This is a genomic window from Micromonospora sp. NPDC049203, from assembly GCF_043197215.1.
Classification (GTDB): Bacteria; Actinomycetota; Actinomycetes; order Mycobacteriales; family Micromonosporaceae; genus Micromonospora.
In genome coordinates, this window is sequence record NZ_JBICSV010000012.1 from 1 (window position 1) to 56431 (window position 56431).

At 73.3% G+C, this 56431-nt stretch carries 54 protein-coding genes (1 of these 54 cut by a window edge); 24 read left to right on the forward strand and 30 right to left on the reverse strand.

Translation table 11 applies throughout. The features are described from left to right. The first annotated feature begins 167 nt into the window (after positions 1 to 167). On the forward strand, positions 168 to 1724 hold the full coding sequence (locus ACGFIA_RS25230; protein ID WP_357382112.1) for a glycosyltransferase 87 family protein: 1557 nt from the start codon (positions 168 to 170) through the stop codon (positions 1722 to 1724). Positions 1725 to 1745: 21 nt separating this feature from the next. Here the strand turns inward: ACGFIA_RS25230 and ACGFIA_RS25235 are convergent, their stop codons facing one another. Continuing rightward, positions 1746 to 3800, reverse strand: coding sequence for a hypothetical protein (locus tag ACGFIA_RS25235; protein ID WP_357382110.1), 2055 nt, complete (start codon positions 3798 to 3800; stop codon positions 1746 to 1748). Further along, positions 3797 to 4579 (reverse strand): deoxyribonuclease IV, encoded by a 783-nt coding sequence (locus ACGFIA_RS25240; protein WP_357382108.1) that lies wholly within the window; start codon positions 4577 to 4579, stop codon positions 3797 to 3799. Before ACGFIA_RS25240 ends, ACGFIA_RS25235 begins: the two co-directional genes overlap by 4 nt. A gap of 627 nt (positions 4580 to 5206) precedes the next feature. On the opposite strand from ACGFIA_RS25240, the gene rpsF reads away from it, so the two are divergent. From rpsF to rplI, 4 genes are all read left to right on the forward strand, one after another. Next, a complete protein-coding gene (gene rpsF / locus ACGFIA_RS25245) occupies positions 5207 to 5497 on the forward strand; it encodes a 30S ribosomal protein S6 (protein ID WP_013289357.1) in 291 nt (96 codons plus the stop codon). 80 nt (positions 5498 to 5577) lie between these two features. Then, the gene (locus ACGFIA_RS25250; RefSeq protein ID WP_281588989.1) at positions 5578 to 6108 is read left to right on the forward strand and encodes a single-stranded DNA-binding protein; all 531 of its coding nucleotides are present in this window, start codon (positions 5578 to 5580) and stop codon (positions 6106 to 6108) included. Between the two features lie 41 nt (positions 6109 to 6149). After that, positions 6150 to 6389 (forward strand): 30S ribosomal protein S18, encoded by a 240-nt coding sequence (gene rpsR, locus ACGFIA_RS25255; protein ID WP_007073789.1) that lies wholly within the window; start codon positions 6150 to 6152, stop codon positions 6387 to 6389. Between the two features lie 14 nt (positions 6390 to 6403). After that, positions 6404 to 6850 (forward strand): 50S ribosomal protein L9, encoded by a 447-nt coding sequence (gene rplI / locus ACGFIA_RS25260; protein ID WP_357382105.1) that lies wholly within the window; start codon positions 6404 to 6406, stop codon positions 6848 to 6850. A 94-nt stretch (positions 6851 to 6944) separates the two neighbouring features. On the opposite strand, the gene ACGFIA_RS25265 is transcribed toward rplI, so the two are convergent. Continuing rightward, positions 6945 to 8642: a hypothetical protein gene (locus ACGFIA_RS25265; RefSeq protein WP_357382103.1), complete on the reverse strand. Its 1698-nt coding sequence runs from the start codon at positions 8640 to 8642 to the stop codon at positions 6945 to 6947. 397 nt (positions 8643 to 9039) lie between these two features. On the opposite strand from ACGFIA_RS25265, the gene dnaB reads away from it, so the two are divergent. Next, positions 9040 to 11859, forward strand: a complete 2820-nt coding sequence (gene dnaB, locus ACGFIA_RS25270) for a replicative DNA helicase (RefSeq protein ID WP_393262451.1) — start codon at positions 9040 to 9042, stop codon at positions 11857 to 11859. Between the two features lie 6 nt (positions 11860 to 11865). Here the strand turns inward: dnaB and ACGFIA_RS25275 are convergent, their stop codons facing one another. The 5 genes from ACGFIA_RS25275 to ACGFIA_RS25295 form a co-directional block, all read right to left on the reverse strand. Continuing rightward, complete coding sequence (locus ACGFIA_RS25275; RefSeq protein WP_357382099.1) at positions 11866 to 12546, reverse strand: maleylpyruvate isomerase N-terminal domain-containing protein; 681 nt, start codon at positions 12544 to 12546, stop codon at positions 11866 to 11868. Positions 12547 to 12640: 94 nt separating this feature from the next. After that, positions 12641 to 13033, reverse strand: coding sequence for a zf-TFIIB domain-containing protein (locus ACGFIA_RS25280; protein WP_357382097.1), 393 nt, complete (start codon positions 13031 to 13033; stop codon positions 12641 to 12643). A gap of 23 nt (positions 13034 to 13056) precedes the next feature. Further along, complete coding sequence (locus ACGFIA_RS25285; protein WP_357382095.1) at positions 13057 to 13689, reverse strand: phosphoribosyltransferase; 633 nt, start codon at positions 13687 to 13689, stop codon at positions 13057 to 13059. Next, complete coding sequence (locus ACGFIA_RS25290; protein ID WP_357382093.1) at positions 13686 to 15029, reverse strand: glycosyltransferase family 87 protein; 1344 nt, start codon at positions 15027 to 15029, stop codon at positions 13686 to 13688. The genes ACGFIA_RS25285 and ACGFIA_RS25290 overlap by 4 nt, the downstream gene beginning before the upstream one ends. 40 nt (positions 15030 to 15069) lie before the next feature. Continuing rightward, positions 15070 to 17607 carry a bifunctional diguanylate cyclase/phosphodiesterase gene (locus ACGFIA_RS25295; protein WP_357382091.1) on the reverse strand — a complete coding sequence of 846 codons (2538 nt, stop codon included), beginning with the start codon at positions 17605 to 17607 and terminating at the stop codon, positions 15070 to 15072. 468 nt (positions 17608 to 18075) lie between these two features. On the opposite strand from ACGFIA_RS25295, the gene ACGFIA_RS25300 reads away from it, so the two are divergent. The 5 genes from ACGFIA_RS25300 (at position 18076) to ACGFIA_RS25320 (ending at position 24097) form a co-directional block, all read left to right on the forward strand. Then, complete coding sequence (locus tag ACGFIA_RS25300; protein WP_357470697.1) at positions 18076 to 21144, forward strand: BTAD domain-containing putative transcriptional regulator; 3069 nt, start codon at positions 18076 to 18078, stop codon at positions 21142 to 21144. 236 nt (positions 21145 to 21380) lie between these two features. Continuing rightward, positions 21381 to 21872, forward strand: a complete 492-nt coding sequence (moaC, locus tag ACGFIA_RS25305; protein ID WP_357382087.1) for a cyclic pyranopterin monophosphate synthase MoaC — start codon at positions 21381 to 21383, stop codon at positions 21870 to 21872. Further along, positions 21869 to 22339, forward strand: a complete 471-nt coding sequence (locus ACGFIA_RS25310) for a MogA/MoaB family molybdenum cofactor biosynthesis protein (protein WP_357382085.1) — start codon at positions 21869 to 21871, stop codon at positions 22337 to 22339. The genes moaC and ACGFIA_RS25310 overlap by 4 nt, the downstream gene beginning before the upstream one ends. A 37-nt stretch (positions 22340 to 22376) precedes the next feature. After that, positions 22377 to 23636, forward strand: a complete 1260-nt coding sequence (locus tag ACGFIA_RS25315) for a molybdopterin molybdotransferase MoeA (RefSeq protein WP_357470700.1) — start codon at positions 22377 to 22379, stop codon at positions 23634 to 23636. Positions 23637 to 23671: 35 nt separating this feature from the next. Beyond that, a complete protein-coding gene (locus tag ACGFIA_RS25320) occupies positions 23672 to 24097 on the forward strand; it encodes a molybdenum cofactor biosynthesis protein MoaE (RefSeq protein WP_357470911.1) in 426 nt (141 codons plus the stop codon). Positions 24098 to 24101: 4 nt separating this feature from the next. Here ACGFIA_RS25320 and ACGFIA_RS25325 read toward each other — a convergent pair whose 3' ends face one another. Together ACGFIA_RS25325 and ACGFIA_RS25330 are read right to left on the reverse strand one after the other, a co-directional pair. Continuing rightward, complete coding sequence (locus ACGFIA_RS25325; protein WP_357382081.1) at positions 24102 to 25526, reverse strand: glycosyltransferase 87 family protein; 1425 nt, start codon at positions 25524 to 25526, stop codon at positions 24102 to 24104. Positions 25527 to 25733: 207 nt separating this feature from the next. Then, entirely contained in the window at positions 25734 to 26279 is a 546-nt protein-coding gene (locus ACGFIA_RS25330) for a DoxX family protein (RefSeq protein WP_357382079.1), read from the reverse strand. 135 nt (positions 26280 to 26414) lie between these two features. On the opposite strand from ACGFIA_RS25330, the gene ACGFIA_RS25335 reads away from it, so the two are divergent. Further along, on the forward strand, positions 26415 to 26960 hold the full coding sequence (locus tag ACGFIA_RS25335) for an N-acetyltransferase (RefSeq protein WP_357382077.1): 546 nt from the start codon (positions 26415 to 26417) through the stop codon (positions 26958 to 26960). 49 nt (positions 26961 to 27009) lie between these two features. Here ACGFIA_RS25335 and ACGFIA_RS25340 read toward each other — a convergent pair whose 3' ends face one another. Continuing rightward, positions 27010 to 28245, reverse strand: coding sequence for an ATP-binding protein (locus ACGFIA_RS25340; RefSeq protein WP_120572553.1), 1236 nt, complete (start codon positions 28243 to 28245; stop codon positions 27010 to 27012). 143 nt (positions 28246 to 28388) lie between these two features. Next, a complete protein-coding gene (locus ACGFIA_RS25345) occupies positions 28389 to 29303 on the reverse strand; it encodes a flagellar basal body protein FliL (RefSeq protein WP_357479664.1) in 915 nt (304 codons plus the stop codon). A gap of 1 nt (position 29304) precedes the next feature. Between ACGFIA_RS25345 and ACGFIA_RS25350 the strand changes: the two genes are divergently transcribed. Beyond that, entirely contained in the window at positions 29305 to 30312 is a 1008-nt protein-coding gene (locus ACGFIA_RS25350; protein WP_357382071.1) for an EamA family transporter, read from the forward strand. A gap of 10 nt (positions 30313 to 30322) precedes the next feature. Beyond that, entirely contained in the window at positions 30323 to 30958 is a 636-nt protein-coding gene (locus ACGFIA_RS25355) for a prepilin peptidase (RefSeq protein WP_357470709.1), read from the forward strand. A 10-nt stretch (positions 30959 to 30968) separates the two neighbouring features. Here the strand turns inward: ACGFIA_RS25355 and ACGFIA_RS25360 are convergent, their stop codons facing one another. The 5 genes from ACGFIA_RS25360 to ACGFIA_RS25380 form a co-directional block, all read right to left on the reverse strand. Next, complete coding sequence (locus tag ACGFIA_RS25360; protein ID WP_357470712.1) at positions 30969 to 34154, reverse strand: UvrD-helicase domain-containing protein; 3186 nt, start codon at positions 34152 to 34154, stop codon at positions 30969 to 30971. 94 nt (positions 34155 to 34248) lie between these two features. Next, positions 34249 to 35514 (reverse strand): metallophosphoesterase, encoded by a 1266-nt coding sequence (locus tag ACGFIA_RS25365; protein ID WP_393262459.1) that lies wholly within the window; start codon positions 35512 to 35514, stop codon positions 34249 to 34251. Between the two features lie 20 nt (positions 35515 to 35534). After that, on the reverse strand, positions 35535 to 35780 hold the full coding sequence (locus tag ACGFIA_RS25370) for a MoaD/ThiS family protein (RefSeq protein ID WP_357382063.1): 246 nt from the start codon (positions 35778 to 35780) through the stop codon (positions 35535 to 35537). Between the two features lie 2 nt (positions 35781 to 35782). Further along, on the reverse strand, positions 35783 to 36799 hold the full coding sequence (gene moaA / locus ACGFIA_RS25375) for a GTP 3',8-cyclase MoaA (RefSeq protein ID WP_357382061.1): 1017 nt from the start codon (positions 36797 to 36799) through the stop codon (positions 35783 to 35785). After that, on the reverse strand, positions 36796 to 37710 hold the full coding sequence (locus tag ACGFIA_RS25380; protein ID WP_393262462.1) for a fructosamine kinase family protein: 915 nt from the start codon (positions 37708 to 37710) through the stop codon (positions 36796 to 36798). The genes moaA and ACGFIA_RS25380 overlap by 4 nt, the downstream gene beginning before the upstream one ends. A 152-nt stretch (positions 37711 to 37862) precedes the next feature. Here ACGFIA_RS25380 and ACGFIA_RS25385 point away from each other — a divergent pair, with 152 nt between their 5' ends. Then, complete coding sequence (locus ACGFIA_RS25385; protein WP_357470718.1) at positions 37863 to 39185, forward strand: DUF4192 domain-containing protein; 1323 nt, start codon at positions 37863 to 37865, stop codon at positions 39183 to 39185. Between the two features lie 66 nt (positions 39186 to 39251). On the opposite strand, the gene fdhD is transcribed toward ACGFIA_RS25385, so the two are convergent. Continuing rightward, positions 39252 to 40103, reverse strand: a complete 852-nt coding sequence (gene fdhD / locus ACGFIA_RS25390) for a formate dehydrogenase accessory sulfurtransferase FdhD (protein ID WP_357382053.1) — start codon at positions 40101 to 40103, stop codon at positions 39252 to 39254. A 243-nt stretch (positions 40104 to 40346) separates the two neighbouring features. Here fdhD and ACGFIA_RS25395 point away from each other — a divergent pair, with 243 nt between their 5' ends. The 3 genes from ACGFIA_RS25395 to ACGFIA_RS25405 all read left to right on the forward strand — a co-directional run bounded on the left by ACGFIA_RS25395 (position 40347) and on the right by ACGFIA_RS25405 (position 42469). After that, on the forward strand, positions 40347 to 41048 hold the full coding sequence (locus tag ACGFIA_RS25395) for a molybdenum cofactor guanylyltransferase (RefSeq protein WP_393262466.1): 702 nt from the start codon (positions 40347 to 40349) through the stop codon (positions 41046 to 41048). Next, complete coding sequence (locus ACGFIA_RS25400) at positions 41045 to 41302, forward strand: DUF6457 domain-containing protein (protein WP_357382049.1); 258 nt, start codon at positions 41045 to 41047, stop codon at positions 41300 to 41302. The genes ACGFIA_RS25395 and ACGFIA_RS25400 overlap by 4 nt, the downstream gene beginning before the upstream one ends. 66 nt (positions 41303 to 41368) lie before the next feature. Then, positions 41369 to 42469, forward strand: coding sequence for a hypothetical protein (locus tag ACGFIA_RS25405; protein ID WP_357382047.1), 1101 nt, complete (start codon positions 41369 to 41371; stop codon positions 42467 to 42469). 6 nt (positions 42470 to 42475) lie between these two features. Here ACGFIA_RS25405 and ACGFIA_RS25410 read toward each other — a convergent pair whose 3' ends face one another. Next, positions 42476 to 43432, reverse strand: coding sequence for a zinc-binding dehydrogenase (locus ACGFIA_RS25410; protein WP_357479682.1), 957 nt, complete (start codon positions 43430 to 43432; stop codon positions 42476 to 42478). 55 nt (positions 43433 to 43487) lie between these two features. Further along, positions 43488 to 43946, reverse strand: a complete 459-nt coding sequence (locus ACGFIA_RS25415; protein WP_013289323.1) for an Lrp/AsnC family transcriptional regulator — start codon at positions 43944 to 43946, stop codon at positions 43488 to 43490. A gap of 59 nt (positions 43947 to 44005) precedes the next feature. Between ACGFIA_RS25415 and ddaH the strand changes: the two genes are divergently transcribed. Next, positions 44006 to 44839 (forward strand): dimethylargininase, encoded by an 834-nt coding sequence (gene ddaH, locus ACGFIA_RS25420; protein WP_357382043.1) that lies wholly within the window; start codon positions 44006 to 44008, stop codon positions 44837 to 44839. 64 nt (positions 44840 to 44903) lie between these two features. On the opposite strand, the gene ACGFIA_RS25425 is transcribed toward ddaH, so the two are convergent. Both ACGFIA_RS25425 and ACGFIA_RS25430 read right to left on the reverse strand, forming a co-directional pair. Next, entirely contained in the window at positions 44904 to 46127 is a 1224-nt protein-coding gene (locus ACGFIA_RS25425) for an ABC transporter substrate-binding protein (RefSeq protein WP_357382042.1), read from the reverse strand. Between the two features lie 48 nt (positions 46128 to 46175). Then, positions 46176 to 47003 carry an alpha/beta hydrolase family protein gene (locus ACGFIA_RS25430; RefSeq protein ID WP_393262471.1) on the reverse strand — a complete coding sequence of 276 codons (828 nt, stop codon included), beginning with the start codon at positions 47001 to 47003 and terminating at the stop codon, positions 46176 to 46178. 58 nt (positions 47004 to 47061) lie between these two features. On the opposite strand from ACGFIA_RS25430, the gene ACGFIA_RS25435 reads away from it, so the two are divergent. Beyond that, the gene (locus ACGFIA_RS25435; RefSeq protein ID WP_355093734.1) at positions 47062 to 47652 is read left to right on the forward strand and encodes a bacterial proteasome activator family protein; all 591 of its coding nucleotides are present in this window, start codon (positions 47062 to 47064) and stop codon (positions 47650 to 47652) included. 35 nt (positions 47653 to 47687) lie between these two features. Here the strand turns inward: ACGFIA_RS25435 and ACGFIA_RS25440 are convergent, their stop codons facing one another. The 3 genes from ACGFIA_RS25440 to ACGFIA_RS25450 form a co-directional block, all read right to left on the reverse strand. Further along, complete coding sequence (locus ACGFIA_RS25440) at positions 47688 to 48500, reverse strand: HAD family hydrolase (RefSeq protein ID WP_357382038.1); 813 nt, start codon at positions 48498 to 48500, stop codon at positions 47688 to 47690. Next, positions 48500 to 49321 carry an HAD family hydrolase gene (locus ACGFIA_RS25445; RefSeq protein ID WP_357382036.1) on the reverse strand — a complete coding sequence of 274 codons (822 nt, stop codon included), beginning with the start codon at positions 49319 to 49321 and terminating at the stop codon, positions 48500 to 48502. The genes ACGFIA_RS25440 and ACGFIA_RS25445 overlap by 1 nt, the downstream gene beginning before the upstream one ends. A 168-nt stretch (positions 49322 to 49489) precedes the next feature. Further along, entirely contained in the window at positions 49490 to 50224 is a 735-nt protein-coding gene (locus ACGFIA_RS25450; protein ID WP_357382034.1) for a hypothetical protein, read from the reverse strand. A 117-nt stretch (positions 50225 to 50341) separates the two neighbouring features. Here ACGFIA_RS25450 and ACGFIA_RS25455 point away from each other — a divergent pair, with 117 nt between their 5' ends. The 3 genes from ACGFIA_RS25455 to ACGFIA_RS25465 all read left to right on the forward strand — a co-directional run bounded on the left by ACGFIA_RS25455 (position 50342) and on the right by ACGFIA_RS25465 (position 52019). Further along, positions 50342 to 50770, forward strand: coding sequence for an OsmC family protein (locus ACGFIA_RS25455; protein ID WP_013289315.1), 429 nt, complete (start codon positions 50342 to 50344; stop codon positions 50768 to 50770). A gap of 89 nt (positions 50771 to 50859) precedes the next feature. After that, on the forward strand, positions 50860 to 51204 hold the full coding sequence (locus tag ACGFIA_RS25460) for a metallopeptidase family protein (protein ID WP_262013027.1): 345 nt from the start codon (positions 50860 to 50862) through the stop codon (positions 51202 to 51204). A 95-nt stretch (positions 51205 to 51299) separates the two neighbouring features. Further along, positions 51300 to 52019 (forward strand): AIM24 family protein, encoded by a 720-nt coding sequence (locus ACGFIA_RS25465; protein ID WP_064448083.1) that lies wholly within the window; start codon positions 51300 to 51302, stop codon positions 52017 to 52019. A gap of 43 nt (positions 52020 to 52062) precedes the next feature. Here ACGFIA_RS25465 and pheA read toward each other — a convergent pair whose 3' ends face one another. The 4 genes from pheA to ACGFIA_RS25485 all read right to left on the reverse strand — a co-directional run bounded on the left by pheA (position 52063) and on the right by ACGFIA_RS25485 (position 54988). After that, on the reverse strand, positions 52063 to 53019 hold the full coding sequence (gene pheA / locus ACGFIA_RS25470; RefSeq protein WP_357479692.1) for a prephenate dehydratase: 957 nt from the start codon (positions 53017 to 53019) through the stop codon (positions 52063 to 52065). Positions 53020 to 53029: 10 nt separating this feature from the next. Beyond that, complete coding sequence (locus tag ACGFIA_RS25475) at positions 53030 to 53572, reverse strand: hypothetical protein (RefSeq protein WP_357382028.1); 543 nt, start codon at positions 53570 to 53572, stop codon at positions 53030 to 53032. A gap of 83 nt (positions 53573 to 53655) precedes the next feature. Continuing rightward, positions 53656 to 54105 carry a hypothetical protein gene (locus ACGFIA_RS25480; RefSeq protein ID WP_013289310.1) on the reverse strand — a complete coding sequence of 150 codons (450 nt, stop codon included), beginning with the start codon at positions 54103 to 54105 and terminating at the stop codon, positions 53656 to 53658. 145 nt (positions 54106 to 54250) lie between these two features. Then, a complete protein-coding gene (locus ACGFIA_RS25485; protein WP_357382025.1) occupies positions 54251 to 54988 on the reverse strand; it encodes a hypothetical protein in 738 nt (245 codons plus the stop codon). Between the two features lie 162 nt (positions 54989 to 55150). On the opposite strand from ACGFIA_RS25485, the gene ACGFIA_RS25490 reads away from it, so the two are divergent. Then, positions 55151 to 56365, forward strand: coding sequence for an arginine deiminase (locus ACGFIA_RS25490; protein WP_357382023.1), 1215 nt, complete (start codon positions 55151 to 55153; stop codon positions 56363 to 56365). Positions 56366 to 56375: 10 nt separating this feature from the next. Here ACGFIA_RS25490 and ACGFIA_RS25495 read toward each other — a convergent pair whose 3' ends face one another. Then, positions 56376 to 56431 carry the end of a DUF5926 family protein gene (locus ACGFIA_RS25495; RefSeq protein WP_357470749.1) on the reverse strand. Its footprint extends 829 nt past the window's final position, so 56 of the gene's 885 nt are visible here — the last part of the coding sequence; the start codon falls outside the window, past its right edge; it ends in the stop codon at positions 56376 to 56378.

The window sequence follows — 56431 nt, forward strand, 5'->3', positions numbered from 1 at the left end:
CCCGCCCCCCCCCCCCCCCCCCCCCCCCCCCCCCCCCCCCCCCCCCCCCCCCCCCCCCCCCCCCCCCCCCCCCCCCCCCCCCCCCCCCCCCCCCCGCGTTTCGCGTACCGGAATTTCTCCGCGCGCGACGGGACGGCGACCCCCGGTGTACGGCAGGATGCGTCTTCATGAGCACCCAGTCGCCCGCAGGCATCGATGAGCCCGGCGCGTCCGAGGCGGCGCCACGATCCGCAGAGACGGTCGACCACCCGTCCCGCTCGGACTGGTTCGTCCGCGGTGCCTCCGGTCTGATCGGCGGGCCACTCGGCGACCACGCCGCCGCCCTGGACCGGCCCGCCGACCGCGAGAGCCGGTTCTGGACCGCCGGCCGGATCGTGCTGGCGCTCGTCTGCCTCACGCTGGCCCTGCACTGGGTGCAGAAGTCGCCCTGCCAGGACGGCGCCTGGCAGAACAACGTCCAGTACACCCGGATGTGCTACACCGACGTGCTGGCGCTCTACTACGCCGAAGGGCTCAACGAGGGCAAGGTGCCCTACGCCGACCACCCGGTGGAGTACCCGGTGCTGACCGGCTACTTCATGGGCGCCCTCGGCCTGCCGGTGCACGCCCTCGGCAGCGACAACCCCGCCATCAACCAGGGTCAGTGGTTCTACAACCTGAACGCGCTGGTGCTCGGCGCGCTCGCCGTCGCCACCGTCGCCGTGATCCTCAGCCTGCGCCGACGACGACCCTGGGACGCCGCCCTGTTCGCGCTCTCCCCGGCGCTAGTGCTCACCGCCACCGTCAACTGGGACCTGCTCGCCATCGGCCTGGCCGCGTTCGGTCTGCTGGCCTGGGCACGCGCCCGACCCGACCGGTACGGGATGCTGCTGCCCGCAGTGGCCGGAGTCCTCATCGGACTGGGCGGTGCGGCGAAGATGTGGCCGCTGTTCCTCCTCGGGCCGATCCTGGTGCTCGCGTTGCGCGCCGGCAAGCTGCTGGCCGGGCTCGTCGCCACGACGACCGCCCTGGTGACGCTCGTGGCCGTGAACCTGCCGGTGGCGATCCCCTACCGGGAGAACTGGGAACGCTTCTTCGACCTGAACACCACGCGCCCGATCGACTGGGGCACGCTCTGGTACATCGGCCGCTACCTGGACGGCCGGATCAGCCCGTCCTCGCCCGGCGAACTCGGGCCGTTCGAGTGGCTGAACGCCAACATCCCCACCCTCAACTGGCTGTCGTACCTGCTCTTCGGACTGGCCTGCCTCGGCGTGGCCGGGCTGGCGCTGCTCGCGCCGCGCCGCCCTCGCCTGGCCCAGCTCGCCTTCCTGGTGGTCGCCGCGTTCCTCATCTTCAGCAAGGTGTGGTCCCAGCAGTTCGTGCTCTGGCTGCTGCCCCTCGCGGTGCTCGCCCGGCCGCGCTGGGGCGCGTTCCTGGCCTGGCAGATCGCCGAGGTCTGCTACTTCGCCGCGTTCTACGGCGAACTGCTCGGCACCGCCATGTCCCGGCCGGTCTTCCCCGAGGGCGTCTTCGTGCTGGCGTCGAGCCTGCGACTGATCACCGTCGTGGTGCTCTGCGGGTTCGTGATCCGGGACGTCCTGCGACCCGAACTGGACGTCGTCCGGCACACCTACGCCGACGACCCGGACGGCGGGGTGCTCGACGGCGCCCCCGACGCGCCCTGGCATCAGCGGTGGCGGGCGCGTGCCGCCGAACGATCCGACCAACCCGTCCCGGTGTGACCGAGACGGTCGTGTTCCGGTCTACAGCCGGAACACGACCGCCTCGCCGTGCTGCTCGCGGGTCACTCCCGGCGTGTCGACCGGCCGGTCGAGCATCCCCTCCCACGGGGTGCCCGCCAGTTCGTCGCGCAACACGACCACGTTCTTCACGCCGATCTGCCGCAGGTAGTCGACGCTCGCGTAGTCCGGGAAGCTCACAGTCGCCTCCCGGATCTGCGCCTGGGAGCGCGGCGTGAAGCCACTGCCGCCGTTGACCATCGGCTGGAACCGGTCGGTCGACCAGAGCATCACCGGCTGGTCCAGGTTCTGGCTGCTCGGCAGCACCAGCATCGGGCCGTCCACAGTGCGCAGCGCCGCCGGCTGCCGCGGCACCACCGGCTGCGGCGTGGCGTTCAGCCCTTCGACGAGCACCAGCGCCAACGGCAGCAGCGTGGCCAGGCGCAGCCACGGGCCCGGCCACGGCGGCACCCGCTCGGCGGCCAGCTCGCGTACCCGCATGCAGAACGCGGTGACCGCGCCCGCCGCGAGCAGGCCCAGCAGCAGCGTGGCCCAGAGCATCATCCGGCCCGGCGTCCGCAGCCCGCTCCAGCCCGGCAGGTAGTCGAACAACGGCACGTAGGTGAACCGGCCGCCGAAGAACCGCGTTCCCATGGCCAGCGCCATCGTCACGAGCACCCCGGCGAGCAGGAAGATCCGGTGCCGGACCCGCCAGACCGAGAAGAACAGGCCACCGGCGGCGAGCGCGTAGAGCGCGAAGCCCGGCAGCAGCGTCATCTCCGGATGCCAGGGCAGCACGGCGCGGGCGCCCTCGTGCAGCCCGCCCCAGACGCGCGACTCGGCCGGCGCGGTGAAGAACCCGCTCGCGGGTGGTGAGTAGAGCCCGATGTCGCCGAGTGTCCGCTCCGCGTTCGGGTGCAGCTCGGCGACCTTGAAGTAGGGCACCGCCAGCGCCGCGCCCACCGCGGCGAAGGCGAGCCCGCCGAACACGTCCGCCAGGAACAGCCGCCGGCCGAACGGACGCCTCACCCGGCGCCGCCGTACGAACCACAGCACCACCGAGACCAGCACGGCCCCGGCCAGCATGTACGCGAACGGCAGCCCGATGCCGAAGCCGAGGCTGAGCTGCCACGCGGCCACCAGCCACCCGGCGAGCGCCCAGCCCGCGTGCCGGCGACGCGGCCGGTAGCCGTACCGCAGCGACCAGCCGTGACCCCGGGCCAGCATGGCCAGTGCCAGCGGGATGCCCCCGTTGGAGATGATGTGCAGGTGTCCCGCCTGGGCCAGCAGCCACGGCGCGTAGGCGAAGCTCGCCCCGGCCACCGCACCGCCGATGCGGCCCGCGCCGAGCTGCCGGGCCAGCGCGTACGCGCCGAACGCGGCGAGCGCGTGGGCCAGCACGAACATGATGTTGTAGCGCAGCACGGCGTGCTCCGGGCCGACCCCGATCAGGCCGGCCGGGGCGTACCCGAGGAGCGTGTCGGAGAACGCGAAGCTCCAGTTCTCCGGATAGAACGCGTTGGCGTGCCACAGCATCGCCGGGTCGGTACGCAGGATGTGCCCGGACCACGCCATCTGCCACGCCTGCAGGCTCGGGTCCCAGTAGTCCTGCGGCAGCGTGTGCCGCGGATAGCGCAGCGTGGGCCACGTCATCGCCGCGGCCAGCGCGAGCGCGGCGACGGCGGCGAGCGTCCACTCGTGCGCCAGGAAGCGGCCGACCGCGCGGATCGCCCGGCGTGGCCGGCCGAGCACCGGCTCCGGCGCCGGCCCGAACGCGGACCAGGGGTCGGTGGGCTTGTCGCCGTCCGTACCCGCTGTGTTCTCGTCCCCGGCGTCGGCACTCTCGCCGTCATCGGCGGTGCCGGCGTCGCCGTCGTCCGGCCGGGCGTCGTCCCTGTCGGCGGCGGCCCCGTCCCGGACCCCGGCGGTCTTGTCGGCCCCGGCGGTTTCCGTGTCGGCCTCGCCGGGCAGGGCTGCCCCGGCCGTGTCATCCGGCCGGTCCGGCGCGTTCGTGCCGTCGTCCGGCCGGTTCTCGGCGCGGGACCGGCGGCCGGTCGTGCCGGACTGCTCGGTCGTCACGCCGTCGCGCCCAACTGCCCCCGCAGGAACGCGATGTCGGCGGCCTGGCCCTCGACGCCGCCGGGGGTCTCCACGATCACCGGTGCGCCGGCCGCGCGGATCACCGCCACCAGCAGTTCCGGGTCGATGGTGCCGCCGGTGAGGTTGTCGTGCCGGTCCTGGCCGGAGTTGAACGCGCCCTTGGAGTTGTTCGCGTGGATCAGGTCGATCCGGCCGGTGATCGCCTTCACCCGGTCGACCAGGCCCAGCAGTTCCTCGCCGCCCGCGTACGCGTGGCAGGTGTCCAGGCAGAAGCCGACCTCGTAGTCGCCGAGCGCGTCCCAGAGCCGGGCCAGGGAGTCGAGGTGCCGGGCACAGGCGTTGTCACCGCCGGCGGTGTTCTCGATCAGCACCGGCAGCGGGAAGCCGCCGGAGTCCGCCGCGTACGCGAAGGTCTTGCGCCAGTTGTCGAAGCCGACGGCGACGTCGTGGCCGGCGTTGACGTGGCCGCCGTGCACGATCAGCCCGCTGGCCCCGACGTCGGCCGCCGCGGCGGCGTGGGCGAGCAGCAGCTTGCGGCTGGGGATGCGGATGCGGTTGTTGAGCGTGGCTACGTTGATCACGTACGGCGCGTGCACGTAGAGGTCGACGTCGGCGGAGCGCAGGCGCTCGGCGTCCTCGCGTGGCTTCGGGGCCTTCCAGCCCTGCGGGTCGGCCAGGAAGAACTGGACCGCCTCGGCCTGCCGTGCGGTCGCCTCGGCCAGCGGGTCGGTCGGATCGACGTGGGCTCCGATTCGCATGCTGGGCAGCCTACGTCGCGCCTGCGACGGTCGGCGCGCTCGCGCGGGGTGCCCGGCGGGTCGGACGCGTCACCACCGGGCCCGGCGGTCGTTGTCCGAGATGGGATCGATGGTCGACGCTCCGCCCGAACGTGGTCCACAGCACGGACGGGCGAGGGTGGACCCCCGGCAACGGGACGCCCCGCCGTGCGGCCCGGCGCGACGGGGCGGGATCCGCTCGTCATTCCGGTACGGGAGACCAGCAGTCGGACCAATTCTTCCATTTACCCCAAGTGGTGACGAGAGCCATTGTATGGTCAGACCAGGTGACAACACGATAAAGCTCCGCGGGGCGTCTTCGATCCAACCTCATCGGTGTGGTCGTTCCTCCCCAGGTCCCACCCAAGGAATGCGGACGGGACGCCCCGCGGTCTCGTGGACAGGGGTCCACCTCTCATCCGGAGGTGGACCCCTGTCACGCATCCGGCGCACCGGGGCCACCGGCCCGGCCATGATCGTCCGGACCGGCTATCCTGGTGCGGTTGTCCGTGTCCGGCCGGGTTCCCCCGGCACCGGCCGCGGCAGCGACGCACGACCTCCTGCCACGGAAGGACCGTGGCCGCTTAGCCCACAGGAGGTGAGCACGTCTTGCGTCATTACGAAGTAATGGTGATCCTCGACCCCAGCCTCGAGGAGCGCACCGTCGCCCCGTCGCTCGACACGTACCTGAACGTGATCCGGACCGCGGGTGGCTCGGTGGAGAAGACCGACGTGTGGGGCCGCCGGCGCCTCGCGTACGAGATCAACAAGAAGGCCGAGGGCATCTACGCCGTCATCGACCTCCAGGCGACGCCGGAGGCCGTTGGCGAGCTGGACCGTCAGCTCCGACTCAACGAGTCGGTGCTGCGCACCAAGGTCATCCGTCCGGAGATGCGCTGAGCATCTAGACCCGGCACGTCCGGATCAAGCCTCATCCACGCTGTCGTACGGCTCTGAGAGCCTGTACGGCACAACGATGAGTGCGCGAGGAGATGGTCATGGCAGGAGACACCACCATCACGGTCATCGGCAACCTGACCGATGACCCCGAGTTGCGATTCACCCCCTCCGGCGCGGCGGTCGCCAAGTTCCGGGTCGCTTCGACGCCCCGCTTCATGGATAAGGCCTCCGGCGAGTGGAAGGACGGCGAGCCGCTGTTCCTCTCGTGCACGGTCTGGCGCCAGGCCGCCGAGAACGTCGCCGAGTCGCTGCAGCGCGGCGCTCGCGTGATCGTGTCCGGCCGGCTGCGTCAGCGGTCGTACGAGACCCGTGAGGGTGAGAAGCGCACCGTCATCGAGCTGGAGGTCGACGAGATCGGCCCGTCGCTGCGCTACGCCACGGCGAAGGTGCAGAAGATGTCCCGCTCCGGTGGCGGTGGCGGCGGCTTCGGTGGTGGTGGCGGCCAGGGTGGCGGCGGAGGCAACTTCGACGACCCCTGGGCCTCTGCTGCCCCTGCCCCCTCCCGCAGTGGTTCGGGCGGCGGAAACTTCGACGAGGAGCCCCCGTTCTGATGGCGCCGAGCGCCCGCGATCGCAAACCAGGAGCAAGAGCAATGGCGAAGGCTGCGGCACTGCGCAAGCCGAAGAAGAAGGTGAACCCGCTCGACAAGGACGGGATCACCTATATCGATTACAAGGACACCGCGCTGCTGCGCAAGTTCATCTCCGACCGCGGCAAGATCCGCGCTCGGCGGGTGACCGGCGTGACCTCGCAGCAGCAGCGGCAGATCGCCCGTGCGGTCAAGAACGCCCGTGAGATGGCGCTCCTGCCCTACACGGCCACGGCCCGCTGAGAGGAGGCACGGACATGAAGATCATCCTGACTCAGGAGGTGTCCGGCCTCGGCTCTCCGGGCGACATCGTCGAGGTGAAGGACGGCTTCGGCCGTAACTACCTGCTGCCGCAGGGCTTCGCGATCGCCTGGACCAAGGGCGCGGAGAAGCAGGTCACGGTCATCAAGCGGGCCCGCTCGGCCCGCGAGATCCGCGACCTCGGCCACGCCACCGAGGTGAAGACCCAGGTCGAGGGCCTGAAGGTCAACCTGAAGGCCCGCGCCGGCGACGGCGGCCGGCTCTTCGGCTCGGTCACCCCGGCCGAGATCGTCGACGCCGTCAAGGCCGCCGGCGGCCCGACCCTGGACCGCCGCCGGCTGGAGATGCCCGGCCACATCAAGGCGCTCGGCTCCTACCCGGTCAGCATCCGGCTGCACCCCGAGGTGACCGCCAAGTTCGACCTGAACGTGGTCAAGGGCTGACACCCGAAGCACGACGTGAAAGGCCCGCACCGCTTGCCGGTGCGGGCCTTTCAGCATCCCCGGCGCTCGGCCGGAGTCGCTCGACGCAAGCCGCTCAACCGAGCGGCTTGCCCGTCACCGCGCTGATCACGACCGTGGACAGCCCACCACCCACCACGGCGGCCGCCAGCGCCACCGTGGCCGACCGCCACGTCGTCCCGACCTGCCGCAACAACACCGCCACCACCAGACTGCTCACCATCGCCAACCCGAACCGCGGTGCCGCCGACAGCAACGACTCCAGCGCGTGCGCGCGCGGGGAATCACAGCCGCCACCGGTGATGTCCGTGACGCACCCCGCCGGAGGCTGACCACTCAGGAGCAGCAGACCGACCACCAGCAGCACCGCCGGCACCAGATAACACGCCGCCGTGTAGACCAGCGGACGCAACGGGCCACCCGGATCCGGATCCAGCAGGTCGTCTTCCAGCCGCCGGCCCCACGAACCGCCGCCGATCGTCTCCACCCGCCGCCGCAACGTCGACGGCGCCGGCTCCACCGGGCGACGACGAGGCGCGGTACGCGGACGCGGTGCCGAGTACGCCACCGCAGGTGAACGCGGGGCCGTCGACGGCGTCTCCATCCAGCGCGGATCGTCACCCGAGAGGCGGGTACCCGACCAGAACGCCTCGGCCCGCTCCGGCGACGCCCAGCCCTCCCGCACCGGCGGCACCGAACGGTCCCACGGATCGGCATCCGCGTACCGGTCGTCGGTGTCCCGCACCGGCTCCATGAAACCCGTGTCGGTGAACCGGTCCCACTCACCGGTGTGCTCGGTACGGTCCCACCGGCTCTCCGCCCGGCCCCGGCCGCTCGCGGGCACCGGCCGGTCCCAGGCATGCAGCCCGGACGCGTCCCACGGATCCACAGCGGGCGGGTCCACCGGCTCACGCCCGGCCGCCCGGCGACGCTGCCACGGATCCGCCGCCGGCCGCGACCGGGCCGACTCCGGCTCCGCCGCCTTCGCGGACGCCGCCGTCCGTCCCCAGGTGGCCTCCGGCTCCGCCGCCTTCGCGGTCTCCGTCGCCCGTCCCCAGGTGGCCTCCCGCTCCGCGGCCCTCGACGGCGACCAGCCCGCATCCGGCGCCGCCGGCCACTCGGCATCCGACGCCGACGGGGACCACGCGCCATCCGAAGCCGCCGACCGCGACCAGGCGGAGTCCGACCCCGCTGGCGGCGGCCAGGAGGAACCCGACGCCGGCCGGCGCCGCCGACCCGTCGGCAGCCCACCCTCCGGCCCGGCCGGCCCTTCGCCCGAACCCGCCGGCTCCGGCAGCCCCGACCAGGTCACCTGCGGCCGGCGCGTCGCCGCGCGACGCGGACGACTCCGGGGCACCGCCCCCGACACCGGCTCGTCGTCCTGGTCCGCCCGCCGGTTACCCACGTACCCCCGCTCCTGCGGGGCGTCCATCGTCCACTCGGCGGTGTGATCCGACAGTGGACCCGCACCGATCGCGCGCAGATCCCGCCGGGCACTTCCCGAGGTGGGCGGCTCCACCTCGTCGTCGTCCGGCGCGGCATGCCGCCCGCCGCCGTCCGCGCGACTCACCCCGGATTCCAGCGCCCACCGCGGAAGGTACGTCTCCACCGGCTCGTCCTGGCCACGCTCGATCGCCCGCCGCCGGCTCGCCGTGCGGTAGCCCTCCGGCGCGTACGAGTCGACCCGGCGCGGCCCGGCGGGCTCGTCCCAGGAACCGCTCGGCCGTCGCTCGCGCGGGCTGTCCTCTCCGCTTGCCCAGTCCCGGTGTCTCACGGCCGGAGCGTGACCTCTCTCAACCCGAAAGTAAACCCGCTGTCCCAGGTGTCGCCGTTCGCAGCGATAGTACGGGACGAACGACGACAAAGCTCGACCGGAAATCTTCCGTCCACAGGGTGGGGATAGGAAAAGCCCAGGTCAGAGGCGATACGCCCAGAATTCCCCATCACTTTTCCACACCCCTGTGCACACCCTGCGCACATGCCTGTCCCCAGGCGTCCACAGGTTGTCCCAAGGCTCATCCACCGGCCTTGTTGAGCGGCTGACCTCGGGTTCCGTATCGTTGGCCCCCGACCGCCGGGCGATGACCCCCGATCGACCGGAGGGTCGGCGCAGAGTTGTCATACCCCGGCGATAGAGCTGGACTCGATCCGACGCAGCGAGGGGGGAACCCGTGTCGGTCACCGACGAGACGCGTGCGGAACGGACCGGGGGACAATCGCCCGAGCCACCGCCGCGCGAATCTGCGTTCGAAAAGACACCACCCCAGGACGTCGCCGCCGAGCAGTGCGTACTCGGCGGCATGCTGCTGTCCAAGGACGCCATCGCCGACGTCGTGGAGATCCTGAAGACAAACGACTTCTACCGCCCGGTCCACGCCACCATCTTCGACGCGATCCTCGACATCTACGGACGCGGCGAACCGGCCGACCCGATCACCGTGGCGGCCGCGCTCGCCGACTCCGGCGACCTCGCCCGGATCGGCGGTGCCCCCTACCTGCACACGCTCATCGCGAGCGTGCCCACTGCCGCGAACGCCGCCTACTACGCCCGCATCGTCGGCGAACGGGCAGTGCTCCGCCGGCTGGTCGAGGCCGGCACCCGGATCGTGCAGCTCGGCTACGGCACCGGCCCGAGCGGCAGCCGCGACGTGGACGACATCGTCGACCTCGCTCAGCAGGCCGTCTACGAGATCACCGAGAAGCGCGTCAGCGAGGACTTCGCCGTCCTGGCCGACATGCTCCAGCCGACGCTCGACGAGATCGAGGCGGTCGGCGCCCAGGGCGGGGTGATGACGGGCGTGCCGACCGGGTTCACCGACCTCGACCGCCTGCTCAACGGCCTGCACGCCGGCCAGCTCATCATCGTGGCCGGCCGGCCTGGTCTCGGTAAGGCGCTCGCACTCGACACCCCGCTGCCCACCCCGCAGGGCTGGACAACCATGGGTGAGGTGCGCGTCGGTGAGCAGCTCCTCGCCGCGGACGGCACCCCGACGACGATCACCAACGTCTTCGACGTGATGTACGACCGCCCCTGCTACGAGGTCGAGTTCTCCGACGGAAGCGTCATCGTGGCGGACGCCGAGCACCTGTGGAAGACCAACACCCGCGCCGGCCGACGCCAGCCGGAGGCACGCCGGCGGCACCACTGGGCCGAGCCGGCGTTGGCGAAGGTACGGTCGGCCGAGGCGACCGCATCCGCCGAACCGCACCGCCTGGTCACTCTCGCGGAAACCCTGGAACAGGTCGGCCCGGAATTCCGCAACGTGCTTCACACGGTGGCGCAGACGGTGGGTTCCAACGGCAAGGTCGCCCGCCCGGTGACCCGGGCCGGCAAGACACGCAACTGGACGGCTCCGGGCTACCCGGTGGGCGCGTTGATCTCCGGCCTCGGTGCACGCGCGGAACGACCGGTGAACGCCGGCAGCCGCGCCGAGCATGACGGGATCGTCACGACGGCGCAGATCGCGGCCACGCTTCGTACCGAGACGGCCGACCGCCGTCTCAACCACGCCGTGCGGAACTGCGCACCGCTCCGACTTCCGGAACGCGACCTGGCCGTCCCGCCGTACACCCTCGGGGTGTGGCTCGGCGACGGGCACACCGGGGCCAGCCGCTTCACCACCGCGGACGCGGAGATGCTCGACCTCGTGGCCCAGGACGGCTTCCTGGTGCGCCCGAGCGGGCCCATGGTCTACAGCGTGCATCTGCCCACGTCGGCCAGGACGGCGGACCGCACCTGCGTCGACTGCGGCGGCTCCACCCGTGCCCTGCGGGAGAACCCCGGAACCCGCCGCTGCGCCGAGTGCTACGAACGGAACGGTTCCTTCCTGGCCCTGCTCCGCGAAGTCGGGGTGGCCTACGACAAGCACATTCCGGACGACTATCTACGCGCCTCCGAGACCCAGCGCCGGGCGTTGCTCGCCGGTCTCATGGACACCGACGGCACGGTGGCGCCGACCGGGAACCTGCGGTACACGTCCACCTCGCGGCGTTTGATCGACGGCGTACGGGAACTCGTCGTCAGCCTGGGCTATCGGTGCACCATGACCGAGCGCAAGGTGCGCGGCCGTACCGAGGAATCGTCGATCGCGTACACGCTGAACTTCTCCACGCCGGACCCGGTCTTCCGGCTGGACCGGAAGCGGACCGCCCATGCGGCCCGGCGCCGGACGCTCTCGGACGTCCGCTCCCACTCGCGTTTCATCGTGGACGTCCGTCCGGTGCCGAGCGTTCCGGTGCGCTGTGTGACTGTCGACAATCCCGACCATCTGTATCTGGCGGGCCGCTCGATGATCCCGACGCACAACAGCACGGCGAGTATGGACTTCGCCCGAAATGCGGCTATCCGCGCCAACCAGGCGTCGGCGATCTTTTCGCTGGAGATGAGCAAGGTCGAGATCGTCATGCGACTCCTCTCGGCCGAGGCGCGCGTACCGCTGCACGTGCTGCGCAGCGGGCAGCTCTCCGACGACGACTGGACCAAGCTGGCCCGCTGCATGGGCGAGATCAGCGAGGCGCCGCTCTTCGTCGACGACACGCCGAGCATGAACCTCATGGAGATCCGGGCGAAGGCGCGGCGGCTCAAGCAGAAGCACGACCTGAAGCTGATCGTCGTCGACTATCTCCAGCTGATGACCTCGCCGAAGCGCACCGAAAGCCGGCAGCAGGAGGTCGCGGACCTGTCCCGTGGCCTGAAGCTGCTGGCCAAGGAGGTCGAGTGCCCGGTGATCGCCGTGAGTCAGCTGAACCGTGGTCCCGAGCAGCGCACTGACAAGCGGCCGCAATTGTCCGACTTGCGGGAATCCGGGTCTATTGAGCAAGATGCAGACGTTGTCATTCTTTTGCACCGAGATGACTACTATGACAAGGAGTCGCCGCGAGCGGGCGAGGCGGACTTCATCATCGCCAAGCACAGAAACGGGCCCACCGACACCGTGACGGTCGCGGCGCAGCTCCACCTGTCGCGCTTCGTGGACATGGCGATCGTCTGACCGGCGTCAGCCGAGCAGCGGGAACCAGCCGGCGGCCTCGCCCAGCTCCAGCCGGTCCCGGTCGGTGAGCGGCACCCGTCCCGCCGCCTTCAGCAGGTATTCGTGGTCGTCCCAGCCGGCCGGACGCACCGCGTCGTCACTGAGCAGGCCGTCCATGGTGGTCGCCGCGACCCGCGTCGGGTCCGCCGCCGGTCGCGGCGCGTCCGGCAGGTCCACCACCAGGTCCAGGTGATGGATGACCGCCTCGGTGGTCAGGGTGGCGAGCAGATGGGGTACGCGCAGCACGTGGCCCTGCGTGGTCACGTACCCGTCGGGGTCGGCTGCGGTCGCCGCGCGGACGGCGGCGGGTGCGGTGTCGGTCCAGAGGCGGACCACGCCGGTGGGCCGGTCGAAGGCGACGGCGGAGCGGCGTGCCCACCAGGCGTGCCCGGCGCTCGCGTCGTCGTCGCCGGGGGTGAAGGCGCGCCAGTAGCTGACGTCGTCCACGTCGGCCGGTCCGGGTGCGGGGCTGGCCAGGGCGACGAGTGCGCGCTGGGCGTCGCAGAGCACGTGGAAGAGCAGGTCGGCGACGAGCCAGCCGCGGCACCGGGTGGGCCGTTGCAGGCCGGCGTCGTCGAGCGGGGTGACCACGGCGGTGATGCCGTCGTACGCCTGGGCCAGCGCCTCGTGCTGCCGGATCGGGCTCATGCCGAGCAGCCTGCCACGGTGTGGCAGGCGCGGCACGGCGACGAGCGCGCCGGGTCGATGCGGTGCACCGGCCCGGCGTGCGTGTGGTCGGCGGTCAGTCGAACAGTTCGCCGAGGAAGCCGTGCTTCTTCTTGCGCCGGTAGTGGCCGTGGTAGCCGTAGTGCTGCTGCTGACCGTGGCCGTACGCGGGCTGCGCGTAGCCGTGGCCGGGCGGCGGCGGAGGGGGCGGGGGGACGGCGCCGTAGCCGGGCTGGTGCGGCGCGGCGGCGGGCGGGGGCGGGGGCGGTGGGTAGCCGGCACCGGTCGGCGCGGTCTGCTGCGGAGCGCCGCCGTGCTGCCGGTTCCAGTTGGCCTCGGCGTCGAACAGCTTCTCCAGCTCGCCGCGGTCGAGGAAGATGCCGCGGCATTCGCCGCACTGGTCGATGACTACTCCGCTGCGCTCGTACTGGCGCATTTCTCCCCGGCACTTGGGACAGGTCATCTGCATGACAACGAAGGTACCGGGTGTTCTCACGCGGGGGCGGTCAGCGCCTGCGTGACCTCGTCGTCGGAGACCTCGTGGAAGTCCTCGTAGTACGCGCCGACGGCGGCGAAGTCGTGCGGGAGTTGGCAGCTCACGACCGTGTCGGCGTCGGCGGCGAGCATGTCGTACGCCTGCTCGGAGCCGACCGGGACGGCGACGAGGACGCGGGCGGCGCCGAGGTGGCGGGCGACCTGGACGGCGGCGCGGGCGGTGGCGCCGGTGGCGAGCCCGTCGTCGACGATGACGGCGGTGCGTCCGGTGAGGTCCAGTGGTGGCCGGCCGCCTCGGTAGCGCTGTTCGCGGCGTTCCAGTTCGGCCTGTTCGCGGCGGCGGACCTGGGCCCTGTCGTTCTCGCTGATCCGGCCGGCGACCATCTCGTTGAGGACCTGCACGCCGCCGGGGCCGAGTGCGCCGTACGCGACCTCGGGCGCCCAGGGCACGCCGAGCTTGCGGACGACGAGCACGTCGAGTGGTGCGCCGAGCCGGTCGGCGACCACCCGGGCGACGGGTATGCCGCCGCGTACCAGGCCGAGCACGATGACGTCGGGCCGGCCGGCGAGGTCGGTGAGTCGCTCGGCGAGTTCCCGTCCCGCCTCGGCCCGGTCGCGGTAGGTGGTCATTCCTCAGGTGTACGCCTTCGGGCCCCCTCGCGCGGGGCGGTTGCCGGGAATGCCGCCGGGTCGCCCGGTCGGGTGAGCGCCAGTGCGGGGGCGAGGACGAGCAGGGCGGCCGGGTAGAGCAGGTAGCCGAAGCGGGTGGAGGGCATCAGCAGGATCGCGGCGAGCAGCCCGTACCCGCAGATGAGCGCCGTGGCGGCGGCGGTGCGGGGCGGGCGGCGCAGCAGTCGGGCGGCGATGGCGAGTCCGGCGGCGACGAGCAGTGCGGCGGCGACGGCGCGTCCGGCGGGGAGGGTCTCGGCGATGAGGTGCCCGGGGAACGGTGACTGGGCGGGGCTGGTGACGAGGCCGTGGCCGAGGGGGAAGCGCAGCACGTTCTCGACGAGGGCGTCGCGGTCGACGAGCAGTACCGGGAGCAGGGCGAGGACGGGGAGGCCGAGGGCGCCGAGGGCGGTGCGGGGCGCGGCCCGGCGGGTGGCGGCCCAGCAGATCAGGACGACGGCGACCGGCCAGGCGAGGAGTTTCAGCGCGCCGGCGACGCCGACGGCGAGGCCGGCGCGGCCGGGTCGTCCGGTGGCGGCGAGCGCGAGGGCGAGCAGGCAGAGCGCGAGTACGGGGAGGTCGTCGCCGCCGGTGGCGAGGGTGAGCGCGCAGACGGGCAGGACGGTGGCGGCCTGGACGGCGCGCAGGACGGCGGCGTCGCGGCGGGGTGCGGCGGGGCCGCCGTGTGCGCGCAGCGTGGCGACGAGGGCGACGAGGGTGAGTGCGGTGACCACTGCGAACCAGACGCGGGAGTCGGTCCACCAGGCGTCCACGGCGGCTCTGGGCAGTCCGAACAGTGCCATGCCGGGCTGGTAGGGGGTGTAGCCGAGGAGTTGCTCGCCGGGGGGCAGGGCGGCGATGGCGTCGGGTCCGAGGTAGGGGGTGCCGTGCTCGGCGAGGCGGGTGCCGGCGTGTTCGACGACGATCACCTCCTCCTGGGCGCGGTCGGTGCGTCCGGCGGCGCGTTCGACGCTCTGCGTGACGACGGGCAGCAGCGCGGTGGTGGCCCAGGTGAGGGCGGTGATGGCCCACCGTGCGGGCAGGCGGGCCAGGGTGGTGCCGGGGTCGCGGCGGCGGGCGAGCAGTTGGGTGGTGGCGGCGAGCGCGGCGAGCGCGTACCCGATGGTGGCGACGGCTCCCCAGGCGCGGTGCGGCGGGAGCGTGGAGGTGGCGGCGGTGATCGCGGCGAAGGCGGTGGCGGCGGCGTAGAGGCCCAGGTCGAGGGCGAGGCCGCCGGCTGCGGTGTCGAGCGCCGACCAGCGGCGGGAGAGGGCGGTCGGTGGGTCGGCGAGGGCGGTCACGCGGGCCAGTCTGGCAGACCTGTGGTGTGTCCCGGCCGGGTCAGGGTTGCCGGGCGTCGCCGGTGGCGGCGGGGGGTGACGGGCGGGTGCGGCCGGTGCGGCGGCCGGGGAGGCGGATCACGGCGCCGGCGTCGTGCAGTGCCGGTGCGAGCGCGCCGGTCCGGCCGCCGTGGCCGCGTTGGAGGGTGGCGAGCAGCGCGGCGGCGGGCAGTGGCCGGGCGAACAGGTGGCCCTGCCCGGCGGCGCAGCCGAGTTCCCAGAGCGCGCGGCGTTGCGGTTCGCTCTCCACGCCCTCGGCGACGACTGTGAGGTCGAGGCTGCGGCCGAGGTCGAGGGTGGAGCGGATGACGGCGGCGGCTTCGGGGGCGGTCTCCATCGCGCCGACAAAGCTGCGGTCGATCTTCAATTCGTGTACGGGGATGCGGGAGAGCAGGGAGAGCGACGAGTATCCGGTGCCGAAGTCGTCGAGTGCCAGCCGGACGCCGGAGTCACGTAGCCGGCTGAGGACGCGGTCGACGACGTCGAGTTGGCTGAGTGTGAGTGTCTCGGTGAGTTCCAGCACGAGCCGGTCCGGCGGGAGGTCGTGGGCGCGTAGCCGGGCCAGCACCGCGCCGGGGAAGCGGGCGTCGAGGAGGCTGCGCGGGGACACGTTCACCGAGACGGGCAGGTCGAAGCCGGCGTCGCGCCAGGAGCCGGCGGCGATGAGCGCCTGGTCGAGGATGGCCTCGGCGAACGCGGGGAGCAGCCCGGAGCGTTCCACCGCTTCGAGGAACCGCAGCGGGTCGATGAGTCCGTGGGTGGGGTGGTGCCAGCGGGCCAGGGCTTCGGCGCCGATCACCTGGCCGCTGCCGAGGTCGACGATGGGCTGGAAGTTGACAGTGAATTCGTGGTCGGCGACGGCGCGGGGCAGTTCGCCGCCGAGGGTGAGCCGGCTCAGGTCGGCGGTGTCGCGGGCGGGGGCGTAGGTGGCGACCCGTTGGCCGGCGCGTTTGGCCTGGTACATGGCCACGTCGGCGCGGCGTAGCAGTTCCGCCATGCCGCCGGTGGCGGGGGCGACGGCGATGCCGCCGCTGGCCTCGACGCTGATCCGCATGCCGTCGAGGTCGAGCGGGTCGTGCAGCGCCGCGAGCAGGGCTTCGGCGCGGTGCGCGGCGACGGCCGGGGCGGGCAGGCCGCGCAGCAGTACGGCGAACTCGTCGCCGCCGAGCCGGGCGACGAGGTCGTCGGGGCGGGCCGCGCCGCGCAGCCGTTCGGCGACCTGGATGAGCACCCGGTCGCCGGCGCCGTGGCCGAGGGTGTCGTTCACTTCCTTGAAGTGGTTGAGGTCGATCAGCACCAGGGCGGTGACGCCGTCGGCGTGCCGGGTGGTGAGCTGGGCGCCGCCCTCGTCGAGCAGGTGGCGGCGGTTGGACAGGCCGGTGAGGGCGTCGTGGGTGGCGGCGTAGGCGTGGTCCTCGGCGATGCGGGCGAGTTCGGCGTACGCCTGGGCGTTGCGGACGGCGGTGCAGAGGGCGGAGGCGAAGGTGCGCAGCGTGTACTGCTCTCGTTCGGAGAGTTCGACCGGCCCGGCGAACCGTAGCCGCAGCACGCCGACATCGACGGTCCGGTCGTGGCCTTCGAGGCGGTTGGTCAGTACCGAACCTTCGATTGTGCTGGGTTCGCCGGCCGGGCCACGGTAGGTGATCGCTCCGCCGACGCCGCGTACCACCAGCGCTTCCTCACGTAGTTCGATTTCCACCTCGTCGGCGGAGAACAGCTCGGTCGCCTGTGTGACGGCTGTCGTGAGCACCCGATTGAGATCGACTACATTCAATGCGTCAGTCGTCCGGGCCAGCCGTTGCCAGGCTTCCCGTTCGGCGCGATTGCGAAGCCGGCTGGAGTAGGCGAGATGCAGGCTCAGCACGAGAGGCGGTACGACGATCAGGAAGGTCGGGTCGATCCGGAGGATGAGCAGCGTGCACAGGATCACCGAGAAGCGGGCGAGCACGCTCGCCAGCCGGAGGTCCCACTGCTCCCGGAAGCGCTTGCGGATCGGTGTTCCGGTCGCGAAGGCGAGGACCGGGAAGGTGAGCAGCTCGTCGAGGGCGACGACTGTCACGTAGGCCAGCACCAGGGCGGGCAGCGAGCGGCTGATCGGGCCGGACCAGGGCCAGGACCAGCCGGCGGCGACGAGGACCAGGCCTCCGGCCGCCGCCAGCGTCATCTCCTTGGCGATGCCGAAGACCAGCTTGATCGGGGGGAGGCGGCCGATGAGGCGGGTGATGGCGACACCGACGCCGGTGGCGATGACGACCCATGGCACGGGTGCGACGGCGAGCCCGATCACGGTGGCCGCGTCCGTCCAGGAAACGCCGTGGGTGGTGGCACGAATGCGGATTCGCACATTCACCGTCGCGGCCGCGGCGACCAGAAAGGTGATCGTCGCCGCGCGGGTGACGTCCTTCCGGGTGGCCAGGTCGCCGGCGCCGATCAGGTGGATGCTCACCAGCGTGGCCAGCCCGGCCAGAAACACGACGAGACCGACAAGCAGCAAGAGCCGCCGATCGGTCCCATTGTCGCGTGCGTGGGCGCGAGTCACGTGGTCTGCCTCCACCGCGCTCGTTCGTAGCTGAGCGTGTGTCCGTACTGTACGGCCCGCTCAGGCGCCCTCGGAAGTTCGCTTCACAGCCAGTCGTTGCCGCGCATGGCCTCGCCCCTTCGTTCGACCCCCGGAACCGGCGCCAGCCGGCCCATCCGACGTCGAACATGTTATGGCTTTTAGGCCCGGATACATCCATTAGATGTCCATATGCGCATATTGCGCCAATGCACCTGGTTCTTGTTACGCTCGGTCTTTGAGTGGAGACTGAACGCATATTCAGTGCGTGCTTTCAAGTGGGATTATCAAGCTCTTCCTCACCGGGTGTCTGTAGCCGTTCGGTTTCCCCTTGCGTAACATCCGCCACGACAACTCACAGAAAAAGCCTCGTCGCTCTCCGGCACCGGAACGTCGGCAGAGTATTGGGTGCTATCTTCCGTAAGTCTGCATTTCGCATGGTCCACACGGGTGCGGGTAAAGGGATTCGCCGCGTTCGTCGCGCGGGGGGAACAGTTGGTGGATATCCGGCTGCTGGGTGTGCCGGAGGTGTGGCAGGGCTCCGATCCCCTGCCGCTCGGCACGCCCAAGCAGCAGACGGCGCTGGCGGTGCTGGTGCTGCACGCCGGTCACCTGGTCACCGTCGACACCCTCGTCGATGAACTGTGGCCCGACGACCCACCCCGTTCCGCCCTGGCGAACGTGCGGACCTACGTGGGCAACCTCCGGCGGACGTTCGACCGGCACCACGGGCCGATCCTGGTGCGGCTCGCCGGCGGCTACCGCCTGGACGTGGCCGACGAGCGGGTGGACGTACGTCGGTTCGAGCACCTGACCGGCGACGCGGCCTCGGCCTGGTCGGACGGGCGGCACGAGCGGGCCGACGAACTGCTCCGCCAGGGCGAATGCCTGTGGCGCGGCCCTCTGGTGGCAGGCCTGCGGGTGGGGCCGGTCCTGTCGGCACGCCGGGCGGCGCTGGAGGAGCAGCGGCTGGCGGCGATCGAACTCCGCGCGCGGCTCGACGTCGCACTCGGCCGCACCAGAGCGGCCATCGCCCTCCTCACCGACCACGTGACCAGCCATCCCTACCGGGAGCAGGCGCACGCGTTGCTGGCCGGCGCGCTGAAGGCGGACGGGGACGCCGGCGGCGCCCTCGCCGCCATCCACCGGGCCGAGTCGATCCTCACCCGGCAACTCGGCGTCGAGCCGGGACCCGAACTGCTCAGCCTGCGACGGTCCCTGCTGGGCACGGCCGCGGCACGCGCGGTCTCCCCGGCCGGGTCGGGCCGGGCGGGCGTGGACGCCCCGGACACGCGGCGGGTGCGCCCCCGCCACCTGCCGCGCGGCGGCGCCCCCTTCGTCGGACGGCGGGAACTCGTCGAGCGGACGCTGGCGGAGATGGGCTCGGCGGCCGGCGGGAGACCGGCCGTACGGGTGGTCGACGGTATGGCGGGCAGCGGCAAGACCCTCTTCGCGCTGCACCTGGCGCACCTGCTCGGCGACCGTTACCCGGACGGGCGACTCTTCATCGACCTGCGGGGCCACACCGAAGGGGCGCCGGTCGAACCGGGTGACGCGCTCACGGTGCTACTGCGCCAGCTGGAGGTGCCGGCCGCGCGGATCCCCGGAGATCACGAGGAACGCGCCGAACTGTGGCAGCGCGAGTTGCGGGGACGTCGCGTGGTCGTGGTGCTGGACAACGCGGCCGACAGCCGCCAGGTGCGCCCGCTCCTGCCCGCCGGCCCGGGACCGGCCGTCCTGGTCACCAGCCGCCGGAGGCTGTCGGTCAGCGACATCGGGCCGCCCGTCTCGCTGCCCGTGATGACCTCCGACGAGGCGGTGGAGCTTCTGGCGCGGACCGCCGGTGCGGAGCGGATCAGCGGGGAACCGGAGGCCGCGACCGAGGTGGTCCGCCGCTGCGGGCATCTGCCGCTGGCCGTCCGGCTGGCCGGCGGGTGGCTCGCCCACCGGCCGGCCTGGCGAGTCGCCGACCTGGCCCGGCGGCTCGAGGCCGGCGGTACGGTGCTGCGGCAGCTGGCGGTGGAGCAGCAGACCGTCGGTGGCGCCTTCTCCGCCTCGTACGAGCACCTGAGCGAACCCGTGAAGTGGCTGTTCCGGCTGGTCAGCATGCATCCCGGCGACTCCTTCGACGCGCGTACGGCCGCCGCGCTCGCCGGTTCCCCGCTCGAGGGCACCGAACGGATGCTCGACGACCTCCTCGACCGGCACCTGATCGAGGAGGTCACTCCCGGGCACTACGGGATGCACGACCTGATGCGTCAGTACTCGGCCGAACTCCTGCGCGAGTCGACGGACGCCGAGCGACGCCGCGAGGCGGCCGGGCGCCTGCTGGACCACGTCCTGCACCAGGTGGCCGTCCGGGCCGGCTCACTGGACCAGCAGGTGCTGGCCACCCACCTGCGCCTCGGGGCGCCGCTGCGTCCCGACCTGGTCGACGAGACCGACCGGGCCGACGTCGAATGGCTGGAACGGGAGCGGCCCAACCTCATCGCCCTGATCAGATTCGCCCTCGACGAGGAGCACCCCGGATACGCGTGGCGCCTGGCCCGGGCCATGTGGCGGTTCTGCTACATGCGGGGGTACTTCGAGGACATCGTCGCCACCCACCAGGCCGGCCTGACCGCCGCCGAGCGCACCGGCGACCGCGCGGCAGAGGCGGTGATGCACAACTACCTCGCGTCCGCGTACACCCGGACCGGCAGCTACCTGGACTCGCTGCGCCACCTCGAGGTGGCGGTGTCCATCTCCCGCGACCTGCACGACCGGCGCGGCGAGTACCGCTACCGGGCGAACCTCGTGGTCGTCAACTGGCTCACCGGCAACTCCGAGCGGGCGGTGAGCCTCGGGCGGCAGTTGCTGCGGGAGGACACGCGAGGCGCCGTCGACCCGATCTCGGCCCTGCCCAACCTGGGGTACGCGCTGACCGCGGTCGGGCGCTATCCCGAAGCGCTCCGGGCTCACCGGCAGCACCTGTTCCTGGCCCGGTGCCAGGGCAGCCTGTTCCACATGTCGAACGCGCTCGGGCACATCGCCTCGGTGGAGAACCGACTCGGGAACCACCGCAAGGCGGTGCGCCTGATCAAGGCGTCGCTGCGGCTGCGCGAGGAGACCGGGCACCGGTTCGGTGAGGCGGAGGCCCGCAACGACCTCGGCATCGCGTACCGCCGTCTGGGCCGGCTCGACGAAGCCCGCGTCCAGCACGAACTCTCGCTCGACCTGGCGCGGGACTCCAGTGACAGACATCTGCGGGCGGCCGCGTTGAACGACCTCGGCCTGACGCTGAGCGCCGCCGGGCACGCCGACCAGGCCAGGTCCATGCACCTGGAGGCCCTCGCCCTCGCCAACCGCATCGCGCATCCGTACGAGCAGGCCCGGGCCCTGAACGCGCTGGCCGACCATCTGTCCGTCACCGACCCCGCCGAGGCGGACCGCTACCGGCAGCGAGCGATGGCGATCTTCGAACGGACGGGCGCTCCCGAGCGCCACGACCTGCGCCGACAGCTCTCCGTCTCGGCCTGACCGCGGCTTATCGATTTCTTATCGCGGCGTTCGCTAGCGTCCCCCGCAACGGCCACGGGGAGGGTTCATCCCGGGGGAGCGGACCCGGCCGGACGGGACCCTCACCGCCGATTCCCAGACGAATCGGCGGTGGGCAGGCGAGGGAGGGGCGTCGTGCACCAGCAGCCGCTGCGGCGCCCTTCCCCGCCACCGGTCGGGTGCCGCGTCGTGTCGTACCCGGCGGATAGGGTCGGGCCGTGACCGAACCCGCGCAGCTCACCCACGTCGATCCGGCCGGCGCGGCCCGGATGGTCGACGTCTCCGCAAAGCCGGTCTCCGGCCGGCTCGCCGTCGCCGCCGGCCGCCTCCGCACCACGGCCGAGGTGGTGGAGCTGCTGCGCCGCGACGGCCTGCCCAAGGGCGACGCGCTCGCCGTCGGCCGCCTCGCCGGCATCATGGGGGCCAAGCGCACACCCGACCTGATCCCGCTCTGCCACCCGATCGCGCTGCACGGCGTCACCGTCGACCTCGACCTCACCGCCGACACGGTGGAGATCACCGCGACCGCGAGGACCGCCGACCGCACTGGCGTCGAGATGGAGGCGCTGACCGCGGTGGCGGTCGCCGGTCTCGCCCTGGTCGACATGGTCAAGGCGGTCGACCCGGCCGCCTCGGTGGACGCCGTCCGGGTGCTCCGCAAGGAGGGCGGCAAGACCGGCGAGTGGGTCCGGCCGGAGGACCGGCCGTGATCCGGGCCCGGGTGATCGTGGCGTCCAACCGGGCCGCCGCCGGGGTCTACGAGGACACCAGCGGCCCGCTGCTCGTGACCGGCCTGCGCGAGCTGGGGTGCGAGGTCGACGCTCCGGTGGTGGTGCCGGACGGCGAACCGGTCGGCGACGCCCTGCGGGCGGCCCGCGCCGACGGCGTCGACGTGGTGCTGACCAGCGGCGGCACCGGCATCACCCCGACCGACCGCACGCCCGAGGTGACCCGCGAGCTGCTCGACTACGAGATCCCCGGCATCGCCGAGGCGATTCGCGCGCACAGCCGCGACAGCGTGCCGACCGCCGCGCTGTCCCGAGGGCTGGCCGGGGTCGCCGGCCGGACGCTCGTGGTCAACCTGCCCGGTTCGCGCGGCGGCGCCCGCGACGGCCTGGCCGTGCTCGGGCCGATCCTGCGCCATGCCGTGGACCAGCTTCGCGGCGGTGACCACTGAACCCGCGAGGCACGTGCCCCGGCGCTAGGCTCGCCGGATGAGCACGGAAACCGAAGCCGCCGCAGCCGAGGCGGGCACGCCACCCCCGGCCGGGTGGGAGGAGGCCCGCTCCCGGGTGTACGCGGTGGGCCTGTCCGCCGCGCTGCCCGCTGTCGCCCGCCCGCTGGCCGAGGCCGACGGGCACACGCTGGCCGAGCCGTTGGGCACGCGCACCGACCTGCCGGCGTTCCCGACCTCCAGCGTGGACGGTTGGGCGGTGCGGGGTCCCGGGCCGTGGCGGGTGGTCGGGCGGGTGCTCGCCGGGCACACCGCGCCGCCGCTGGAGGCGGACGGTAGCACCGTGGAGATCGCCACCGGTGCGATGGTGCCCGAGGGCGCGACGGCGATCCTGCGGATCGAGGAGTCGACACGTACGGCGGACGGCCTGGTGTCCGGCACACCCCGCCCGGCGCCGGAGTGGCGGGAGCCGGGCGAGGAGGCGTACCTCGGGGAGGAGCTGTTGCCCGCCGGCACGCCGGTGGACCCGGCGGTGATCGGCCTGGCCGCCTCCTGCGGGCACGACACGCTGCGGGTCCGCCGCCCACCCCGGGCCGCGCTGCTGGTCTTCGGCGACGAACTGCTCACCTCGGGTCCGCCCGGCGCCGGGCGGGTCCGGGACGCGCTCGGCCCGTCGGTGCCGGGCTGGCTGCGCCGCTACGGCTGCCAGGTGCGCGCGGCCGACGTGGTCGGCCCGGTCGCCGACACGCTGCCCGCGCACGTCGCCGCGGTGCGGGGCGCGCTCGCCAACGCCGACCTGGTCTGCACCACCGGCGGCACCATGCACGGCCCGGTCGACCACCTGCACCCGACGCTGGAGGCGCTCGGCGCCGACTACGTGGTGAACACGGTGGCGGTGCGCCCGGGCTTCCCGATGCTGCTCGCCCGGCTGGTGGACGGCGACGGGCGGGTCCGGTTCGTGGCCGGCCTGCCCGGCAACCCGCAGTCAGCCGTGGTGGCGCTCGTGTCGCTCGTCGCGCCGCTGCTCGCCGGTCTCACCGGCCGGCCGATGCCGGTGCTGCCACACGTGACGCTCGCCGAGCCGGTTGCCGGGCGCGGTCGCTACACCCATCTGGCGCTGGCCCGCTGGGACCGGGTCGCCGGGACGGCGTACCCGGTGCGGCACGTGGGCTCGGCGATGCTGCGCGGGCTGGCCGGCGCGGACGGCTTCGCGGTGATCCGGCCCGGCACCAGCGGCGCGGCCGGCGACCGGGTGCCGTTCGTGCCGCTGCCGCTGACCCCGGGGGAGCGATTCGGGTGAGCGCGACGAACGAGCCGACGGGAGACGCCGTGACCGTGAAAGCAGGCGTGACGATCGGGACGGTCTCCGACCGGCCGCTCGACCTGGCCGCGCACGAGGCGGCGGTCACCGACCGCCGGGCCGGGGCGGTGGTGTCCTTCCAGGGCGTCGTCCGCGACCACGACCACGGGCGGGCGGTCACCCGGCTGGAATACGAGGGCCACCCCTCCGCCGAGGCGGTGCTGCGCGAGGTGGCGGCCGAGATCGCGGCCGACCCGCTGGTCTACGCGGTGGCGGTGTCGCACCGGATCGGCCCGCTGGAGATCGGGGACGTGGCGCTGGTAGCGGCGGTCAGCACGGCGCACCGGGCGGCCGCGTTCGCCGCCTGCGCCCGGCTGGTCGACGAGGTGAAGGCGCGGCTGCCGATCTGGAAGCGCCAGGTCTTCGACGACGGCACCGAAGAGTGGGTGAACTGCCCCTGAAGGCTCAGCGCCGGGCGGCGAGCGCGGCGGTGCGGCCCAACCGGTCGTGGTAGAACGCCGGCTCGGCGCCAGGGCGCCACGGCAGCGCCGCGACGAGCACGATCAGGGCGATGGCCAGGGAGTTCTCCATGAGCGCGCCGAACAGGCCGTCCTGGTAGTGGGACACCTCGGGGAGCTGGTGCTCGTACGGCCAGATCGGTGAGATCAGGAACAGCAGGTAGAGCACCAGCGCGCCGGCACCGTGGCGGAGCCCGGTCAGCGTGGGATACCAGATCGGCGGGCGTAGTGCCGGCACGCCGGTGGCCGAGGGGCTGCCGGTGCCGCGCGGCGGCAGGCCGCGACTGGCTTCGCGGCGGCGTACCGCGGCGTCGGCCAGCACGATGATCGCCGGGATGACCCAGATCAGGTGGTGCGACCAGGAGATCGGGCTGATCACGTTGGCGGTGAGCCCGACGAGCGTGAACGCGGTCAGCTCGTCGCCGTCGGCGCGGGCGCTCATCGCCCGGGACAGGCCCAGCGCCAGGACCAGCACCGAGAACGCCAACCAGAGCAGCCCGGGCGTCTCGATCGAGTCGTAGAGCCGCGCCAGCAGGCCGGCGAGGGACTGGTTGGCGGTCATGTCCGCCGCGCCGACCCGCTCGGTCTGCCAGAGCACGCCGGTGAAGTACGCGCGGGACTCCTCACCGAGCACGCCGAACGTCGCGATCGTCACGCCGATCGTGGTGGCCACAGCGGTGAGCGCGGCCCGCCACTGCCGGGTGAGCATCAGGTACGCCACGAACAGCGCCGGGGTGAGCTTGACGGCGGTGGCGAGCCCGATGCCCACACCGGCCCAGGCGCCGCTGTAGACGAACCGGGCCAGCGGCGAGTCGGCCGTCTCGTGGTGGGTGCCCCGCTTGGCCCGCCAGCGCAGGCCCACCATGTCCGCCATGATCAGCGCGAACAGCAGCAGGTTTACCTGCCCGTAGCCGAGCGTCTCCCGGGACGGCTCGATGGCGACGGCGAGCGGGGTGGCGATGCCGACGCTGAACCAGAGCGGCCAGCCGAGCCGGTCCACGATGGGACGGAGCAGCGCCGCTAGGACGACAGCGAGCGCGCCGATGCTGGCCAGCGCGTTCACGAAACCGGCGCCGTCGACCGGGAGCCAGGACATCGGCAGCATGACCAGCGCGGCGAACGGCGGGTAGGTGAAGCCCAGCGTGGTCGAGGGCGCGACGAAGTCGTACAGCTCGTTGCCGCCGGCCCACCACAGCACCGCGCCGTGGTAGATCTTCATGTCGAAGAAGTTGTAGGGCCGTCCGAAGGCGCCGATGGCGAGCCACGCCGCGTACGACACGGCGGCGACCACGCCGAGACGCATCGCGATCCGGCGGTCGACGCGGGAGGCCGGGGCGAGGCGGTTGGTCCGTCTACCGACTGTCGTCGGCATGGCGTGGCCACCCCCGTACCAAGGTCGTCGTACCCGTTCAGGTCCAGAACGGAGCCTAGAACGGCGCCTCACGTTGCTGCCTCCCGCGTTACGCGACCGTGTCCGATCCCACACGTGTTTGCGACATTTCCACCGCGTTAACGGGTGTCGGACGGTTCAGGTGATTGATGGCCTTGCGGGGGGTGATGGGCCGTACGAAACGCCTGGTCAGCCGGGCATGCGGCGGGCGGTCGCCGCGGAGCGTACGGCGATCTTCGCCTCGCGTCGCGCGGTGCGGACCGCACGCTTCACCGACCGGCGCGAGTGGTCGATCCGGTGGCCCGCGCGCCAGCGCAGCCCCGGCTTGCCCTCGGTGTCGGCGGCGGCGAGGAGGAGGCCACCGAGCAGGCCGAGGTTCTTCAGGAAGTGGACCTGGTTGCTGGTTCGCGTGGCCGGGTCGTCGTTGGTCCAGAAGGGGTGACCGGCGGCGGTGGTCGGGATCAGCGTGCCCGCGAGCACCAGCGCGGCCGGCCGGGTGAACCGGCCGGTGGCGAGCATCAGGCCGCCGGCGAGCTGGGCGGCGGCGTTGGCGCGGATGAGCGAGACCGTGTCGGTGGGGATGCGGGGGTGGACGTTCCGGATCAGCGGGGCGACCTTCCCGGTGACCGGTTCCGCGGCCTGCGCCACGCGTTCCGGGTTGCGCAGGTTACGGGCGCCGCTGACCACGAAGATGCCGCTCAACATGACTCGGGCGAGGGAACGCACGGGCTTCATGGCTCAGTCTTACCCCGTCGAGGGCGTCGTCATCCCCGCAACACACGAAAGGTATCGGCCGGCGTGGACGTCCGAACGGTATCGATTTCAGCGACAGTCGCGGATGGACCCGTCGCGTTCGGTAAGGTCGCGCGGGTGACGACGCTGCGACTGCGCCCGGAGGGCCCGGCCGACGAGGCGCCGGTGGCCCGGGTGCTGGCCGCCGCCTTCGCCCGGCCCGACGTGGCCGCCCCACCGGAGGTGGGTCTGGTCGAGGAGCTGCGACACAGCCCGGCGTGGATCCCGGAGCTGGCCATGGTCGCCGAGTACGGCGGCGAGGTGGTGGCATACGCGCTGCTCACGCGCGTCGATGTACGCACCGGGCGCGGCACCTGGCCGGCGCTGGCACTGGGTCCGGTGGCGGTGGCCCGGCACCGGCAGCGGCTGGGGCACGGCACGGCAGCCGTCCAGGCGGCACTGGATGCCGCGACCGAGCTGGGGGAACGGCTGGTGGTGGTGCTCGGCGATCCGGCCTACTACCGGCGGTTCGGGTTCGGCCCGGCGGTCCGGCTCGGCCTGACCAGTCCCTGGTCCGGGCTGGGGGAGCCGTGGCAGGCGCTGGTGCTGCCGCCGTCGGCGAGCGACGAGCCACCGCCGCCGGCCGGCGAGGTGGTCTTCCCGGCGCCCTGGTCGCGGGTCTGAGCCGACGCGATCCGGGCCGACACGGTCTGAGCCGACGCGATCCGGCCCCTCAGGCGGGCTGGGTGCGCAGGTAGCGGCCGAAGTGCGGCACCGTGAACGCCACAGTTCCCCGCTCACCGGAGTAGATCAGCCCCTTCTTGATCAGCGCGTCCCGCGCCGGGGAGAGACTGGCCGGCTTGCGGCCGAGCGCGCGGGCGATCTCGGCGGTGGGCACCGCCGCGTCCATGTCGTCCCGGCCACCCTCCTCGCCGTCCACCAGCGCCAGCGTGGCCATCGCGCGCATGTACTCGCGTTCGGCGGGTGTGGCCCGCTCGAACCGGGAGCCGAAGAAGCCCACCGCCAGCTCGGCCTCCGCCTCCGGCGCGGCCACCCGGACGTCCGCCGCGGTGATCGGTGAGCGGGGCGCGTGGTCCCAGGTGGCCTTGCCGTACGCCTGGACGAAGTAGGGATAGCCGCCGGACTTCTCGTAGAGCAGGTCGAGGGCCTTCTGCTCGTACTCGACCTCCTCCCGCTCGGCCGGCGCGCAGAGCGCCTGGTCGGCGGCGATCCGGTCGAGCCGGTCGATGCGCTGGTAGCGGTAGAGCCGCTCGGAGTAGGACTTGGCGGCGCTGAGCACGGCCGGCAGGTGCGGCAGGCCCGCGCCCACGACGATCAGCGGTGCGCCGAGCTGGGACAGCTCGTGGCAGGCGGCGCAGAGCGCGGAGACGTCCTCGGCGCCGACGTCCTGCATCTCGTCGATGAAGACGGCGATACCGGTGCCGACGTCGGTGGCGACCGCCGCCGCGTCGCTCAGCAGCTCGACCAGGTCGATCTCGATGTCGCCGGAGTCGGCGCGTCCGCTGCTCGCCGGTACGTCGATGCCGGGCTGCCAGCGGTCGCGCAGCTTGGGCGCCGCGCCGCCCCGGCCGGTCGGCGCGGAGCGTTGCGCGAACGCCTTGAGGACGCCGAGGAACGCGTCGATCCGGTCCGGGGCGCGGTGCCGGGGCGCCAGCTCACGGACCGCCATGTGCAGCGCGGCGGCGATCGGCCGGCGCAACGACTGGTCGGGCCGCGCCTCGATCTTGCCGGTGCCCCAGAGGTGGTTTATCGCCTCCGAGCGCAGCGTGTTGAGCAGGACCGTCTTGCCCACTCCACGCAGGCCGGTGAGCATCAGGCTGCGTTCCGGCCGGCCGCGTGCGATCCGTTCCAGCACCACGTCGAAGACGTCCAGTTCCCGCCCCCGCCCGGCGAGTTCGGGCGGGCGCTGGCCGGCGCCCGGCGCGTACGGGTTGCGGACCGGATCCACGAATCGCACAGTATCGGGTTCTCTAGCGACCAGGCTAGATGCACGTAGAGGCGGCTACCGCGTGTCGGCCTCGACCTGAAACTAGGGCTGTCTAGCGTGGATGCTAGACAGCCCTAGTTTTGGTTACCGGCTCTCGTGGAGCGTCAGCGGCGCTTCAGGCAGAGCACGAAGTCGAGCGTGTCCAGCTCGCTGTCGAAGAAGTACCAGTCGGTGTAACCGGCCACCTTCCCGCACTTCGCCTCCGCGTCCTTCTTGCCGCTCGTCGCGCCGTCGATGCGGCGCAGCACCTCGTACGTCTTCGGGCCGCAGTCGGCGATCACCAGCTTGGGCTGGCCGCCGCCACCCTCGTTGGCGACGCACTGGCCCGCCTTGACGAAACGCGGATCGGTCGACGAGGCCGGAGACGCCGTCGTGGGCGTCGTGTCGGCCGGTTCGCTCGGTGCCGCCCCGGTCGGATCCGCGGCCGGCGCGGTGGCGGCGGTCGTGCCGCCGGTCGGGGTCTGCTCGTCCCGGCCCAGCATCCAGTACGCCCCGGCGCCGCCCAGCAGCAGCACGGCCAGCACGATCACGACCACCAGCAGCGGGCCCTTCCCGCGCTTCGGCGGCGTCGGCTCGGCGTAGGGCGGCGGCCCGGCGTACGGGCCGGCCGGGTGGCCCTGCGGCGGGCCGGGGGACCAGGCCGGACCCGGCTCGTATCGCTGCGTCGGCGGGCCGTACTGATCGGCCGGCGGGCCGTACCGGTCGGCGGGCTCGTACTGCTGGGTGGGCGTTCCGTACTGGTCGGGCGGCCCGTACTGATCGGCGGGCGGGCCGTACGGCCGCGCGTCCGGCGGGCCGTACCGCGGATCGGGCTGTGCGGCGTAGCGCGGGTCGCCCTGCGGGGCGTAGCGCGGGTCGGGCTGCGGGGCGTAGCCGTCGTCGCGCCGTCCCCACGGCTCGGGAGAGCCGCCGCCCGGTGGACCGAAGTTCGACATGAACGCCTCCTGCGTACGCCAGTGCTGAGAGGCCGGCCACCAACTGGCGACGCCGACGCCGTGGTCACCGTAGCGTGGTCCCACGATGAGCTCACGCCCCACGAGTGCGACGAACGCTGTCGATTCCGCGATGCCACCGGCCCGCACCGCACTGATCTGGGCCGCCCTCGTGCTGGTCTATCTGCTGTGGGGCTCGACCTACCTGGGCATCCGGGTCGCTGTCGAGTCCCTGCCGCCGCTCGTCTCCTCGGCGATGCGGTTCGCCGCCGCCGCGGTGGTGCTCGCCGTGGTGCTGCGCCTGCGGCGCGGACCGGGAGCGTTGCGGGTACCCGCGCGCCGCGTCGGCTCCGCCGCGCTGATCGGCGTGCTGCTGCTGGCCGGCGGCAACGGCCTGGTGGTGCTGGCCGAGTCGGGCCCGGCCGGGACCGCCGTACCGTCCGGTGTGGCTGCGCTGCTCGTCGCCACCGTGCCGCTGCTCCTGGTGCTGCTGCGTACGGCAGGCGGCGACCGGCCGCGGCCGTGGACGTTCGTCGGGGTGGCGCTCGGCTTCGCCGGACTGGTCCTGCTCGTGCTGCCCCGGGACGGGGTGGACGCGGTGCCGGTGGCCGGGGCGCTCACGGTGGTCGCCGCGGCAGTGAGCTGGTCGGTCGGCTCGTACCTGTCCGGGAAGATCCCGATGCCCGCCGACCCGTTCGTGGCCACCGTCTACGAGATGGTGGCCGGCGCGGCGGTGCTCGCGCTCGTCGGCGTGGCCCGGGGCGAGCTGCGCGGCTTCTCCTTCGCCGACGTGACCGGGCGGTCCTGGGCGGCGATGGCGTACCTGATGGTGGCCGGTTCGCTGGTCGCCTTCACCGCGTACGTCTGGCTGCTCGCCCACGCGCCGATCTCGCTGGTGTCCACGTACGCGTACGTGAATCCGGTGGTGGCGGTGGCGCTCGGCGCGTTGTTCGTCGCGGAACCCGTCACCTCGCAGGTGCTGATGGGCGGCGCGGTCATCGTGGTCGGCGTGGCGGTGGTGGTCAGCACCGAACGCCCGCGCCGGTCCCCGCCACCAGCCGTCGACGGGACGGCCGGAGAACCCGCCGGGCGGTAGCGTCCCGCCCGTGTCGGCACTGCTGGTGACGGGGGTCGCGCTGCTCGGCGCGGCGGCCGGATGGGCTGCTGTCCCGGTCGGCCGGTCGTTCTGCACGGATCGGATCGCCGGGAGGCACGCGCCGAGCCGGGGTGCGTTCGCACTGGCCGGCGTCGTGGCGTTCGGCGGGCTCGCCGCCGCCCGGGGTGCCGATCCGGTGCTGCCCGCGCTGCTGCTCGTCGCCGTCGCCGGGCTGGTCCTCGCGGTCACCGACCTGACCGCGCTGCGCCTGCCCGACCCGCTGGTCGGCGTGGCCGCGCTCGGCGGCGGGCTCGGCCTCACCGCAGCCACGGCGGCGACCGGCGAGCCGCGCCGCCTGGCCGTCGCGGTGGCCGGGGCCGCACTCTCCTTCACCGGGTACGCGGTGCTGGCGCTGCTGCCCCGCGCCCGCCTCGGCTTCGGCGACGTGAAGCTTGCCGCCGCGCTCGGGTTGCCGCTGGGCTGGCTCGGCTGGCCGGCCCTGCGCCTCGGACTGCTCCTGCCGCACGTGCTCGCCGGAGTCGCGGTCCTTCTCCTGCTCGCCGCCCGCCGGGTACGCCCTGACACGCCGGTGCCGTTCGGCCCGGCGCTGCTCGGCGGCGCCTGGCTCGCCGCCGTGCTGACCTGACGCGCGCCGCTCAGATCAACCGGAGCTGGTGGTCCTTCGGGCGGCGGGGTTCGGTCGCGTCCAGGCGCTCGAACAACGCCGGGTCGATCACGTCGAGGAACGGCGACGGGCGGGTGTCGCGTTCCGCCCCGTGCCGGGCGCGGCGACCCGCGTGGCTGACGTAGAGCCGGTCCTGTGCCCGGGTCAGCCCGACGAAGAACAGCCGGCGCTCCTCGGCCACCGCGTCGTCGTCCGGCTCGGAGCCGGGCCAGCGCAGCGGCAGCAGGCCGTCCTCGGCGCCGACCAGGAACACCACCGGGAACTCCAGCCCCTTGGCGGCGTGCAGCGTGAGCAGCGTGACCGCCTCGGCGCGCGGGTCCAGCGCGTCCACCTCCGCGCCGGTGGCGAGCTGGTTGAGGAACAGCTCCAGGTCGTCGTCGCAGCGCCGGGCCAGCGGGGTGAGCAGGTCCACCGCCGTGCGGATGTCCTCGGGGCGTACCGCGCCGGAGCCGTCCAGCGTGGGCACCGCGAAGCGCTCGGCCAGGATCTGCCCGGCCTGGCGTACCCGGGCGGCGAGCGAGCCGTCCAGACCGGCGTGGCGCAGCTCGCGGGCGATGGCCGGCACGCCGGGGCGGTCACGCAGCCGGTCGTGCGAGCGCTTCTGCACCGGGATGTTCGCCCGGGCCAGCGCGTCCACGATCGGCGCGGCCTGCGCGTCGGTGCGGTACAGCACCGCGATGTCGGAGAAGGACAGCGAGGTGGCCCGCCCGTCGATCCGCCCCGAGTCCAGCGAGCGGTGGGACAGGCCGCCGACCAGCTCGTCCACGGTACGGACCACGAAGTCGGCCTCGTCGTAGGCGGAACTCGCCGCGTACCGGCCGACCAGCGGCGCCTCCGGATCGAGCCGGGCCGGGTCGAGACGACGGCCGCGCACCAGCGACGACGGCGCGATGGCCTGCACCGCGGCGGCCAGGATCGGCGCCGAAGAGCGGTAGTTGCGGTTCAGCCGCACCAGCCGGGCGTCGGTGAAGTCCTGCGAGAAGCGCAGGAAGTAGCCGACGTCGGCGCCCCGGAACGAGTAGATCGCCTGGTCCGGGTCACCGATCGCGCACAGGTTCCCGTCCGGCGGGCTGAGCAGCCGCAGCAGGTCGTACTGCACCGCGTCGACGTCCTGGTACTCGTCGACGAAGATCCACTTCCAGCGCTCGCGGTACTCCCGGACCAGCTTCCGGTCGCCCTTGAGCAGGGCCACCGGCAGCGTCAGCAGCTCGTCCAGGTCGACCAGATCCCGCTTGCGCAGCAGCGCCGCGTACCGCTCGTCGTCGGCACCGGCCTCGGCGCGTGCCGCCGCCCGGTCCGCGTCGTCGGCGATCCGGAAGTCCGCCGGCAGCCCGGCCGCCGCCGCGTTCTCCCGCAGCACGGTCAGGCCGAGCGAGTGGAACGTGCCCACTGTGACGTCCTCGGCGACCGGGCCGAGCAGCCCGTCCAGCCGGTGCCGCAGTTCCTCGGCCGCCCGCCTGGTGAACGTGATCGCCAGGCACTGGTCGGGGAAGACGTTCAGCTCCGCGCACAGGTACGCGATCCGGTGGGTGAGCGTCCGCGTCTTGCCGGTGCCCGGACCGGCCACGATGAGCAGCGGACCCCCCGGCGCGGACGCGGCCACCCGCTGCATCGCGTCCAGCCGGTCCAGCAGGCCGGTGCCGACCTCCTCCATCCCGGCGAGCATCGGCTCGAACGGCTCATGTGGGGACGGTGACGGCGCGATCGGAGGCGCGGGCGGCGGCGTGCGCCTCGGCTCCGGCCGGGCCGCCGCCGGGCGCTTGGCCTTCGGCTTCGGCGCCGGCTCCGCCGGCCGCCGCTGCACCGGCACGGGTACGTCGAACAGCGTCTCCTGCCCCGCCCCGGCACCCGGTCCGCCCAGTTCCGCCGGGTCGAACAGGGTGATCACGCCGTACTCGCCGTCGTAGCCCGGCACCCGGCGCACGTCGCCGCGGCGCAGCCGGCCGATGCCCTCCGCGAGCAGCTCGCCACCGACCCGGCCGATCTCCTCGATCGGGGTACGGGTCAGGATCTCCAGCTCCGGGCCGAGCGCGGCGATCAGCTCGTTGAGCTTGCCCTCGACCTTCTTCGACCGCGCGCCGACCCGGTTCAGCTCGCCCAGGATCTCGGCCAGCGGCACCAGGTGCGTCACCTCGCGCGCGTGCGCCGGACGGTGCCCGGCCGGGCGGTCCGCCAGCTCCTCGACCCGGCTGAGTACGCCCACGGTGAGCGGCTTGCCGCACTCCGGGCAGCGCCCGCCGGCCTCACGGGTCCGCTCCGGCGACCAGTTCACCCCGCACAGCCGGTGCCCGTCGGCGTGGTACTTGCCCTCCTCCGGGAAGAACTCCACGGTGCCCGCGAGCCCGTCGCCGGTACGCAGCGCCTCGCGGATCGCGAAGTAGTCGCGGGCGGCGGTCAGGACCGTGGCCTCCCGGGCCAGCGCGGGCGGCGAGTGGGCGTCCGAGTTCGACACCAGTTGGTAGCGGTCCAGGCTGCCGACCCGCCAGTTCATCTCCGGGTCGGACGACAGGCCGGTCTCCACCGCGAAGATGTGCCCGGCCAGGTCGGCGTAGCAGTCGGCGATAGCGTCGAAGCCGGACTTCGAGCCGAGCGCGGAGAACCAGGGCGTCCAGATGTGCGCGGGCACGAGGAAGCCGTCCGGGCTCGCCTCCAGCGTGATCTCCAGCAGGTCGCGGGAGTCCAGCCCGAGGATCGGCCGGCCGTCCGAGCCGAGGTTGCCGATCCGGCCCAGCGCCGTGTTGAACCGGGCCACCGCGTCCAGATCCGGCAGGTAGATGAGGTGGTGCACCTTGCGCGTGCGGTCGTCGCGCTTGTAGATCGTGGAGATCTCCACGCTCAGCATGTACCGGACCGGGTCGGCCTCCGCCTCGCTCGCCAGCCGGGGCGGCAGCCGCCGGGCGACGTCCCGCTCCGCGTCGGGCGAGAGCCGGTACAGGCCCGGCTCGGCCGGGTGCAGCGTCTCCCGCAGGTGGTCGTACCAGGCGGGATGGGTGAAGTCGCCGGTGCCGAGCACGCCGATGCCCTTGCGCCGGGCCCACCAGGCCAGGTTCGGCAGGGTCAGGTCGCGGCTGCACGCGCGGGAGTACTTCGAGTGGATGTGCAGATCCGCGACGTATGGCGGGAGGCCACCGGGGGGTGCGGCGCTGAACGGAGGCACGCCGCATCCTGTCACGTCCGGTCCCCCGCCCGCCCGCCGCCACGCGTACGGGTGACCTGAGCAATGCGGTGCTGGACTCGGCGGCCCCGGCACGCTATTGCGCGCGCAGCTCGACGAGCGTCACCTGGGGCGGTGCACCCACCCGCACCGGCGGGCCCCAGAAACCGGCGCCGTTTGTGACGTAGACCTTCGTGCCATCCACCTCGCCGAGACCGGAGACCACCGGTTGCTGGAGCTTCACCGCCAGGTTGAACGGCACGATCTGGCCGCCGTGGGTGTGCCCGGAGAGCTGGAGGTCGACGCCGAACTTCGCCGCCTCCTGCGCGGCCACCGGCTGGTGCGCCAGCAGCACCACCGGCCGGCTCGGGTCACGGTCGCCGAGCGCGGCGGCGTAGTCGGCGGGCCCGGCCACCCCGGTGCCGACGGCGCTCACGTCGTTCACCCCGGCCAGGTCCAGCACACCGCCCCGGGCCTGGATCTCCTGCCGCTCGTTCTGCAGCACCCGCAGGCCGAGCCGGTCCACCTCACGGACCCACTCCTCCACGCCGGAGTAGTACTCGTGGTTGCCGGTGACGAAGAAGCTGCCGTACCGGGACTGCAGGTCGCGCAGCGGCTCGGCGGCCTCGCCCAGTTCGGCTACCGTGCCGTCGACGAGGTCACCCACCACCGCGACCAGGTCGGCGTCCATCCGGTTGATCATCGCGACGATCCGCTCGGTGTGCGCCCGGCCGCGCAACGGCCCGAGGTGGATGTCGGAGACGGTGGCGATGCGCAGCCCGTCCATGCCGCGGGGCAGCTTGGCCAGCGGGATCTGCACCCGGTCGAGCTGCGGCGGACCCATCGCGGTGCGTACGCCGTACCCGGTGATGCCGGCGGCGGTGAGCCCGGCGAAGATCGCCGCCCCACGGGCGAGCAGCAGCCGCCGGGAGGGGTCGTGGTCCGGCGCGTCGGTACCGGCTGGCGCTGCCTCGGTGCTGTCGACAGGCGGCGGCGGACCATCCGCGGTGGCCGCGCCGACGAGCGCGGGCGCGGGCTCGGGCTCGAGGCCGGCGGTGGCCGCCGATCGGGCCCGCCGGCGCAGCACGAGCCGGACCACAGCGGTCGGCACCTCCAGCACCAGCAGCAGCACCAGCAGGTAGAACATGAGCGCGACCCAGAGGTAGCCGGGCCAGGCCAGCCAGTACCAGCCGTTGCGCGTGCCGGCCAGGGTCACCGGTACGAGCACCGCCAGCGCCGCGATCGCCACCGTGCCGGCCCGGCGCCACCGCCCGGGGCGCGTGGTGTCCCGGACCAGCCGCTTCCACAGGTAGAAGTGGATCAGGCCGATCACGAGCACGACGAAGCCCAGGAATGTCGCCATGGCCAGCACGTGTGCCCCCCTCAGCCGCCCGCGAAGGGCGGCAACACGTCCACCGTCACCCCGGCCGGCAACAGCGCCCGTCGATCATGACAGGCGACGCCGTCGACCAGGAAACTCGCCGCCTTCAGCACCACGCCGAGGCGTTCGCCGTGCCGGGCGGCCAGTTCGTCGAGGAGTTCGTCCAGCGACCGGCCGGCGGATGCGGTCTCCTCGGATCGTCCGGCGGCCGCGCGGGCGCCGGCGAAGTAGCGGACGGTCAGCTCCACCCTCAGCCTCCGATCGCCGACATCGAACGCGCGGGCTGGAGGAACGCCGGGTCGTCGATGCCGTGCCCGGCCCGCTTGACCCACATCGCCGCACGCCAGCGCCGGGCCAGTTCCTCGTCGTCCGCGCCGTCGCGCAGCGCGCCGCGCAGGTCCGACTCCTCGGTGGCGAACAGGCAGTTGCGCACCTGGCCGTCGGCGGTGAGCCGGGTGCGGTCACAGTCGCCGCAGAACGGCCGGGTCACGCTGGCGATCACGCCGACACGGGCCGGCCCGCCGTCCACCAGCCACGTCTCGGCCGGTGCCGCACCCCGCTCGGACGGGTCCGGCGTCAGCGCGAACGCGGCCCGCAGTGAGGTCAGGATCTCGTCGGCGGTGACCATGGTCGAGCGGTCCCAGCCGTGCTGGGCGTCGAGCGGCATCTGCTCGATGAACCGCAGCTCGTAGCCGTGCGCGAGGGCGAACCGGAGCAATGCGGGCGCCTCGTCGTCGTTGGTGCCCCGCATCAGCACCGAATTGATCTTCACGGGGGTCAGCCCGGCGTCCGCCGCGCCGGCCAGCCCGGCGAGTACGTCGGCGAGCCGGTCACGGCGGGTCAGCGCGGTGAACCGGTCCCGGTCCAGCGTGTCGAGCGAGACGTTCACGCGGTCCAGCCCGGCCGTGCGCAGCGCCGTCGCCATCCGGGCCAGGCCGATGCCGTTCGTGGTGAGCGAGATGCGCGGCCGGGGCGTGAGCGCGGCGACCGCCGCCACGATGCCCGGCAGGCCCGGCCGGATCAGCGGCTCACCGCCGGTGAAGCGCACCTCGGTGACGCCGAGCCGGCTCACCGCGACACCCACCAGCCGGACGACCTCGTCGTCGCTGAGCAGCTGCGGATTGGCCAGCCAGGGCAGGCCCTCCGCCGGCATGCAGTAGGTGCAGCGCAGGTTGCACTTGTCGGTGAGCGAGACCCGCAGGTCCTGGGCGACACGGCCGTACCGGTCGGCGAGAGGGCCGTCGGTCGTCGTCCGGGGGGCGCTCATCCGTCGACCGTAGCGCGGTCGAGCCCTCGGAGGGCGGCCCGAGCGGTGGAGCGCACGGCATCCGCGTACCCCGCTCCGAAGATCGCGGTGTGCACGAGCAGCAGGTGCAGTTGGTGCAGCGGCACACGTTCCCGCCACCCGTCACCCGGCGGCCACGCCTCCCGGTAGGCCGCCATGATCCGGTCCAGGTGCGGCGGGCCGCCGAACAGCGCGAGTTGCGCCAGGTCGGTCTCGCGGTGCCCGCCGTGCGCGGCCGGGTCGACCAGCCAGACCCGCCCGTCGGCACCCCAGAGCAGGTTGCCCGGCCAGAGGTCGCCGTGCAGCCGGGCCGGTGGCTCGTCCCCGCCGAACTCGCCGATCCGGTCGACGACCTGCTCGACGAGCGCCGCACCGGCGTGGTCGAGCGCGCCGCCGTCGACCGACATGCGCAGGTAGGGCAGGAGACGGCACCGGGCGAACCAGCCCGCCCACGGACCGGGGGCAGGCGTGTTGTCCTGCGGCAGCGCGCCGATGAAACCGGCCCAGTCCGCGCCGAAGGCGGGCGCCCCGGCGCGGTGCAGCCCGGCCAGGTCGCGGCCGAACGCCTCCGCGGCCTCCGGCGTCGGCTCGCCGGGCTCCACCCAGTCGAGCGCGAGCAGGCCGGGCAGGGCGACGAGCACATCCGGTACGGGCACCGAACCGGCCTTGCGCAGCCAGCGCAGCCCGGACGCCTCGGCGGCGAAGAAGCCCTCCGGCAGCGGACGCGCGGCCCGTTCCGGCCAGGTCTTGGCGAACACCGAGTGCCCGTCGTCGAGCGTGAGCCGGGAGGCGGCGCAGATGTCACCGCCGGAGACCGGGGTTTCCCGGATCCGCTGGTGGGTCAGGAAGGTCGGCAGGTGCTCCGGGTGTGCCCGCAGGTACGCCAGGTCCATGTGCGCAAGGTAGCGGGTACCCCGGACATCCGTGTGCCGTGCGACGTTGCCGATCGCCGCTGACCTGCACCGATACGCTCCGTATCTGTGGATGGACCGCGTGTCGTCCACAGGGGCTGACGCGGTGGCGCCCGGCCGCCCACGCTCCCGTCATGAACTCCACCGAGCCAGCGCGTCTCTCCGTCCGCTCGCCCGCCGACATGGTGGCGGCGGTGCCCTACCTGCTCGGCTTCCACCCCGCCGACAGCGTCGTGGTGGTCGCGGTACGCGGCCGGCGCGTCGTCTTCGCCGCCCGTGGCGACCTGCCCGCACCGGGTGCCGACCCCGGTCCGGCGGCCCGGCACCTGGCGCAGGTGGTGGCCCGGCAGGACGCCGATGCCGCCACTGTCGTCGGCTACGGTCCGGCCGCCCGGGTGACGGTGATCGTGGACGCGCTCGGCGAGGCGCTGACCGCCACCGGCCTGGTGGTGCTCGACGCGCTGCGGGTCACCGAGGGCCGCTGGTTCTCCTACCTGTGCGCGGAGCCGTCCTGCTGCCCGCCCGAGGGCACCCCGTACGACCCGGCCGCCAGTCAGGTCAGCGCGGCGGCGGTGTTCGCCGGTCAGGTGGCGCTGCCCGACCGGGCGGCGCTCGCGGCGCAGGTGTCCCCGCTCGGCGGGCCGGTCCGGCTCGCCATGCGCCGGGCCACCGCGCGGGCCCGTCTCCGCCTGGCCGCGCTCACCGGACGGCCGTCCGCGCCGACGACCGGAAGTCCGCCGCCGGCCGGCGCACCAGCCGGCGGAACCGGACCGACCCCGGAGTTACCGGTCCCGGCCGACCGTCCCCCGTCGGACGGGGAGCCGCCGGTCCTGGAGGACGGTCCCGCGTCGGACGGGGAGCCGCCGGTCCTGGAGGACGGTCCCGCGTCGGACGGGGAGCCGCCGGTCCTGGAGGACGGTCCCGCGTCGGACGAGGTGTCGCTGGTTCCGGCCGAGGGTGCGGGTCCGGGCGGCGAGCCGTCGGTTCCGGCGGACAGAGCCGGATCGGGGGGTGAGCGTCGGGCCGTGCGGACGGCGGGCACGGCGGCTGTGCGAGCCGCGTTCCGCAGGCAGCGGCGCGGCGAGCGGCTGGACGACGACGAGGTGGCCTGGCTGACGGTGCTCCTCGCCCACGTGGCGGTGCGCGACCACGCCTGGTCCCGCACCGATGGCCGGGACGACGACATCAGCCTCTGGACGGACGTGCTGCGACGCGCCGAGCCGGACCTGACCGCCGCGCCGGGATGTCTGCTCGCGTTCGCCGCCTGGCGAGCCGGACACGGGGCCCTCGCGGCTGTCGCCCTGGAACGGGTGCTGTCCGCCCACCCCGGCTACTCGCTCGCGGTGCTGCTCGACGAGGCGCTCCGGCGCGGAGTCGCCCCGTCCGCGCTGGACGGGTGGCCCGGTTCCGACGACGGCGCGGTCCTGCGACGCCGCCGACGCCGGCCACGCCGGTAGCCGCCACCCGCCGCCGTGCGCGCCCGCTGAGCGGTCAGCCACCGAGACGCACGCCCCGGTGAGCGGTCAGCCGATGCGCGCCGCGCCGGTGTAGACGTTCATTGTCGGCCCGCGCAGGAAGCCGACCAGCGTCATCCCCGCCTCCTCGGCCAGCTCGACCGCGAGCGTGCTGGGCGCGGACACCGCCGCGAGCAGCGGCACACCCGCCATCCACGCCTTCTGGGTGAGTTCGAAGCTGGCCCGTCCGGAGACCAGCAGCACATGCCCGGCCAGCGGCAGCCGCCCTTCCCGGGTGGCCCAGCCGAGCACCTTGTCCACCGCGTTGTGCCGCCCGACGTCCTCGCGCAGCACGACCAGCTCCCCGTCGGCGGTGAAGAGGCCGGCGGCGTGCAGGCCGCCGGTGCGGTCGAAGGCACGCTGCGCGGCGCGCAGCCGGTCCGGCAGCCCGGCCAGCAGCTCGGCGGTGACCACCAGTGGGTCGTCCCGCACCGGGAACTGCGAGCGGGTCCGCACCGACTCGATGCTCGCCTTGCCGCACACGCCGCACGAGCTGGTGGTGTAGAAGTTGCGCGACGGGTCGGTGACGGGCTCGGGCACGCCGGGCGAGAGCACCACGTCGACCACGTTGTAGGTGTTCGGGGTCTCCACCCCGGCGCAGAGCTGCGCGGTGTGCACGTCCTCCGCCGACCGGATCAGCCCTTCGGTGAGCAGGAAGCCGATCGCCAGGTCCAGGTCGTCGCCGGGCGTACGCATCGTCACCGCCAGCGGCCGGCGCCGGCCCGGACCGGCCGCACCGACGCGGATCTCCAGCGGCTCCTCCACGGCCAGGGTGTCCTGCCGCCGGATCCGCCCCCTGCCGTCCCCGGCCGCGCCGAGGTCGATCCGCAGCACACCACGCCGATCCGTCGCCCGTCCCATGCCGCCATCCTCCCCGGGCGCCCCGCCGCCCGCACGTCGCCCCAGGTCTTCCCGCCTTCCCCGGCCCTCGGCCGGCCCCGGCCAGCCCTCGGCCCGATGATCGATACCAGTTCGGTGAAGTGGCGGTACCGGAGGCCTTGATTCCCCACCACTTCGGTGAGGAACAGTCGATGAACGCCGGACAACGCCGGGCGCCGGCCCGGGTGGGGAAGCGGCGGTTGTGGCTGTGGCTACTGTGAGGCGGTGACGGGGTACGCGGCGATCCTGCTCGCCGGTGGCGCGGCCCGGCGGATGGGCGGGGTGGACAAGCCGGCCCGTGCGGTCGGCGGCCGGCCGATGCTGCACCGGGTCCTGGACGCCGTGACCGACGCGGACCAGCGGATCGTGGTCGGCTCGTCCGGCCCGGTGCCCAGTGGAGTCCGGACGACCCGGGAGGAGCCGCCGGGTGGCGGTCCGGTGGCCGCCACGGCGGCCGGGTTGGCGCTGCTCGACCCCGGTACGACGACTGTCGCCCTGCTCGCCGCCGACCTGCCGCTGCTCACCGCCGCGGCGGTGGCCGAGCTGCGACGCGCCCTCGCCGCCCCGACCGCCGGGCCGGAAGACGCCCTGATCGCCGGGCCGGAAGACGCCCTGATCGCCGGGCCGGATGACGCGCTGGCCGCCGGACGGCAGGCGCTGGATGGGCCCGCCGTCGCGCTCGCCTGCTATGTGGACGGGGACGGCCGCCGTCAGCACCTCTGTGCCCTCTGGCGGGTGCCCGCTCTGCGGGCCGCCCTCGACCGGCTCGCCGCGACGCGCGACGGCTCGCTCGACGGTGCGCCGGTACGCGGGCTGCTCGCCGGGGTTCCGGTACGGGAGGTGTCCTGGTCCGGCTCAGGGCCGCCGCCCTGGTTCGACTGCGACACTGACGAGGACGTACGCCGGGCGGAGGAGTGGACGAGATGACGGTGCTTGACGACTGGGTGACGGCGGTCTGCGCCGAACTGGACCTGGACCCGGCGGGGGTGCCCGTGTCGGCAGTGCTCGACGTGGCCCGGGACGTGGCCCACCAGGTGGTCCGGCCCGGTGCGCCGGTCACCGCGTACCTGCTGGGGGTGGCGGTGGGGCGCGGCGCGGACCCGGCCGCGGCGGCCGAGCGGCTCATCGCCCTGGCCGGCTCCTGGCCGGTGGACCTGGGCGGTTCCACACCGAAGGAATAGCGCCTCGCGCGGGATTCGGTCCCCCTCGCGCCTGGGTAGGGTGGCGGGAACGGACGGAGGCGATCTATGACGGCAGACCACCCCTCGGCGCCGGAGCACCACGCCACCGGCGCCACGCCGGAGCACCACGAGCCGATCCTGCTCGACGAGCCGACCACTGCTGATCTCCGCGCCAAGGTCACCGAGGCCTGGCGCGAGTTCGCCCGGGCGCTCGCCGACCGGCTGCGCGGGCTGCCCACGGGCGGGCATCTGGAGGTGACGCTCGACCCGACCGCCTCGGGCACGGGGGACGCCGTCTACTCGGTGAGCGTGGACGCCGGCGAGGAGGGACGCCTCTCGGCCCGCGCGGTCGGCAACGCCACGCTGCCGCAGGGCTACCGGCTGGACCGGGCGGCGGTGGCCGACATGGTGGCGCTCGGCTGGTCACCGCCGGGTGTGGTGCCGGGCTCCGGCGAGCAGTTCGGGCTGGACTGCGGCGCCGACGAGGCGACCCGGCTGGCCGCCGTGCTGTCCCGGACGCTGCGCGACGTCTACGGCGCCCCGCATCCCGCCTTCCTGGTCTACCTGGTGCACGACACCGAGGGTGAGCCGTTGCCTGTGGAACCGCTCGGCACCGCTCGCAGCGAGTTCGGCCCGGACCGCGACGTCGAGGCCGACCTGGACGAGGCGCTGGCCGCGGCGGCGGCCGCCCAGGCCGGCGAGAACGACGTGCTGGCGCTGGCGGAGCGGGTCCGCACCGTCGTGTCGACGATGCTGAAGTCCACGTCCGACAAGCTCCAGGTCGACTCCGACGGTGACATAAACATCCGGGCCGGGTCGGCCATGGTCTTCGTCCGGGTGCGGGACAACCCGCCGCTGGTGGACGTCTTCTCGCCGGTGCTGACCGAGGTCGAGCCGACCGAGCGCCTGTATGTGAAGCTCTCCGAGTTGACCAACCGGATGCCGATCGGCCGGCTCTACTGCGCCGACGACACGGTGTGGGCGTCGATCCCGGTCTTCGGCCGCAACTTCCAGGCCACCCATCTGATGCTCGCGGTGCAGGTGATGACCGGTCTCGCCGACGAGCTGGACGACCGTCTGCACGGCGAGTTCGGCGGCAAGCGCTTCTTCGGCGAGGGCGACAAGCCGGCCCGGGCCGAGGACCACCGCACCGGCATGTACCTCTGAGCCGGATCAGCGTACGTCGAGCAGGGTCTTGCCGACGGTCTCCCGCGCCTCGATCGCGGCGTGCGCGGCGGCGGCCCGGTCCAGCGGGAAGCGCTGCCCGATCAGGGGGCGTAGCCGTCCGGCGGCGCCCTCGGCGAGCGCCGCCTCGGTGAGGGCGCGCAGCTCGTCCGGGCCGGGTCGTGGGCTCAGCAGCGTGACGCCGCGTGCGGCGGCCGCCTCGGCCGGGATGTCCGCCCAGGTGCCGCCGGCCAGCCCGAAGCTGAGCATCCGCCCGCCGCGGTCCAGCAGGCCGAACGCCTCCCGGGCGATCGACCCGCCGACGCCGTCGAACACCACGTCGACCGCGCCGACGGCGTCCCGGACGCGGTCGGTCCAGCCGGCCTGCCGGTAGTCGACCACCACGTCGAGGCCGGCGGCGCGGAGCAGGTCGACCTTGCGGGCGCCACCGGCGGCGGCCACCACCGTCGCCCCGGCCGCCGCCGCCGACTGCGTGAGCAGCGACCCGACGCCACCGGCCGCCGCCTCGACCAGGACCCGGTCACCCCGCCGCAGCCCGGCAGCCCGCGCCAGCATGAGGGCGGTCCGGCCGTCGGCCATCAGCGCCACCGCCGCGTCCAGCGGCAACCCCGGGGGTACGGGGACCGGCGCGGCCTGGTCGACCACGACGCGCTCGGCGTACCCGCCGGTGCCGCCGGTGGCGGTGACCACGACGCGGCCGGCGAGCGCCGGGTCGGCGTCCGGTCCCAGCGCGGTGATCGTGCCGCCGACCCCGTTGCCGGGGATCACCGGCAGTTCGGCGCCGAACGGCCCGAAGCCGCTGGCCCGGAACATCGTCTCGACGAACGTGATGTTCGCGTGTGCCACGTCGACGAGCACCTGGCCCGGTCCGGGTGCCGGGTCGGGTGCCGTCCCGGGCACGAGCACCTCCGGTCCGCCGAACTCCCGCAGCCACACCGCACGCATACCGCCTCCTCGTCTTCCGCCGGACACGAGTGCACGACATGAAGCGAGGTTGAGGTCAAGGGGTGGACGGCCCGACGCCCGGGGACTCGACCAGCCGGGAGAGCACGATGGTGCTGCGGGACGAGGTGACGAACGATTCGGCGCGCAGCCGTTCCAGCGCCTCCTCCAGGTGGGAGATGTCCGCGGCGCGCAGGTGCACGAGCGCGTCCGCCTCCCCGGAGACGGTGTACGCGCCGACCACCTCGGGATGCCGGCGGGCGGCGGCGCCGATCTGCGCCGGTGTGGTCCGGCCGGCGCAGAACAGCTCGACGAACGCCTCGGTGGTCCAGCCGACCGCGGCCGGGTCGACGACGGCGGTGAACCCCCGGATCACCCCGGCGGATCGGAGGCGGTCGACCCGTCGCTTGACGGCGGGGGCGGAGAGTGACACCCGGCTGCCGATGTCCGCGTACGAGGCGCGAGCATCCGCGACGAGTAGCGCAATGATTCGCTGGTCAACCGCGTCAATCTGCAACGTTCTGCTCCCCGGAAGCAATGCTTGTGGCTGTTACCAAAGTTGTACCGTACCTACTCTTGGTGACCGTGAACCAGCAGCGAGTCCCGCGAAAGCGGACATATCTCATGTGCTCGCCCGAGCACTTCACGGTCGAATACGCGATCAACCCGTGGATGGACGTGACCACGCCGGTCGACGCCGACCTGGCGGTCAAGCAGTGGGACCGGCTGCGGGAGACGCTCGTCGGGCTGGGGCACGAGGTGCACCTGCTCACCCCCGAGGCGGGCCTGCCGGACATGGTCTACGCCGCGAACGGCGCCTTCGTGGTCGACGGCACCGCCTACGGCGCCCGGTTCAAGCACGAGCAGCGGTCCGCCGAGGCTGCCGCGCACCGGGCGTTCTACGAGGAGCGGGGCTGGCGGTTCATCGCGCCGAGCGAGACGAACGAGGGCGAGGGTGACTTCGCGTACCTGCCGGACGCGCACGGCGGCCTGATCCTCGCCGGCTACGGCTTCCGGACCGAGCCGGCCGCGCACGCCCAGGCGCAGGAGGCGCTCGGCCGGCCGGTGGTCTCGTTGCACCTGGTCGATCCGCGCTTCTACCACCTGGACGTCGCGCTGGCCTCGATCGACGACGAGAACATCGTCTACTACCCGGGCGCCTTCTCCCACGCCAGCCAGCAGGTGCTGGCCCAGCTCTTCCCGGACGCGATCGTCGCGGACGACGAGGACGCGCTGGCGTTCGGCCTGAACCTGGTCAGCGACGGGCTCAACGTGGTGCTGAACAACGAGGCGACCCGGCTGGCCGGCACGCTGAAGGCGGCCGGCTACCACCCGGTCGGAGTGGAACTGGCCGAGCTGAAGAAGGGCGGCGGCAGCGTGAAGTGCTGCGTCGCCGAGCTGCGGCACTGAGCCGGCGCGGACGAAGGGCGGTCTCCCCGCGGGGAGACCGCCCTTCGACGTGTACGGGCGCCGGTCAGCCCAGCGTGGCCAGTTCGTTGATCACGACGTTGGAGAGCAGCCGGCCGTCGGTCTGCACCCGGCGCAGGTACCACTTCTGCTGGGGGGTACGCGTCTGGTTGAACTGCCAGGTGCCGCGCGGGCTGTCCACCTGACCGATCTTGCCGAGCGCCAGGTTGACCTGCTGCGGCGACGGGTTAGCCCCGGCCAGCCGGATCGCCTTGTCCAGCACCAGCGCGGCGTCGTAGGAGGCCATCGCGTACGTGGTCGGCGCCGAGTTGAACGTCTTCCGGTACGCGGAGGCGAAGATCCGGTTCGCGGTGTTGTTGAGGTCGGCCGAGTAGTTCAGCGCGGTCTCGATGCCGTACGACTGGATCAGCTTGCGCTCGCGGCCCTTCTCCCCGTCGTCGAGCTGGTCGAGCGCGGTGCCCTCGGTGAGGAACCCGGGGGCGTAGATCGGTCCCCGGTAGCCCTGGGCGTAGAGCTGCTTGACGAACTGCACGGCCTGCGCGCCGGAGTAGTGGCAGAAGACCGCGTCCGGCTTGCGCCCGAGCGCCTTGCGGATCGGCCCGGAGTAGAGCGTCCGGGAGGGGTTGGGGTCGTCGTCGGTGAAGATCGGGTCCTCGGTGAGCCGGCGGCCCCGCTCGTACGCGCGCCGCAGCCCTTCGACGACGTCCTGGCTGCCCGGGCCGCGGGTGCCGAAGATGGCGATCCGGCTCGACGCGTCCAGCTTCTGGCGCAGGTACTCGCCGAGCGCCTCGCCGGGCTCGGTCAGGACGTACGACGTGCGCCAGATGTAGACCACACCCTGGAGCGTCGACGGGGAGGCGTTGGAGCCGAGCAGCGGCACCCGGGCCTCTTCGACGGCGTCCTTGATCCCGGTCATCACGGTCGGGCTGACCACGCCGGTGAGCGCGAGCACGCCCTCTTTGAGCAGCCGGTCGACGGCGGCCTTGCCGGTGGCGGCGGTGTCGCCCTCCTCGGCGGTCACGAGCGTGACCGGGTGGCCGGCGATCTGCTGGCCGCGCATGCTGAGGAAGAGCTGGAAGCCGTTGGTGATCTCGTCGCCGATGGCCTTGTTCGCCCCGCTGCCGGGCACGATCAGCCCGACTTTGATCGGGCTGCCGGATCCGGCCTGCTCTCCGGAGTCGTCGTCACCGGAGCCGCAGCCCGCCGCCAGTCCGGTGGTACCCAGCGCGGCCAGCAGTTGCAGCGCCCGCCTGCGGTTCATCTGTGCCACCGATTTCCTTCCCGACGGGGTGGCCATGGTGCACACCCCTTCGGCGTTCTACCTGCTCGGCGACGCTGCGTCAATGCCTTGAAGATCATCGTGAAGCGACCGCAACGCCTCGATGACCAGGGGCCAGGCGGTGGAGCCCGGGGCGATGAGTCCGAAATGCTCGCATTCGGGCAGCTCAACGAGCGTGGCGGAGCCGCCGGCGGCCCGATCGGCGGCCACCCAGGACCGGCTGATCGCCACCGGGACCTGGACGTCCGCCTCACCATGAACGACTACCGTACGTGTGCGAACGGGCACCAATGCCGATGGATCCGCCGCCGCGTACCGGTCCGGCACCTCCTCCGGGCCGCCGCCGAGCAGCGCGGCCACCGCACCCCCGTCCAGGTCCAGCCGGTACGCCTGCGCGAGGTCGGCAACCGGTGCCAGCGCGAGTACCCCGCCGACCGTCTCCGGGGCCTGCGCGGCCACGTACAGGGCCAGGTGCCCGCCCGCGGAGTGACCGACCAGGATCGGCGGCACCGGCGCCACCCGGCCGGGCAGCGCGGCGGCGGCCAGCTCCGGCAGCGCGGCGATCCCGGCGCGGACGTCGGTGAGCGTGTGCGGCCAGCCACCGCCCGGCCGGCCGGTCCGGCGGTACTCGATCTGCGCGACGGGGTGTCCGAGCGCGGCGAGCGCCGCCGCCATCGGACCGGTGTGGCTACGGTCGTACTCCGCCCGCCAGAAGCCGCCGTGCACCACGACCACCAGCGGCCGGGGTGGCCCGTCGCCGGCCGGCCGGCGCAGGTCGGCGCACTGGTCCGGGTGGTCGCCGTAGGCGACTGTGGCATCCGGGGGCGGGGACGGGCGGGTCAGCACCTCACGCGGGTCGGAGAGCATGCGGCGACGGTAGCGCCCCGGAGGTCCGGCCGCGTGCACCTGGTTCGCGTGGGTAAAGATGGGTGCCATGACCGAAGCGCACTCTGCCGGACACGACGACGAACAGGGCAACGATGGCATCCCCGGCACCGTGGTGGTGGTCGGGCCGGACGGCCGCCCGGTCGGCACGGTGCAGACCGACGAGGGCAAGGGCGAGGACCCGACCCGCCTGGTCGAGCAGCCGGCCAAGGTGATGCGGATCGGCAGCATGATCAAGCAGCTGCTGGAGGAGGTGAAGGCCGCGCCGCTGGACGACGCCAGCCGGAACCGGATGCGGGAGATCCACGAACGCTCGATCGTCGAGCTGAAGGAGGGCCTCGCCCCCGAGCTGCGCGAGGAGCTGGAGCGGATCTCCCTGCCGTTCACCGAGCAGCAGACGCCGAGCGAGGGCGAGCTGCGCATCGCGCACGCCCAGCTCGTGGGGTGGCTGGAAGGGCTGTTCCACGGCATCCAGGCCGCGCTCGTGGCCCAGCAGATGGCCGCCCGCGTCCAGCTGGAGCAGATGCGTTCCGGCCGTCAGGCGCTGCCCAGCGGCCCGGGCGGCGTGATCCCGGGCATGCCCGGGATGCCCGGGAGCGCCGAGGGCCACGCGCCCGGCCAGTACCTGTGACCCGCCGGCCGGGGCGCGTGAGGCGCCCCGGCCGCTCAGTCCACCCCGAAGACCTTCTCCAGGTACGCCGCCACACCGTCCTCGGTGTTCGGCCCGGTGACCTCGTGTGCGATCTCCCGTACGGTCGGGTGGGCGTTGGCGACCGCCACCGCCCGCCCGGCCCAGGCCAGCATCGGCACGTCGTTCGGCATGTCGCCGAAGGCCAGCACGTCCCGCTCGTCGACGCCCAGCCGCTCCGCGTACCAGGCCAGGCCGGCCGCCTTCGTCACGCCGGCGGCGGAGATCTCGATCAGCCCGCTGTACGACGAGTGCGTCGCCTCGGCCAGCCCTTCCAGCGCGCCCGCCACCACCCGCACGAAGACGTCCGGGTCCTGCTCACCGGCCCGCGCCAGCAGCTTCACCGCGGGCGCGGCGAGCAGCTCCTCCGGCGACTCGACTGCCCGGATCGCGTCGTGGTCGGCGTCCCAGCGCAGCGGGTAGTCCGCCTCGTGCCGCATCTGCCGGCTGTCCACGATCTCCACGGCGAGGCTCACGCCGGGCACCTCGGCCCGCAGCCGCCGGGCCACCTCGGCCAGCAACTCCGGGGCGAGCGGGTCGGCCCGCAGCACCTGGTCGGTGTCCGGGTCGTACACCACCGCGCCGTTGGCGCAGATCGCCGGCAGCGGCTCGGCGAGCTGCTCGTACACGAGCTGGAGCCAGCGGATCGGACGGCCGGTGACCAGGACCACCGGTGTGCCGGCGGCGGCGACCCGGGCCAGCACCGCGGCGGTACGCGGGCTGAGCGTCCGGTCGTCGCGCAGCAGCGTGCCGTCGATGTCGCTGGCGACGAGGCGAGGGGTTTCCTGCATCACCGGGACAGTAGTCGGTCCAGGTAGACGGCCACGCCGTCGTCGTCGTTGCGCAGGGTGACCTCGTCCGCCGCGGCGCGCACCTCCGGGTGGGCGTTCGCCACCGCCACCCGCGCCCACCCCGCCCAGCCGAACATCGGCAGGTCGTTCGGCTGGTCGCCGAAGACCAGCACGTCGGCCGGGTCCACGCCGAGCCGCTCGGCGACCACGCTCAGCCCGCTGGCCTTGTCCGTGCGCGGCGGGCAGATCTCGATGAAGCCGAGCCCGGCCTGGGTGAGCGTGGCAACCTCCGGTGGCACGACCGCGCGGGCCGCCGCCAGCAGTTCGTCGACGTGGTGGTCGGCGGTCCGCGCGAACGCCTTGATCACGTCGCAGGACAGGCACTCCATCCGGCTGCGCGCCTCGAACCGGTCCGGGTAGGGCCAGCTCGGGTGGTAGTCGCCCCACAGCGGCGCGTCGTGCTCGTCCGACGCCTCCACCATCACCGTCAGCGGACCGACCGCCGCCTCCAGGTCGGTGAGGATCCGGGCCAGCACCTCACCGGGCAGGCGCTCGTCGCGCAGCACCAGCGGCCCCTCGGGGTCGCTCTGGTCCACCACCCGGCCGCCGCCGGCCATCACCAGGAAGTCGGCGGCCCGGATGTCGTTGCGAGTGAGTTCGGTCAGGCGCGGTCCGCGGCCGGTCGCGCCGACCACCGGGATCCCGGCGGACCGCACCCGGTCCAGCACCCGATGGGTGTACGCGGAGACGGTCTCGTCGCTGCGGACGAGCGTGCCGTCGAGGTCGGTGGCGATCAGCTTGGGCAGTCCCGGGCGGGTCATGGTTCCTCCTTCGCCCGCCGCCGTCACGCCGGCCGACCAGGTCCTCGGTGCCGCGACCATGGGACGGCGGGCAGCAACCGTATCTCGCGCGACGGGCGGCAACCACGGCTTTCCGGCGAATCGGCGGCGAAGCCCCGGTGGCCGGCGTACGCCCTGCCGGGGCTTGGCTCAGCGGGACCGGTCGGGGTCGGCGAACGGCGTCGTGGGCTGCACAGTCAGGTCCGCCGGGGCGGGGGGCAGATCGTCCTCGTCCGCCCGGCGGCCACGGCCGGGCCGCTCCCCGTCCGGCTCCGCGTCGCCGGTCACACCGCCGGCCGCCCGGCCGGCCAGGTACAGCGCGCCCGCCAGCAGCGCGACGGCGACGAACGCGCTGACCAGGCCGCGTCCGTGCTCGACCTGGAGGCGCTGCTCACCGACGAAGAACAGGATGCGCCGGGCGATCTGTTCGAGGGAGGCGGCGGTCGCGACGAGCACCCCGAGCACGCCCGCGGCAAGACCCAGCCCGGCCAGCCGGGCCTGCTGCCGTACCGCCGGGGTGCCGCGCAGCGCCAGCGCCACCGCCACCGACAGCCCGAGCACACCCACCAGGTACGCCGTCCCGAACCCGCCGATGTCGGAGATGCCGTTCGTCAGCCGGGTGGGTGTCTCGCCGCCCCGGACTTCGGCCGGCACCGCGATCACCAGCCACTCGCCGATCAGCGAGGCGACAGCGGCCACCGCGCCGAGCCCGGTGAGCACCGTCGGCAGGCGACGGTCCCGGCTCAGCGCGGCTAGCGAGCGCCCGGCCCGGCCGGACGACTCCGGCTCGGCGTCGCCCCACTCGACGATCGTGGTGTCGTCGGACCTGTTGTCCTGCATGGGGATCCGCTTGTCCTGCCGGGGAACGGGGAGATCCTGCGACATGGCCACCCTTCCCGTACGCGGGCCTGGGTCGAATCATGGCACAGCCCGCGCCCGCCGGCCGGGATCGCGACCCGAGGTCCGGTGCGGTGCGGCCCGCTTTCGGTTAGCGTCGGTGCCATGCCTATCCGTACCGCATCCGCTCGCTGGCAGGGCAACCTCACCGAGGGGTCCGGCACCGTCCGCACCGGCAAGGGCGGCCTGTCCGGCAACTACTCCTTCAAGTCGCGCTTCGAGGAGGGCGAGGGCACCAACCCCGAGGAGCTGATCGGCGCCGCGCACGCCGGCTGCTTCTCGATGGCCCTCTCCAAGCAGCTCGCCGACGCCGGCGCCCAGGAGACGGCGGTGGAGACCACCGCCAAGGTGCACTTCGACAAGACCGACGCCGGCATGACAGTGACCCGCATCGACCTGGAGACCGTGGGGCAGGTTCCGGGCATCGACCAGGCCGAGTTCACCAAGCTCGCCGAGGCGGCCAAGGAGAACTGCCCGATCTCCCGGCTGCTGTCGCCGGGCGCGCAGATCACGCTGAACGCCCGTCTGGCCTGACATCGCGTACGGCACGGCGGGGGTGTCCTGCGGGACGCCCTCGCCGTGCGGTGTGCCCGATCCGGAGGGAGTGACCGGGCCGCGTGGCCGTGGAGATGAGCCGGGACCGGTTCGAGGAACTGGTCGGCGAGGCGCTCGACGAGGTACCCGAGGAACTGCTCGGGTTGATGAGCAACGTGGTCATCCTGGTGGAGGACGACCCGCCGCCGGGTGAGGACCTGCTCGGCCTGTACGAGGGGCACGCGCTCACCTCTCGCGGCTGGGACTACTCCGGCGTGCTGCCCGACCGCATCCTGATCTACCGCAACCCGATCCTGGCGATCTGCGACACCGACGACGACGTCGTCGACGAGGTCGCGATCACAGTGGTGCACGAGATCGCCCACCACTTCGGCATCGACGACGAGCGCCTGCACGCCCTGGGCTGGGGCTGACCGGCCTCCGGCACGTCCCCGCCCGGCTGATCCCGGCGGTTGCGCCGGTCCCCTAACCTGCGGATCAGGCAGATCCTGATGCAGGAGGAAAACCCATGCGCAGCGCGCTGTTCTCCGCGGAGAACCTTGAGAAGGAGTCCCAGCAGCCGGGCATGCGGTTGCAGAACTCCAAGATGCTGAAGATCGAGTTGAACGGCGAGGCGATGGCCCGGGTCGGCTCGATGGTCGCCTACCAGGGGCAGGTGCAGTTCCAGGCGCTCGGCTCCGGCGGCATCGGCAAGTTCATCAAGCAGCGGCTCACCGGTGAGGGCGTGCCGCTGATGAAGGTCTCCGGGCGCGGTGACGTCTTCCTCGCCGACTTCGCCAAGGACGTGCACGTCATCGACCTGGAGCCCGGCGACGCGCTGTCCATCAACGGCTCCAGCGTGCTGGCGTTCGACTCGACGCTCCAGTACGACATCAAGATGGTCGGCGGTGCCGGTTTCGCGTCCTCGTCCGGCCTGTTCAACTGCGTCTTCACCGGCCACGGCCGGATCGCCATCACCACAAAGGGCACTCCGGTGGTGCTCAACGTGGACGCCCCGACGTACGTGGACCCGCAGGCGGCCGTCTGCTGGTCGGCGAACCTCCAGACCGGCTACCACCGCGCCGAGCAGCTCGGCCTCGGCACGCTGCTCGGCCGCAGCACCGGTGAGGCGTTCACGATGAGCTTCGCCGGTCAGGGCTTCGTCGTGGTCCAGCCCTCGGAGGAGCCTCCGGTGGCCGGCAGCGGCTCCCAGCAGCAGGGCGGCGTGCTCGGCGGCCTGTTGCAGTGACCGCCCGGTGCCCGGGGCGTCCGCCGAGGTCGCCCCGGGCCGGTCAGCTCAGCTCACCGGCCCGCAGCCGGGCCACCCAGGCCGCCGCGTCGGCGTAGTCGGCGTCGGTGAGCCCCGGCGGCACCGGCGTCTGCTGGTCACCCGCCGCCGTGCTCCAGCGGTGCCGGGGGTACGACCCCAGGAACCGAACGTCCGCGCAGACCCGGCGCAGCCCCTGCAACGCCTCGCCGAGGCGTACGTCGGCGACGTGCCCGGCACAGTCCAGGAAGAACACGTAGCGGCCGAGCGCCTCGCCGGTCGGGCGGGACTCGATCCGGGTCATGTTCACGCCGCGTACCGCCAGCTCCATCAGCACCGCGAGCAGCGCGCCCACCCGGTCGTGGGCGAGGAACACCGCGAGCGAGGTGAGGTCGTCGCCGGTGGGCGGCGGGGGCGGCCCGGGGCGGGCCACGAGCGCGAACCGGGTCACCGCGTCCGAGTGGTCGGCGATCTTGTCGGCGAGCACCGCCAACCGGTGCCGGCTCGCGCCGATCGGGGCGCAGATGGCGGCGTCGTACTCGCCACCGGCCGCCCCGGCCGCGGCGGCGCCGTTGGAGAGCACGTCGACCACTGTGGCGTCGGGCAGGTGCTCCCGCAGCCAGCCCCGGCACTGGGTGGACGCCTGTGGGTGGGCCGCGACGGCGCGGACGTCGGACAGCGTGGTGCCGGCGCGGGCGGCCAGCACGAACTCCACCGGCAGGACCACCTCGCGGGTGATCACCAGCGGGTCGCCCTCGACCAGTTCGTCGAGCGTCACCCCGACCGCGCCGCCGATGGAGTTCTCCAGCGGCACCAGTGCCGCGTCCGCCTCTCCGGCGCGTACCGCGTCGAGCGCCTCGCCGACGCTGCGGGCGGGTGTGCGGTCCCCGCGCTCGGCGGCGGGCACCGTGCGCAGCGCCTGCTCGGCGAAGGTGCCCTCGGGGCCCAGGTAGACGAAGCGGGTCGGCGGTGTTCCCGGCATGCCGACCAGCCTACGCACCCGGCGTGCCGTCGCAGGCCAGGGTACGGATGCCGGCCGGTGCCACGGTCCGCACCTCGATGCCGCACACGTCGGTGCCGGCGGTGACCAGCCTCGGCGTGCCGGTCTCGCCGCGCGTGACCACCTGCAACTCCTCGTGCCCGGGGACGGTCAGCACGGTGTACTGCCAACCGTCGGCGCAGAGCGGACCGGTCGCCACCGTGACCCGGACGTCGCGGGGCAGCACGCCTGCGGAGCCGCGCAGCAGCGCGACGATCCGGTCGCCGGAGGGCCGCCCCCGGCAGGGCACCGCCGACGACGGCACGGACGGGGAGAGCGTGGGCGGGAGGACGGGCGCCGGTGGGGTGGGGGTGGCGCTCGGGGTCGGCGTGGCGGACGCCGTCGGGGCCGGTACGGGCGTGGCCGCGGCGGGTGGTGGTGCGCGCAGTTCGGGTGGTGTGCCGCAGGCGGCGAGGGCGAGCAGCGTCAGCAGCGCCAGCGGGCGGTGGCGGCGTCGGGGCTGTGGGGTGCGGGGCACGGGGGCGTCCTCGGGCATCGAGGGGTGTCGTCGTGTGGTGGGGCCGAGGCCATCGTAGGATGATGACCGGCCCGGGTGAAGGGCGTGGCTCTCGTCGCCGGTCAGACCGCGGAGAGGAAGGTGAGCGAGCCGGCCACCGCGCCGTCGGTGAGCACCGGCGTGGAGATGGCGTCGACCGTCCGGCCGGCGTCGGAGCCGGGCCCCTGCACGCGCAGCAGGCCGCGGGCGAGCCGCCCGGAGTGCAGCGCCAGCAACGGCGGGATCTTGTCGGTCTCCTGCTCGGTCAGCTCGCTCGGGCTGGCCGTGAAGTCGACCAGGCGCAGGCCACCCTCCAGCAGCGGCAGGCCGATGACGTCCTCCGGGGCGCCCAGGCAGAGCAGGTCGCAGCCGGACGAGGAGATCGCCACCACAGTGGTGCCGGCGTCGATCAGCAGGCACGGCTCGGCGGCCCGGGAGACCATGCCGGACCACTGCCCGAAGTTGTCGGACTCCTGCTCGGTGGATGCCGCGGGCGCGAACACTTCCGAGAGTGAGAGTTCGACGTGGGCCACCGCGCCTCCTATGTACACCGACGGTCTGTCCACGCTAGCCGGTCGGTGCGGCGGAAGCATCGGCTGCCCGGGCGGCCGGCGACGGCGCGGACCGACGGAACCAGTCGGGGGCGGTGCCGGGGGCCGCGTGGCGTCGCCGGAGACGTTACCGGCGGGCGGCCCGCTTGTCAGCGGCCGTTCGGCCCTCGTCATACCACCGGTAGTCGGCGGATGGACGGTACGTGCCGTTGAACCAGGTCGCCGGCGCCTGGGCGACGCGGGAGAGCTTCTCGGCGGTGGCCGGACTGATCCGGTTCCCGCCGGCCACGAGCAGGCGGTCCAGCTCGCGGTGGGTGGCCATGAGGCAGTCCTTCGGCAGGCCGTAGACGCTGATCACCCCGGAGCCGACGAACGTCAGCACCGGGGTGACCGGGATCGGCAGGCCGACCGCGTCGGAGAGGGCCTTGCTGGCGCGCTTGGCGTCCCGGCGTGCCTCCGCCACGTACGGCGGGCGCTTGCCGTTGATCTGGACCACGTCTCCGGCCACCAGCACCCGGGCCCGGCCGTGGTCGGCGATGGTGACCGCGAACAAGCCGCTCGGGCCGATGGCCAGGAACCCGGCCCGGTCGTCGCCGTCGCGATCGAGCAGCATGTCGGCCGGATCCGTCCGGGGCCACTCGATGACGTGCCAGGCGGGACCGAGGTGGTCGAGTTGGCCCAGGGCGCGGGCCCCTGCCGCTTCCAACCGGCGGGCCCCCCGCTCCGCCCGGCGACGCCGGGCCCACTCCAATGGAGTCGGTCGGGCCGGCTCGAGCACCGAGGTGGGCTCGACCCGGGAGTGCGGCACCGTGCGGGGCGGCAGTGCCCTGCTCGGTACGGCTCGACGAGCGGGAAAGACAGTCATCGCGACCTCCGGCAAAAGGTCTCTCGAAGTTATGTCTCCACTACCCTACGTTGCGCCCCCGGGGGCTCGGCAAGTTGGACCGCCGGAGTGAGTGCGGATGAATGCCATATTCATTCACACTTCTTTTCCGGATGCTGCGCAAGCCTGCCCTAGGCTGCGGGAGTGACCCACTATGTGGACAGCGAAGTCGCCCGACTCGGGACGGTGCTGCTGCACCGCCCGGGACCGGAACTGGCCCGCCTCACCCCACGCAACAACGACAGTCTCCTGTTCGACGCTATCCCGTGGGTGGGACGCGCGCAGGAGGAGCACGACGCGTTCGCGGCGGCGCTGCGGTCCCGTGGGGTCGAGGTGCTCTATCTGGTCGACCTGCTGGTCGAGACGCTCGCCGTGGCAGACGCCCGGGCCGAGCTGACCGAGCAGGTGCTGCGGTCCCGCCGGCTCGGCCACACCCTGCGGCGCCGGGTCGCCGACCATCTGACGTACCTCGACCCGGCCGGGCTGGCCGACGTGCTCACCGCCGGGCTCGCCCACGAGGAACTGCGGATCGGCGCCGACCGCCCCGGCGGTCTGGTCTGGACGCTCATGAACCGGCACGACTTCGTCATCGACCCGCTGCCGAACCTGCTGTTCACCCGCGACTCGTCGGTCTGGATCGGCGACCGGGTCGGTGTGACCAGCCTGGCCATGCCGGCCCGGCGGCGGGAGACCACGCTCACCGACGCCATCTACCGCCACCACCCGCGCTTCGCCGGCACCGAGTTCGTCTACCACCCCCGGCTGGAGCATCTGGAGGGCGGCGACGTGCTGCTGCTCGCGCCGGGAGTGCTCGCCGTCGGTGTCGGCGAGCGCACCACCCCGGCCGGTGCGGAACGGCTGGCCCGGCAGGTGTTCGCGGCCGGACTGGCACACACCATCCTGGTGGTGCCGATCGCGCAGGAACGCGCCACCATGCACCTGGACACGATCTGCACGATGGTCGACGTGGACGCCGTGCTGATGTACCCGAACGTCGCCCACGAGCTGTCCGCGTACACGGTCATCGCCGGCGCGGACGGCGACGACCTGCGGGTCGACGGGCCGGCGCCGTTCCTGCGGGCCGCCGCCGACGCGATGGACCTCGACCAGCTCCGCGTGATCGACACCGGCCTCGACCCGGTCACCGCCGAACGCGAGCAGTGGGACGACGGCAACAACACGCTCGCGCTCGCGCCCCGGCTCTGCGTCGGCTACGAGCGCAACGTGGAGACCAACGCGCAACTGGAACGCGCCGGCATCGAGGTGATCGCCATCGCCGGGTCGGAACTGGGCTCCGGGCGGGGCGGCCCGCGCTGTATGTCCTGCCCGCTGGTGCGGGAGAAGGGCGGGGCCGCCTGACCCGGAGCCGTCAGCGCAGCGTCAGCTGGCGGCCGAGCAGGCCCTGGCGGGCCCGGCGGCCGGCCG

Bases quoted from the DNA above. Each gene is read 5' to 3' on its own strand.
- ACGFIA_RS25230 (WP_357382112.1), top strand. From the start codon at position 168: ATGAGCACCCAGTCGCCCGCAGGCATCGATGAGCCCGGCGCGTCCGAG.
- ACGFIA_RS25240 (WP_357382108.1), bottom strand. From the start codon at position 4,579: ATGCGAATCGGAGCCCACGTCGATCCGACCGACCCGCTGGCCGAGGCG.
- rpsR (WP_007073789.1), top strand. From the start codon at position 6,150: ATGGCGAAGGCTGCGGCACTGCGCAAGCCGAAGAAGAAGGTGAACCCG.
- rplI (WP_357382105.1), top strand. From the start codon at position 6,404: ATGAAGATCATCCTGACTCAGGAGGTGTCCGGCCTCGGCTCTCCGGGC.
- ACGFIA_RS25275 (WP_357382099.1), bottom strand. From the start codon at position 12,546: ATGAGCCCGATCCGGCAGCACGAGGCGCTGGCCCAGGCGTACGACGGC.
- ACGFIA_RS25280 (WP_357382097.1), bottom strand. From the start codon at position 13,033: ATGCAGATGACCTGTCCCAAGTGCCGGGGAGAAATGCGCCAGTACGAG.
- ACGFIA_RS25285 (WP_357382095.1), bottom strand. From the start codon at position 13,689: ATGACCACCTACCGCGACCGGGCCGAGGCGGGACGGGAACTCGCCGAG.
- ACGFIA_RS25315 (WP_357470700.1), top strand. From the start codon at position 22,377: ATGAGCACGGAAACCGAAGCCGCCGCAGCCGAGGCGGGCACGCCACCC.
- ACGFIA_RS25325 (WP_357382081.1), bottom strand. From the start codon at position 25,526: ATGCCGACGACAGTCGGTAGACGGACCAACCGCCTCGCCCCGGCCTCC.
- ACGFIA_RS25330 (WP_357382079.1), bottom strand. From the start codon at position 26,279: ATGAAGCCCGTGCGTTCCCTCGCCCGAGTCATGTTGAGCGGCATCTTC.
- ACGFIA_RS25350 (WP_357382071.1), top strand. From the start codon at position 29,305: ATGAGCTCACGCCCCACGAGTGCGACGAACGCTGTCGATTCCGCGATG.
- ACGFIA_RS25365 (WP_393262459.1), bottom strand. From the start codon at position 35,514: ATGGCGACATTCCTGGGCTTCGTCGTGCTCGTGATCGGCCTGATCCAC.
- moaA (WP_357382061.1), bottom strand. From the start codon at position 36,799: ATGAGCGCCCCCCGGACGACGACCGACGGCCCTCTCGCCGACCGGTAC.
- ACGFIA_RS25380 (WP_393262462.1), bottom strand. From the start codon at position 37,710: ATGGACCTGGCGTACCTGCGGGCACACCCGGAGCACCTGCCGACCTTC.
- ACGFIA_RS25385 (WP_357470718.1), top strand. From the start codon at position 37,863: ATGAACTCCACCGAGCCAGCGCGTCTCTCCGTCCGCTCGCCCGCCGAC.
- fdhD (WP_357382053.1), bottom strand. From the start codon at position 40,103: ATGGGACGGGCGACGGATCGGCGTGGTGTGCTGCGGATCGACCTCGGC.
- ACGFIA_RS25400 (WP_357382049.1), top strand. From the start codon at position 41,045: ATGACGGTGCTTGACGACTGGGTGACGGCGGTCTGCGCCGAACTGGAC.
- ACGFIA_RS25405 (WP_357382047.1), top strand. From the start codon at position 41,369: ATGACGGCAGACCACCCCTCGGCGCCGGAGCACCACGCCACCGGCGCC.
- ACGFIA_RS25410 (WP_357479682.1), bottom strand. From the start codon at position 43,432: ATGCGTGCGGTGTGGCTGCGGGAGTTCGGCGGACCGGAGGTGCTCGTG.
- ACGFIA_RS25430 (WP_393262471.1), bottom strand. From the start codon at position 47,003: ATGCTCTCCGACCCGCGTGAGGTGCTGACCCGCCCGTCCCCGCCCCCG.
- ACGFIA_RS25435 (WP_355093734.1), top strand. From the start codon at position 47,062: ATGGGTGCCATGACCGAAGCGCACTCTGCCGGACACGACGACGAACAG.
- ACGFIA_RS25440 (WP_357382038.1), bottom strand. From the start codon at position 48,500: ATGCAGGAAACCCCTCGCCTCGTCGCCAGCGACATCGACGGCACGCTG.
- ACGFIA_RS25445 (WP_357382036.1), bottom strand. From the start codon at position 49,321: ATGACCCGCCCGGGACTGCCCAAGCTGATCGCCACCGACCTCGACGGC.
- ACGFIA_RS25450 (WP_357382034.1), bottom strand. From the start codon at position 50,224: ATGTCGCAGGATCTCCCCGTTCCCCGGCAGGACAAGCGGATCCCCATG.
- ACGFIA_RS25455 (WP_013289315.1), top strand. From the start codon at position 50,342: ATGCCTATCCGTACCGCATCCGCTCGCTGGCAGGGCAACCTCACCGAG.
- ACGFIA_RS25465 (WP_064448083.1), top strand. From the start codon at position 51,300: ATGCGCAGCGCGCTGTTCTCCGCGGAGAACCTTGAGAAGGAGTCCCAG.
- pheA (WP_357479692.1), bottom strand. From the start codon at position 53,019: ATGCCGGGAACACCGCCGACCCGCTTCGTCTACCTGGGCCCCGAGGGC.
- ACGFIA_RS25475 (WP_357382028.1), bottom strand. From the start codon at position 53,572: ATGCCCGAGGACGCCCCCGTGCCCCGCACCCCACAGCCCCGACGCCGC.
- ACGFIA_RS25485 (WP_357382025.1), bottom strand. From the start codon at position 54,988: ATGACTGTCTTTCCCGCTCGTCGAGCCGTACCGAGCAGGGCACTGCCG.